This is a genomic window from Thermosipho africanus Ob7 (genome assembly GCF_003351105.1).
Lineage (GTDB): Bacteria > Thermotogota > Thermotogae > Thermotogales > Fervidobacteriaceae > Thermosipho > Thermosipho africanus.
Genome location: NZ_NKRG01000009.1, coordinates 1 through 57,671 on the forward strand (window position 1 = coordinate 1; position 57,671 = coordinate 57,671).

Annotated in this window: 55 protein-coding genes and 2 tRNA genes (1 of these 57 running past the window's edge); 38 read left to right on the forward strand and 19 right to left on the reverse strand. The window is 30.0% G+C overall.

Annotation, left to right across the window (positions count from 1 at the left end; translation table 11 throughout):
• Window positions 1-133: 133 nt before the first annotated feature.
• Complete coding sequence (locus tag OB7_RS08605) at window positions 134-877, forward strand: ATP-binding cassette domain-containing protein (RefSeq protein ID WP_012579722.1); 744 nt, start codon at window positions 134-136, stop codon at window positions 875-877.
• The gene (locus OB7_RS08610; RefSeq protein WP_012579723.1) at window positions 867-1,814 is read left to right on the forward strand and encodes a SufB/SufD family protein; all 948 of its coding nucleotides are present in this window, start codon (window positions 867-869) and stop codon (window positions 1,812-1,814) included. The genes OB7_RS08605 and OB7_RS08610 overlap by 11 nt, the downstream gene beginning before the upstream one ends.
• 52 nt (window positions 1,815-1,866) lie before the next feature.
• Here OB7_RS08610 and OB7_RS08615 read toward each other — a convergent pair whose 3' ends face one another.
• Both OB7_RS08615 and OB7_RS08620 read right to left on the reverse strand, forming a co-directional pair.
• Window positions 1,867-2,223, reverse strand: a complete 357-nt coding sequence (locus tag OB7_RS08615; RefSeq protein ID WP_114703069.1) for a NifB/NifX family molybdenum-iron cluster-binding protein — start codon at window positions 2,221-2,223, stop codon at window positions 1,867-1,869.
• A 72-nt stretch (window positions 2,224-2,295) separates the two neighbouring features.
• A complete protein-coding gene (locus tag OB7_RS08620; RefSeq protein ID WP_012579725.1) occupies window positions 2,296-2,928 on the reverse strand; it encodes a CPBP family intramembrane glutamic endopeptidase in 633 nt (210 codons plus the stop codon).
• A 50-nt stretch (window positions 2,929-2,978) separates the two neighbouring features.
• On the opposite strand from OB7_RS08620, the gene iadA reads away from it, so the two are divergent.
• The 8 genes from iadA to OB7_RS08660 all read left to right on the forward strand — a co-directional run bounded on the left by iadA (window position 2,979) and on the right by OB7_RS08660 (window position 15,155).
• Window positions 2,979-4,076 carry a beta-aspartyl-peptidase gene (iadA, locus tag OB7_RS08625; RefSeq protein ID WP_114703070.1) on the forward strand — a complete coding sequence of 366 codons (1,098 nt, stop codon included), beginning with the start codon at window positions 2,979-2,981 and terminating at the stop codon, window positions 4,074-4,076.
• Window positions 4,076-6,283 carry an ATP-dependent Clp protease ATP-binding subunit gene (locus OB7_RS08630; RefSeq protein WP_114703071.1) on the forward strand — a complete coding sequence of 736 codons (2,208 nt, stop codon included), beginning with the start codon at window positions 4,076-4,078 and terminating at the stop codon, window positions 6,281-6,283. Before iadA ends, OB7_RS08630 begins: the two co-directional genes overlap by 1 nt.
• 91 nt (window positions 6,284-6,374) lie before the next feature.
• Entirely contained in the window at window positions 6,375-7,547 is a 1,173-nt protein-coding gene (locus OB7_RS08635; protein WP_114703072.1) for a sugar ABC transporter substrate-binding protein, read from the forward strand.
• A 63-nt stretch (window positions 7,548-7,610) separates the two neighbouring features.
• The gene (locus tag OB7_RS08640; RefSeq protein ID WP_004104557.1) at window positions 7,611-9,317 is read left to right on the forward strand and encodes an ABC transporter permease subunit; all 1,707 of its coding nucleotides are present in this window, start codon (window positions 7,611-7,613) and stop codon (window positions 9,315-9,317) included.
• Complete coding sequence (locus OB7_RS08645; RefSeq protein ID WP_114703073.1) at window positions 9,317-11,728, forward strand: ABC transporter permease subunit; 2,412 nt, start codon at window positions 9,317-9,319, stop codon at window positions 11,726-11,728. The genes OB7_RS08640 and OB7_RS08645 overlap by 1 nt, the downstream gene beginning before the upstream one ends.
• Before the next feature lie 87 nt (window positions 11,729-11,815).
• Entirely contained in the window at window positions 11,816-12,943 is a 1,128-nt protein-coding gene (locus OB7_RS08650; RefSeq protein ID WP_170128458.1) for an alkaline phosphatase family protein, read from the forward strand.
• Between the two features lie 708 nt (window positions 12,944-13,651).
• Entirely contained in the window at window positions 13,652-13,936 is a 285-nt protein-coding gene (locus OB7_RS08655; RefSeq protein WP_147275530.1) for a hypothetical protein, read from the forward strand.
• Window positions 13,937-13,955: 19 nt separating this feature from the next.
• Window positions 13,956-15,155, forward strand: a complete 1,200-nt coding sequence (locus tag OB7_RS08660) for a hypothetical protein (protein ID WP_004104565.1) — start codon at window positions 13,956-13,958, stop codon at window positions 15,153-15,155.
• Window positions 15,156-15,676: 521 nt separating this feature from the next.
• Here the strand turns inward: OB7_RS08660 and OB7_RS08670 are convergent.
• The 8 genes from OB7_RS08670 to OB7_RS08705 all read right to left on the reverse strand — a co-directional run bounded on the left by OB7_RS08670 (window position 15,677) and on the right by OB7_RS08705 (window position 20,701).
• Window positions 15,677-15,752, reverse strand: a tRNA-Asn gene (locus OB7_RS08670).
• Between the two features lie 136 nt (window positions 15,753-15,888).
• Window positions 15,889-16,338, reverse strand: a complete 450-nt coding sequence (locus tag OB7_RS08675) for a hypothetical protein (protein ID WP_114703075.1) — start codon at window positions 16,336-16,338, stop codon at window positions 15,889-15,891.
• Window positions 16,339-16,351: 13 nt separating this feature from the next.
• Window positions 16,352-17,455, reverse strand: a complete 1,104-nt coding sequence (locus tag OB7_RS08680; protein WP_114703076.1) for an NADH:ubiquinone reductase (Na(+)-transporting) subunit F — start codon at window positions 17,453-17,455, stop codon at window positions 16,352-16,354.
• A 10-nt stretch (window positions 17,456-17,465) separates the two neighbouring features.
• Entirely contained in the window at window positions 17,466-18,059 is a 594-nt protein-coding gene (locus tag OB7_RS08685) for an electron transport complex protein RnfA (protein ID WP_004104576.1), read from the reverse strand.
• Entirely contained in the window at window positions 18,056-18,655 is a 600-nt protein-coding gene (locus OB7_RS08690; RefSeq protein ID WP_114703077.1) for an NADH:ubiquinone reductase (Na(+)-transporting) subunit D, read from the reverse strand. The genes OB7_RS08685 and OB7_RS08690 overlap by 4 nt, the downstream gene beginning before the upstream one ends.
• Window position 18,656: 1 nt before the next feature.
• Window positions 18,657-19,259 carry an FMN-binding protein gene (locus OB7_RS08695; protein WP_114703078.1) on the reverse strand — a complete coding sequence of 201 codons (603 nt, stop codon included), beginning with the start codon at window positions 19,257-19,259 and terminating at the stop codon, window positions 18,657-18,659.
• Entirely contained in the window at window positions 19,256-20,146 is an 891-nt protein-coding gene (locus OB7_RS08700) for an RnfABCDGE type electron transport complex subunit D (protein WP_114703079.1), read from the reverse strand. The genes OB7_RS08695 and OB7_RS08700 overlap by 4 nt, the downstream gene beginning before the upstream one ends.
• Window positions 20,147-20,224: 78 nt before the next feature.
• Window positions 20,225-20,701 carry a ferritin family protein gene (locus OB7_RS08705; RefSeq protein WP_012579736.1) on the reverse strand — a complete coding sequence of 159 codons (477 nt, stop codon included), beginning with the start codon at window positions 20,699-20,701 and terminating at the stop codon, window positions 20,225-20,227.
• A 103-nt stretch (window positions 20,702-20,804) separates the two neighbouring features.
• On the opposite strand from OB7_RS08705, the gene OB7_RS08710 reads away from it, so the two are divergent.
• The 10 genes from OB7_RS08710 to OB7_RS08755 are packed head-to-tail and all read left to right on the forward strand — an operon-like array spanning window position 20,805 to window position 30,525.
• The gene (locus tag OB7_RS08710; protein ID WP_114703080.1) at window positions 20,805-21,614 is read left to right on the forward strand and encodes an EFR1 family ferrodoxin; all 810 of its coding nucleotides are present in this window, start codon (window positions 20,805-20,807) and stop codon (window positions 21,612-21,614) included.
• Window positions 21,598-22,476: a bifunctional methionine sulfoxide reductase B/A protein gene (locus tag OB7_RS08715; RefSeq protein WP_114703081.1), complete on the forward strand. Its 879-nt coding sequence runs from the start codon at window positions 21,598-21,600 to the stop codon at window positions 22,474-22,476. Before OB7_RS08710 ends, OB7_RS08715 begins: the two co-directional genes overlap by 17 nt.
• A gap of 15 nt (window positions 22,477-22,491) precedes the next feature.
• A complete protein-coding gene (locus OB7_RS08720; protein WP_114703082.1) occupies window positions 22,492-23,550 on the forward strand; it encodes a glycosyltransferase family 2 protein in 1,059 nt (352 codons plus the stop codon).
• The gene (locus OB7_RS08725; protein WP_004104590.1) at window positions 23,543-24,133 is read left to right on the forward strand and encodes a glycerol-3-phosphate acyltransferase; all 591 of its coding nucleotides are present in this window, start codon (window positions 23,543-23,545) and stop codon (window positions 24,131-24,133) included. Before OB7_RS08720 ends, OB7_RS08725 begins: the two co-directional genes overlap by 8 nt.
• On the forward strand, window positions 24,120-24,563 hold the full coding sequence (locus OB7_RS08730; RefSeq protein WP_012579740.1) for a nuclear transport factor 2 family protein: 444 nt from the start codon (window positions 24,120-24,122) through the stop codon (window positions 24,561-24,563). The genes OB7_RS08725 and OB7_RS08730 overlap by 14 nt, the downstream gene beginning before the upstream one ends.
• A complete protein-coding gene (locus tag OB7_RS08735; RefSeq protein WP_004104593.1) occupies window positions 24,564-25,559 on the forward strand; it encodes an SDR family NAD(P)-dependent oxidoreductase in 996 nt (331 codons plus the stop codon). It begins immediately after the preceding gene.
• Window positions 25,511-27,067, forward strand: coding sequence for a phytoene desaturase family protein (locus tag OB7_RS08740; RefSeq protein ID WP_114703083.1), 1,557 nt, complete (start codon window positions 25,511-25,513; stop codon window positions 27,065-27,067). The genes OB7_RS08735 and OB7_RS08740 overlap by 49 nt, the downstream gene beginning before the upstream one ends.
• Before the next feature lie 4 nt (window positions 27,068-27,071).
• The gene (locus tag OB7_RS08745; RefSeq protein ID WP_012579743.1) at window positions 27,072-28,598 is read left to right on the forward strand and encodes a phytoene desaturase family protein; all 1,527 of its coding nucleotides are present in this window, start codon (window positions 27,072-27,074) and stop codon (window positions 28,596-28,598) included.
• Window positions 28,599-29,579 carry an aromatic ring-hydroxylating oxygenase subunit alpha gene (locus tag OB7_RS08750; RefSeq protein ID WP_004104595.1) on the forward strand — a complete coding sequence of 327 codons (981 nt, stop codon included), beginning with the start codon at window positions 28,599-28,601 and terminating at the stop codon, window positions 29,577-29,579.
• Window positions 29,569-30,525 carry a tocopherol cyclase family protein gene (locus OB7_RS08755; RefSeq protein ID WP_012579744.1) on the forward strand — a complete coding sequence of 319 codons (957 nt, stop codon included), beginning with the start codon at window positions 29,569-29,571 and terminating at the stop codon, window positions 30,523-30,525. The genes OB7_RS08750 and OB7_RS08755 overlap by 11 nt, the downstream gene beginning before the upstream one ends.
• Before the next feature lie 96 nt (window positions 30,526-30,621).
• Here OB7_RS08755 and OB7_RS08760 read toward each other — a convergent pair whose 3' ends face one another.
• The gene (locus OB7_RS08760) at window positions 30,622-32,046 is read right to left on the reverse strand and encodes a sensor domain-containing diguanylate cyclase (protein WP_114703084.1); all 1,425 of its coding nucleotides are present in this window, start codon (window positions 32,044-32,046) and stop codon (window positions 30,622-30,624) included.
• Window positions 32,047-32,269: 223 nt separating this feature from the next.
• On the opposite strand from OB7_RS08760, the gene OB7_RS08765 reads away from it, so the two are divergent.
• The 3 genes from OB7_RS08765 (at window position 32,270) to OB7_RS08775 (ending at window position 35,517) form a co-directional block, all read left to right on the forward strand.
• Window positions 32,270-34,636 (forward strand): ATP-dependent Clp protease ATP-binding subunit, encoded by a 2,367-nt coding sequence (locus OB7_RS08765; protein ID WP_012579746.1) that lies wholly within the window; start codon window positions 32,270-32,272, stop codon window positions 34,634-34,636.
• A 76-nt stretch (window positions 34,637-34,712) separates the two neighbouring features.
• Window positions 34,713-35,165: a thioredoxin-dependent thiol peroxidase gene (gene bcp, locus OB7_RS08770; protein WP_012579747.1), complete on the forward strand. Its 453-nt coding sequence runs from the start codon at window positions 34,713-34,715 to the stop codon at window positions 35,163-35,165.
• Between the two features lie 82 nt (window positions 35,166-35,247).
• On the forward strand, window positions 35,248-35,517 hold the full coding sequence (locus tag OB7_RS08775; protein ID WP_012579748.1) for a CPF_0552 family protein: 270 nt from the start codon (window positions 35,248-35,250) through the stop codon (window positions 35,515-35,517).
• A 26-nt stretch (window positions 35,518-35,543) separates the two neighbouring features.
• Here the strand turns inward: OB7_RS08775 and OB7_RS08780 are convergent, their stop codons facing one another.
• Window positions 35,544-36,110, reverse strand: coding sequence for a DUF445 domain-containing protein (locus OB7_RS08780; protein ID WP_041427187.1), 567 nt, complete (start codon window positions 36,108-36,110; stop codon window positions 35,544-35,546).
• A gap of 115 nt (window positions 36,111-36,225) precedes the next feature.
• Window positions 36,226-36,657 carry a DUF445 family protein gene (locus OB7_RS08785; RefSeq protein WP_114703086.1) on the reverse strand — a complete coding sequence of 144 codons (432 nt, stop codon included), beginning with the start codon at window positions 36,655-36,657 and terminating at the stop codon, window positions 36,226-36,228.
• A 67-nt stretch (window positions 36,658-36,724) separates the two neighbouring features.
• Between OB7_RS08785 and OB7_RS08790 the strand changes: the two genes are divergently transcribed.
• From OB7_RS08790 to OB7_RS08815, 6 genes are all read left to right on the forward strand, one after another.
• Window positions 36,725-37,468 carry a pseudouridine synthase gene (locus tag OB7_RS08790; protein WP_012579749.1) on the forward strand — a complete coding sequence of 248 codons (744 nt, stop codon included), beginning with the start codon at window positions 36,725-36,727 and terminating at the stop codon, window positions 37,466-37,468.
• On the forward strand, window positions 37,469-38,443 hold the full coding sequence (gene galE, locus OB7_RS08795) for a UDP-glucose 4-epimerase GalE (RefSeq protein ID WP_004104635.1): 975 nt from the start codon (window positions 37,469-37,471) through the stop codon (window positions 38,441-38,443).
• Window positions 38,444-38,453: 10 nt separating this feature from the next.
• Window positions 38,454-41,579, forward strand: coding sequence for a UvrD-helicase domain-containing protein (locus OB7_RS08800; protein WP_012579750.1), 3,126 nt, complete (start codon window positions 38,454-38,456; stop codon window positions 41,577-41,579).
• Entirely contained in the window at window positions 41,576-44,596 is a 3,021-nt protein-coding gene (locus OB7_RS08805; protein ID WP_012579751.1) for a PD-(D/E)XK nuclease family protein, read from the forward strand. Before OB7_RS08800 ends, OB7_RS08805 begins: the two co-directional genes overlap by 4 nt.
• A 110-nt stretch (window positions 44,597-44,706) precedes the next feature.
• Complete coding sequence (locus OB7_RS08810) at window positions 44,707-45,258, forward strand: hypothetical protein (protein ID WP_012579752.1); 552 nt, start codon at window positions 44,707-44,709, stop codon at window positions 45,256-45,258.
• Between the two features lie 23 nt (window positions 45,259-45,281).
• On the forward strand, window positions 45,282-46,136 hold the full coding sequence (locus OB7_RS08815) for a DegV family protein (protein ID WP_004104639.1): 855 nt from the start codon (window positions 45,282-45,284) through the stop codon (window positions 46,134-46,136).
• A gap of 33 nt (window positions 46,137-46,169) precedes the next feature.
• On the opposite strand, the gene OB7_RS08820 is transcribed toward OB7_RS08815, so the two are convergent.
• The 3 genes from OB7_RS08820 to OB7_RS08830 form a co-directional block, all read right to left on the reverse strand.
• Entirely contained in the window at window positions 46,170-46,448 is a 279-nt protein-coding gene (locus OB7_RS08820) for an HU family DNA-binding protein (protein WP_004104645.1), read from the reverse strand.
• 135 nt (window positions 46,449-46,583) lie between these two features.
• Complete coding sequence (locus OB7_RS08825) at window positions 46,584-47,063, reverse strand: shikimate kinase (protein WP_004104648.1); 480 nt, start codon at window positions 47,061-47,063, stop codon at window positions 46,584-46,586.
• Window positions 47,064-47,074: 11 nt separating this feature from the next.
• Window positions 47,075-47,473: a secondary thiamine-phosphate synthase enzyme YjbQ gene (locus tag OB7_RS08830; protein WP_004104650.1), complete on the reverse strand. Its 399-nt coding sequence runs from the start codon at window positions 47,471-47,473 to the stop codon at window positions 47,075-47,077.
• A 135-nt stretch (window positions 47,474-47,608) separates the two neighbouring features.
• On the opposite strand from OB7_RS08830, the gene OB7_RS08835 reads away from it, so the two are divergent.
• From OB7_RS08835 to OB7_RS08875, 9 genes are all read left to right on the forward strand, one after another.
• Window positions 47,609-47,989, forward strand: coding sequence for a Fur family transcriptional regulator (locus OB7_RS08835; protein ID WP_114703087.1), 381 nt, complete (start codon window positions 47,609-47,611; stop codon window positions 47,987-47,989).
• Window positions 47,982-48,773 carry a metal ABC transporter substrate-binding protein gene (locus OB7_RS08840; protein ID WP_114703088.1) on the forward strand — a complete coding sequence of 264 codons (792 nt, stop codon included), beginning with the start codon at window positions 47,982-47,984 and terminating at the stop codon, window positions 48,771-48,773. The genes OB7_RS08835 and OB7_RS08840 overlap by 8 nt, the downstream gene beginning before the upstream one ends.
• Window positions 48,760-49,488 (forward strand): metal ABC transporter ATP-binding protein, encoded by a 729-nt coding sequence (locus OB7_RS08845; RefSeq protein ID WP_114703089.1) that lies wholly within the window; start codon window positions 48,760-48,762, stop codon window positions 49,486-49,488. Before OB7_RS08840 ends, OB7_RS08845 begins: the two co-directional genes overlap by 14 nt.
• A complete protein-coding gene (locus OB7_RS08850) occupies window positions 49,475-50,272 on the forward strand; it encodes a metal ABC transporter permease (RefSeq protein ID WP_114703090.1) in 798 nt (265 codons plus the stop codon). The genes OB7_RS08845 and OB7_RS08850 overlap by 14 nt, the downstream gene beginning before the upstream one ends.
• Before the next feature lie 53 nt (window positions 50,273-50,325).
• Window positions 50,326-50,401, forward strand: a tRNA-Met gene (locus OB7_RS08855).
• A 502-nt stretch (window positions 50,402-50,903) separates the two neighbouring features.
• On the forward strand, window positions 50,904-52,043 hold the full coding sequence (locus tag OB7_RS08860; protein WP_114703091.1) for an acyl-CoA dehydrogenase: 1,140 nt from the start codon (window positions 50,904-50,906) through the stop codon (window positions 52,041-52,043).
• A gap of 12 nt (window positions 52,044-52,055) precedes the next feature.
• The gene (locus tag OB7_RS08865; RefSeq protein WP_012579758.1) at window positions 52,056-52,838 is read left to right on the forward strand and encodes an electron transfer flavoprotein subunit beta/FixA family protein; all 783 of its coding nucleotides are present in this window, start codon (window positions 52,056-52,058) and stop codon (window positions 52,836-52,838) included.
• 14 nt (window positions 52,839-52,852) lie between these two features.
• Complete coding sequence (locus OB7_RS08870) at window positions 52,853-53,824, forward strand: electron transfer flavoprotein subunit alpha/FixB family protein (RefSeq protein ID WP_114703092.1); 972 nt, start codon at window positions 52,853-52,855, stop codon at window positions 53,822-53,824.
• A gap of 96 nt (window positions 53,825-53,920) precedes the next feature.
• Window positions 53,921-55,294 (forward strand): MATE family efflux transporter, encoded by a 1,374-nt coding sequence (locus tag OB7_RS08875; protein WP_114703093.1) that lies wholly within the window; start codon window positions 53,921-53,923, stop codon window positions 55,292-55,294.
• Here the strand turns inward: OB7_RS08875 and OB7_RS08880 are convergent.
• The 3 genes in view from OB7_RS08880 to OB7_RS08890 are tightly spaced (at most 9 nt apart) and all read right to left on the reverse strand, a layout consistent with a single transcriptional unit that may run on beyond the window.
• The gene (locus OB7_RS08880; protein ID WP_004104685.1) at window positions 55,282-56,061 is read right to left on the reverse strand and encodes a TRM11 family SAM-dependent methyltransferase; all 780 of its coding nucleotides are present in this window, start codon (window positions 56,059-56,061) and stop codon (window positions 55,282-55,284) included. The genes OB7_RS08875 and OB7_RS08880 overlap by 13 nt on opposite strands.
• 2 nt (window positions 56,062-56,063) lie before the next feature.
• On the reverse strand, window positions 56,064-56,882 hold the full coding sequence (locus OB7_RS08885) for a type II restriction endonuclease (protein ID WP_004104687.1): 819 nt from the start codon (window positions 56,880-56,882) through the stop codon (window positions 56,064-56,066).
• Between the two features lie 9 nt (window positions 56,883-56,891).
• Window positions 56,892-57,671 carry the 3' portion of a DNA adenine methylase gene (locus OB7_RS08890; protein ID WP_004104688.1) on the reverse strand. The gene runs 135 nt beyond the window's last position, so the window shows 780 of its 915 coding nt (coding positions 136-915); the start codon falls outside the window, past its right edge — the gene reads right to left on this strand; it ends in the stop codon at window positions 56,892-56,894.

Here is a 57,671-nt window from a genome sequence, read left to right on the forward strand (position 1 = left end):
AATTAATTAACCTCTCCTTATCCGGAGAGGTTTTTTGTTTGTTTGTTTAATTTTTGTAATTTTTTGTTACTTTTCTTATTTTATAAGTGTGATAAAATTGATTAGAGATTCTAAATTGGGAGTGTTGAATGTCATGCTTGAATTGAGAAATGTTTCACATGAAGTTTCTGGTAAGAAGATTTTAAATAATATTTCTATGAAATTTATTTCAGGACGCAAATATGCAATCTTAGGAACAAATGGTGCTGGTAAAAGCACGATAGGATATGTTATGATGGGACTTGATGGTTATAAACCTACTTCAGGTCAAATTTTTTTGAATGGTAATGATATTACCAATTTTAATGTTTTTGAACGTGCTAAAGCTGGAATAACTTTGATGTGGCAAGAGCCCGCAAGATATGATGGACTTACCATTTACACTTATTTAACTCTTGGTGGAAAGTTGGATGTTACAAAAGATGAGGTTGAAGAAGCTTTGGAAAAGGTAGGGCTTTCTCCAAAGATTTATTTGAATCGTTTTGTTGATAAAAGTCTTAGTGGTGGAGAAAGAAAAAGAGTTGAACTTGCTTCAATTATTTTGTTAAAACCAAAATTTGTTATTTTGGATGAACCCGATTCTGGTATCGACCTTATGAGTCTTGATATGATAAATCAAGTTATAGATTTTATTGCAGATTATGGTGGAACACCAATTGTAATTACTCACAGAGAAGAAATGGCTTACAATACTGAAGAAGCTTATTTGTTATGTGCTGGAAAGATTTTAGCTAACGGTGAAACAAAGCAAGTTATCCAGATTTTTAAAAATATTTGCGATACTTGTGATCATCCAAATTCGCCTGTTAGTAAGGAGTTGAAAATCGATGGACGTTAAAAGAGAATATGAAGCTATTGTTAAAGCTGTTGAAAAACTTGGAACTGATGCTTCAAAATTTTTGGATAAAAAAATAGCTTCAATAATAATTAGTGGTGATAAAGTTTTAGGATTAAATAATGTTGAAGGTATAAAACTTGTTCCTACTCAAATAGAAAATGGTGTACAGGTTGATATGGAAATTTTAGAAAATGCACATATTCCACGTCCTATACATGTTTGTACGGGTTATGTTGAAAAAAAAGGATTTCAAAAGGTTATTTTTAACATTAAAGTAAGAAAGGGAGCTAGAGTAAAATTTCTTGCCCATTGTGTTTTTCCCCAGGCAGAAGAATTTGAACACAACGCTATTTCAAATGTTATAGTTGAAGAAGGCGCTTATATGGAATATGAAGATGAACATTATCATAGTGATAAAGGAACTATAAAACTTATAACCAAAACAAATGCGGTTGTAAAAGAAGGTGGAGTTTATAAAAATGTTTTCTCTCTTACCAAAACAAGGGTAGGAAAATTAGATATAGTCATGGATTTAACACTTGAAAAACAAGCCGTTGGAGAGTTATTTTCAAAGATTAAAGCAAGCAAAACTGATGAGGTAAATATAAATGAAATTTTAAGGTTAGAAGGAGAACATTCGAGAGGAATTGCTAAAACTGTTGTAGTAGCGTTAGATAGTTCTAAAGCAAAAGTATTAAATGAAGCATATGGAAGTGCACCATATTCAAAAGGACATATTTCGTGTGAAGAAATCACAAAAGGTTCAAATGTAGATGTTTCAACAATCCCAGTTTTAAAAATTGATAACGATTTATCTGAGTTAACTCATGAAGCCTCAATTGGAAGGGTAAATCAAAAACAACTTGAAATGTTGATGGCCAAAGGTCTAACTGAAGATGAAGCAACGGAATTAATAATAAAAGGTCTTTTACATTAGAATTTGTATTAAAAAACATGACCTACGATAGTTGCAGGTCATGTTTTTATTTTTAATGATTATGAAATTTTTCTTTGACTTGATATTCTTTGTCTTCTATCTTGTTTTCAAGGAATGCATTAATTATATCTTTTACACTACCACTTGCTCCTCTTATAACTTTAATTCCTAATTGTTCAAAAAATGAAATAGCTCTTTGACCAATTCCTCTAACAATTATGACGTTAACCCCTTTTGAGTATAGGAAATTAGGAACATCTCCTGGACCGTGTTCTTCAAGCGAATTGTTTTCAATTCTTAATTTCTCTTTTTCTGTGTCATAGAATGCAAAAAATGGTGAATGACCAAAGTGTTCCGAAATTTGTGAATTTTCTCTGTTATTTTCAATAACTGGTATTGCAATAATCATTATTTCTCCATCCTTTAATTATTCTTCAATGTTAATTTTATAACAATATTTATTATATGTCAATATCTTTATTTAGTAATTTTTCTTTATATTTGAAAAGCTAATTCCATCAATTATATTATGAATTATTATAGGATAGATGAGACTTTTAGAATAAACAAGAGAAAAACCTAAAATGATAGATATAATAAATCTTGTAGGTAATAAATTGAAGAATAATTTCCAAGATTCATTTTTGGTTAAAACATTTAATAAATGAAATAAGGCAAATAATAGACTTGATAGTAATATTGCTGTTATAGATGAGTATTTTAATTTTAAATAACTTTGAATTAATCCTCTAAATAAAAATTCTTCAGTAGGACCTACTAAAATCCAGAAATAAATTATCTGCCATTTGCTTTTAAAGTAAAGATATCTAAAATTGTAAATTTTTGCATTTTTTGATGTTATATATGCAATAATGAATAAAGGAATTCCTATAAATGTAAGAATTAACAATCCTTTTTTTGTATCTCCAAAACTAATTCCCATATCAACCAGTTTTAAATTTAATACTCTTGCTGAAAGTATGGAGTATAATATAGTTAGGATAGCAAATAATGAATGCAATTTAAATGGATCTGATATTCTTACTACTTTTACAAATATTTTTGAAAGCAAAATGTAAAAGAGTAATATAAATATCGAAATAGTTATATGCAAAATTATCACCTCAAAACTATTATATATCAAATTAAGTAAGGAGGCGTTTTATGTTAACACTTTTAAAGAATTTAAAGGTCTTTACACCATATTATATTGGGAAAAAAGATATTTTAATAGCAAATGGAAAGATAGAATTAATTGAGGAGAATTTAGTAGTACCATTTAGTAAAGTTTTGGATTTAAATGGAAAGATTGCAGTTCCAGGTTTTATAGATGCTCATGTTCATATTATAGGCGGTGGTGGGGAGGGTGGTTTTCAAACAAGAACACCTGAAATTACTATAGAAGAACTTGTTGATTCTGGTATAACAACGGTTATTGGATGTCTTGGTACAGATGATGTTACAAGAAGCATGGAAGATTTATATGCAAAATCAAAACAACTTGAGGAACTTGGAATAACTAGTTTTATTTATACTGGTTCATATAGTGTGCCAGTAAAGACAATTACTGGAGATATTAAGAAAGATTTAGTACTAATAGATAAGGTAATAGGAGTGGGAGAGATAGCAATATCGGATCATAGATCTTCTCAACCTACACTTGAAGAGATTAAAAGAATAGTTGCTCAAGCTAGAGTTGGAGGCTTAATATCTAATAAGGCAGGTGTTGTAAATTTCCATGTTGGAAATGGAAAAAACGGTATAGATTATTTGTTTGAAATAGCAGAAAATACAGAAATACCTATTTATCATATGTATCCAACTCATGTAGGAAGGAGCAAAGAGCTGTTTCATAGGGCAATAGAATTTGCAAAGAAAGGTGGATTTATAGATCTGACAGCTTCTGAAAGTGTAGTGGATTATTTAGAGATTGCAATTAATGAAGGAGTAATTGATAATTTAACTATGACTTCTGATGGGCATGGAAGTTTACCAAAGTTTGATGAAAATGGCAGGTTAATAAAGCTTGATGTTGCAAGCACAACCGTATTGTTTGAAAGTGTAAAAAAAGCTGTTGAAAGAGATTTAAATTTTGAAGAGGTTTTAAAAACTATAACGATTAACCCTGCAAAAGTTTTAAAATTAAAGTCTAAAGGTAGAATAGAAAAGGAAACTGATGGAGATATCGTTGTTTTGGATAGAAATTTAAACATTGAAAAAGTAATAGCAAGAGGTAAGTTATTGAAGGAGGTGCAGAGTTAATGTTTGATATGAATGAATATACGGAAAATGGGCAAAGAATCCTTATGGCTGTTTCTGATATTTTGACAAGGTACAAACAAAATCAGATGTCATCTGAGCATATTTTACTTTCTATTTTGGAAGACGATGAAAATGCAGCAAAGGATATTTTAAAACACTTAAAAGTTGATATTACAGAGCTAAAAAGAGAATTAGAGTCATTTATTTCAAGGTATGGTGTTAAAACAAATGCACCAACAGGTCAGATATATATAACCCCAGAGGCACGTCATGTTCTTGAAGAAGCAAAAAAAGAAGCAAAGAGAATGGGAGATGAAAAGATTGGATCGGATCATTTATTACTTGCTATGACATTGATTCCAGAAAGTATGACTTTTAGAATTTTATCAAGGTATGGAGTAACACAGGATAAAGTTTATCAAGCAATAAAAGAATTGAGAACATCTGGAGTAACATCAGAGGATGAAAATGTAGATGTTTTAACAAAGTTTACAGAAGACTTAACTGAACTTGCAAGAAAAAATAAATTACTTCCAGTTATTGGTAGGGATAATGAAATTTTCAGAGTAATGGAAATATTGGGAAGAAAATTAAAGAACAATCCAGTTATAATAGGTGATCCTGGGGTTGGTAAAACTGCAATTGTTGAAGGACTTGCGCAAAAAATTGTAGAAGAAAAGGTCCCAGACTTTTTGAAAAATAAAAAGATTTTAAAGCTTGATCTTGCAAGAGTAATAGCTGGGACAAAGTTTAGAGGGGAATTTGAAGAAAGGCTAAAAAAAATAATTGATGTTGTAAAAAAATCACCTGATGTAATTTTGTTTATTGACGAAATCCATACGGTTGTAGGTGCCGGTGCAAGTGAAGGTTCAGTTGATGCAGCAAATATTTTAAAACCTGAGCTTGCAAGAGGAGAACTCAGATGTATAGGTGCAACAACTGTTGAAGAATATAGAAGATATATAGAAAAGGATAAAGCACTTGAAAGAAGATTTCAACCTATATACGTAACTGAACCAAGTATAGAGGAGACTATAGAGATTTTAAGGGGATTAAAAAAATCATTTGAAGAATTTCACAATGTTAGGATAACTGATAAAGCTATAGAATATGCTGCCAAACTTGCCGCAAGATATATTACGGAGAGATTCCTGCCTGATAAAGCAGTAGATTTGCTTGATGAATCAGCATCGAGAATAAAAATTTTGGGTAAAAAAGAGGTAACTGAAGAAGATATTGCAAAAACTGTAGAAATGTGGACAAAAATACCAGTTGGAAAGATGCTTGAAGGTGAAAAAGAGAAGTTAAAGAATCTAGAGAAAATAATACACGAAAAATTTGTAGATCAAGAGGAAGCAGTAAAAGTTGTTTCAAGTGCAATAAGAATGTCGAGAACTGGGATAAGAAACTTAAAAAGACCTGCAGGCGTATTTTTGTTTTTGGGTCCAACTGGAGTAGGTAAAACTGAACTTGCGAAGAGACTTTCAGAAATATTATTTGGTTCAAGTCAGAGTTTAATTAGAATCGACATGAGTGAATATATGGAAAAGCATTCAGTTGCAAGACTTATAGGTGCACCTCCAGGATATGTTGGACATGAACAAGGTGGGCAATTAACAGAAGCGGTGAGAAGAAGACCGTACAGTGTGATATTATTTGATGAAATTGAGAAGGCAAATCCAGAAGTTTTTAATGTTCTTTTACAGGTGTTTGATGATGGAAGACTTACTGATGGAAAAGGTAATACAGTAGATTTTAGAAATACAATAATAATTATGACAAGTAACCTTGCAAGTGAGGAGATTGTTAGAGCAATAGAGCAAAATAGAGAGGATGAAATTTCTACAACTGTAGAAAAAATAGTTAAAAACAAACTTAAACCAGAGTTTTTAAACAGACTTGATGCTATAGTAATTTTTAAACCTTTGAAAAAAGAAGATGTCAAAAAAATTGTGGATATATATTTGGAGGAATTAAATGAAAGGTTAAAAGAAAAGAGTATAAAGGTAATTCTTGAAGAATCTGTAAAAGACTATTTAGCAGAAGTTGGGTATATTCCTTCAATGGGAGCAAGACCTCTTAGAAGGTTATTTGAAAATACAATTGAATTCACTATTTCAAATCTCATTATTGATGAAAAATTAAATGAAGGAAATACAATTACATTTAAAAATACTGAAAAAGGTATAACTTATGATATAATATAATGTTGGAAACTGTTCCAATTTGAAGAAATTTAGGAAGGGTTTTATAGTAAAATTATTATTGTAATACTTTAAATAAAGGAGGGGAAAGTGTATGAAAAAGCTTTTAGTAGCTTTATTAATGGTAGTCATGGTTTTTAGCGTTTTTGCTGTGAAAATTACTATTTGGACTTCAGAAGCACAAGCTCCAATTTTGACAAAACTTGCTGATGAATTCAAATCAATTTATGGTATTGACGTAGAAGTTGTGCAGGTTAATTTTAACGATATAAAATCTAAATTTTTAACAGCAGCACCAGCAGGTGAAGGTGCAGATATTATTGTTGGTGCACATGACTGGGTTGGAGAACTTGCAGCAAATGGTCTTCTTGAACCAATCCCTGTTCTTCCTGAAAAAGATCAATATTTACCAACACCTCTTCAAGCATTTACCTACAATGGAAAGTTGTATGGTATTCCATATGCATTTGATGGACCAGCTTTGATTTACAACAAGGATTATGTTGAAGAACCACCAAAGACTTTCGATGAGCTTATAGAACTTGCAAAACAAATTCAAGAAGAATATGAAGGTGAAGTAAGAGGTCTTGTGTACGACTTTAAAAACTTCTATTTCAGCAGTTATGCAATTTTCGGATTCGGTGGATACGTATTTGGTGAAAAAGATGGGAAAATAAATGTAAAAGATGTAGGTCTTGCAAATGAAGGAGCAATAAAAGGTATGAAACTTTTAAAGAGACTTGTTGATGAAGGACTTCTTGAATCAGGTGACAACTACAATGTGATGGACAACTTGTTCAAAGACGGACAAGCAGCAATGATTATTAATGGACCATGGGCCGTTCCTGGATGGAAAGAAGCAGGTATAGACTTTGGTGTTGCACCAATTCCTGATCTAGAAAATGGTGTTAAACCAAAACCATTCTTTGGTGCACAAGGTTTCATGGTTAATGCAAAATCACCAAATAAACTTTATGCTATTGAATTTTTGACAAAATTCATTGCAACTAAAGATGTAATGTACAGAATTTACCTTGCAGACCCAAGAGTTCCATCAAGAAAAGATATTCTTCCAATGGTTGATGATGTAACAAGAGCATTTGCAGAATTCCTTGGAAACTATGGTCTTCCAATGCCAAATGTTCCAGAAATGGCTGGCGTATGGGGAGCAATGGGAGATGCACTTTCAAAGGTTCTTGACCAAGGTGTTCCAGTTGAACAAGCATTGAAAGAAGCAGTAGATACTATATTGGCAGGAATTAAATAATTTGAAAACTGAATAAAATTCGGGGGGAGTGTATTCCCCCCGTTTTTATCGGGAGGAGATGTAATGGCAAAGTTCTGGAAGTTAATAGGCTATTTGTTGTTGGCATTGTTTAATGCTTTTTCAATTTGGGGAGCATTATTTTTATTTTCAAGAGGTTTTTATGAGCTTTCTATAACATTTTTTGTTTTGATAGTTTTAATAGATTATTTTGTGTTAAATAGTAGGGCATATCCTTATAGATACATGATACCTGCAGTAATTTTATTGTTTATTCTAGTTTTATATCCAATAGCATTTACCATAAAGACTGCATTTACTAATTATGGAACAGGGCATATTATGACTCGACAGGAAGTTTTGGATAGATTACTTACAGATCCAGTTTATACATACGTACCTGATAACGCAAAAAGCTACGATTATCAGATTTTTGTAAGATACAATGGTATAGATCCAACTGAAGATTTTAAAATGATAGTTGTGAATGAAAATGGAGAAAAATACATTGTTGGAAATATAAAACCTGTTAGAATGCAAGCAGGAAAAATGATTCTTGGAGAAGCTGAATTAATAGATATGGAAAAAGTTCAAACTATTATGGAAAATGGTAAATTAATTGCAATAGTTGAAGATGGTAAAACATATAATTATTTTTATTCGCCAAGTGATAAGGAGACCGCTATTAATGAAGTTTTCTTTAAATCAAAAATAGCATTTCCTATTTTAAGTAAGGTAGAAATAGTTGATAATCAAAGAAATAGATTATCACTTAGGTTCAGCAGTGATGGAAGTTTAAAACTTGTTCAAATAAAGCATCTTTATAGAATGGCACTTTCCGAAGTTGTTGAAAATGGAAAGACTGTTGTAAAAACTACCCTTGTAAATGATAGAACCAATAAGCCATTATTGGAAGAAGAAGGAATGTTTTATGACTTTGATGAAAAAGGTGAAAAGGTTCCAGTTCTTGGATATATTTCATATGTAGGTTCAAAGAATTTTACAAAGATATTTACAGATCCTACTGTTTCTGGACCATTTACAAAGATATTCTTGTGGAATTTTACATATGCGGCACTTAGTGTGTTATTTACTTTTGTAATTGGTCTCTCATTTGCACTTGTTTTGAACAATAACACACTGCGTGGAAGAACTATATATAGAACCTTGTTAATTATTCCTTGGGCAATTCCAGCATTTATTTCTGTTCTTATATGGAAAAATGGATTTTTCAATGAAACATATGGGGTATTTAATAGATTTATTGTTACCAACTTGTTTAACGGAGATCCAGTTAAGTGGATGACAAATCCATTCTGGGCAAAAGTTGCTGTTTTAATAGTTAATACCTGGCTTGGATTTCCATACATGATGACGGTTAGTTTAGGAGCACTCCAGAGTATCCCTGATGAACTTTATGAAGCTGCATCTATAGATGGTGCATCAAAACCAAAAAGATTCTGGAAAATAACATTTCCATTGTTAATGACAACAATTGCACCACTTCTTGTAGGAAGCTTTGCATTTAATTTCAATAACTTTGTAAATATTTATCTTTTAACAGCAGGTGGCCCTGCTATTCCAAATACAACAACACCAGCAGGCGCAACTGATATATTGATTTCGTATACTTATAAGCTTGCGTTTGAAGCAGGACGTGGGCAGGACTTTGGTTTTGCAAGTGCAATATCAATACTGATTTTCTTCATAGTTGCGGGTATAAGTTTTGTTAACTTTAGAATATCAGGCTCCTTCGAAGAGGTGAATAGATAATGGTTGTAAGAAAAAGAAATTGGCTAACACATGCAATTTTAATAATTTTAATAGTTGCAATATTGTTTCCTGTAGTATGGGTTGTATCTACATCACTAAGGCGAGATAATGCAGCTTTTTCATCAAAATTGTTTTCATCGAGGATGAGTCTTCAAAACTATAAAGATTTGCTATTTCCCGAAGACAATGTTTTAAGGCTTTTAAGTGATATAGAGTCAATTACAACTAATTCAAGACCTTATGATGAAAAGCCAGTTGAATTTTTGGTAGAAAAGTTTGATAAAGATATGGAAGCTTTAAAGGTGTATTCAAAAGAGTCGAAAGAATTAATAAGTGTAGTAGACAATGAGTATGAAACAATAAAAAGCTATTTGTCTGAAAATTCAGATAATTTAATTCAAACAGTTGTTGAGCAAGTAAATAAACTAAATGAAAAGATAAATATTGAAAAATCTGATAATAACCAATTAATTGGCGTTGCAATAATATCTTTGTTGGAAGAAGGAAGGATAAATGAGAAAGATGTTCAGGAATTAAGTTTAGGGTTTGACTATAAAGATTATGAAGATGTGTATGTAGAAGAGCTAAAAACAAAACTTGATAATATTGAAAGTCTAAAAAGACAATTGCAAGAAGATCAAGCAAAATTAAATCAAATAAAGAAAGAGCTTGATTTTTATCAAGAGGAATATGCAAGACTTTCTTTAATAATTGATAACTCCATTATTCCACAGTTTGAAAGTTTTAATAAAACCCTGCAGGTTGCATATGATTTACTAAATAATTTATCAAATCAGATAAAGGCAGTTGTTTCAGAAAAAGATGCTGTTGAAAATTTTGAAGAAGTTTATAGCATAGTAGAAAATATGCTTGGAATAAATTTAAGCAAGGAAAGAAAAGCAGTTATAGACAAAATGTATGAGAATATGACAAAGGTAAAGACGTTATGGGATAATTTTACATTGAAAAATTCTGCAAATTATGCTGATTTTATTTCATTAATTAACCAGTTTAATTTAAAAGCGCTTAAACAGGTTAGAGAATCATATAATTTGTTAAAAAACTTTGCTGAAATTGAAAGAGAATATTTAAAACTTTCAAATGAGTATATACTTTTTGCCAACAAAATTGACAGTAAAAATCAAGATTTAGAAGAACTAATTAGAAAATATTTAGAGGAAGAAGGAAAATATCTACCAGCTAAAGCATATATCATGTCTTTATTATTAAAAGATGACATTGAAAGCTTTATAAATAAAGTTGAAAAATATACCTTACCAAAAGATATTAATAAATTGTACCTTGCAGTAAAAATTCTTTCAAGAAACGTAAATGACTTTTTAGGTTATGTAAGTGATGATAGCTTAAAGAAAGATGTAAGATCTAATATTAGAAAACTTGATTGGATAGCGACTTTGAATGACTTTATGAAAAAGTATGAGAAATTTGCAAAAGATGTAAAGGTATTTATCGATGAGTTTGATAAATATGTTAGCTCTATAGAAAGTGCGGGAAAAGCTGCAATCTACTCATCAAAGAATGGGGTTAAGGTTAGAATAGCGGCACTTCTTCAGTTGTTTACAAAAGTTCAATCAGAATATCCTGCAAATATTGCATCAAGTATGAGTATCGCTTCTAAAGCGGCAGCTGATCTTGTTGACCAATTTCCTGTAAATGATCTTGATAAATCATTTAAAAATGTTGATAAGAAACTGTTCAGGTTTGACCAAATTTGGAAACAGAAGCAAAAGTATTATCTTTGGAGATGGATCTTTAATAGTGTTATAGTTGCGGGCATTGTTGCAATAATTACTACGATTGTAAATGCACTTGCAGCATATCCGTTTAGCAGGATGAGATTTAGGGGAAGAAAATATGGAATAATGTCACTTCTTTTAATTCAGATGTTCCCAGCTATTATGTACATGATTGCTTTGTACGGATTTTTAAGCTTTATTGGAAGATATATTCCATCAATAGGGCTCAATACATTAGGTGGACTTATATTTGTGTATCTTGGAAATATTGCATTTAATATGTATCTTATTAAAGGGTTCTATGATACAATTCCAAGTTCTCTTGAAGAGGCTGCAATGATTGATGGTGCAACAAGGTGGCAAACATTCTGGAGAATAGTAATACCACTTGCATCTCCTATTCTTTCAGTTGTAGTTATTCTAACGTTCATGGGCACATTTAACGAATTTGTTCTTGCAAAGATTATTCTCCAAGATGTTGAAAAGTATACATATGCGGTTGGACTTTGGACATTCTCCAGCGGGCCATTTGAAACTGAGTGGGGTCTATTTTCAGCAGCTGCACTTGTTGGAATGCTTCCAATGGTTATATTGTTCCTTTCAATGCAAAAATATCTTGTTGGTGGCTTAACCAAAGGTTCTGTTAAAGGTTAATACTTATATATAAAATAGAATGTTTAAAAAAGTCCTCGGATGTTGTACAATATAATATCCGAGGACTTTTTTCTAGGGAGGGATTATGTGGATAAGCCAGTATATGAAAAAAGCATAGTTTCATTTATTAATGTACTTTTGAAGCATTTTAAAGTTGAAACAAAATATAGATTCGATGAAATGGAGGATATTATTCTTCCACAAATAGTTGGAAAGGAAAAAATAGTAGTAATTATCTTGGATAGTTTAGGATACAAAAAGTTCAAGGAATTAAATGTTGAATTTGAGAAGAGCATAAAGTTAAGTAGTGTTTTTCCAACAACGACTGTGGCTGCAGTTACCAGTTTACTTACTGCGATGTCTCCTCAAGAACATGGACTTTTAGGATATATTCAGTTTATTCGTGAAATTGGAAGTATCATGAATATGATAGATTTTAGTTATCCAGGATTGCCAAATAGTAGTTTTGAAACTATCGTAAAGAAAAAGATAAAAAGGTTGCCGAATGTGTTTCAAAGTTTAAAAAAGGAAGGTTATTTTGGAGGAATACTAACTTCACATGATATTGTAAATTCGGGCTTGTCATTTTTAATTCAAAAGGATGCAAACATATTTTCTTACTATTCAACTATTGATATGTTTGCAAATTTACAAAAGCTGCTTGAAAGTGATTTTAAAGGCCTTCTTTACGTTTATTATGGAGTGTTAGATGGTATTGGTCACAAAAAAGGACCTGATAGCAGATCTTACGAAAGAGAAGCAAAGTTTTTGCTTGAAGAAATAAAAAAATTAAAATATGACAAAAAGACGCAGATTTTTGTTGTGGCAGATCATGGAATGATTACAACTCCTAGGGAAAAGAACGTATTTCTAGGAGAAGAGTTATTAAAATATCTAAAATTTCCGCCAACTGGAGAAATGCGTATGATGTATTTTTATACTAAAGAGAAAAAAGCCAAAGAATTAATTGATTATTTAAACGATATATACAGCAAAAGATTTGAAATATATCCTTCAAAGCAACTTTTGAGCGAAGGATATTTTGGATTTGGGCATAAGAATCTTGAAATGGAACATAGGATTGGAGATTATGTTCTTTTAGCTAAAGATAACTATTCTTTTACATATACATATACTGGAGGAGAGCAAAAGCTTTTGGGAATGCATGGTTCACTTACATATGAAGAATTGTATGTCCCGCTTATTTTTGTATAAATTTTTTCAAAGCAATATAATTAATAAAATCCCATTCTTGAATAGCCAAGGATGGGATTATTTTTTATATAAAGATTTATTCAAAATTTTATTGATTCTCAATTGCAATTGAAAAATTATAAAATATTAATAATATGTTAAATATTTATTTTTAAATAAAGAAAATAGCAAATAATTGGGTTTGTTTTCTTTATATTTTTTTATTAAAATTAAAAATAGCTTTAAAGAATAATATCGTAAATATGGTATATTAGGAGTCTTTATATCGGAAAATGATATTTGTATGAAATTAAAAATAATTTAGTATTTGGAAAAATATAATATTGTTTTTAATAAACAAAATTAATAAAAATAGTATAAAAATTATTAAATATTAACATGTTAGTAAAATAAACAGGAATGTTTTTAGTCTATATTAAAAAGATAATGTTTATATGTTTTACACTTTTTAATAATACTAAAATGGTTGAGATAAAAAAATGTACCACGTGTTTTATTGAATGTAAGCTAAACAAATAAAAAATAGGGAAGATCATAGGATTAATAGTGTAAATTGGTAAAAGAGATAAGAATTTAGTAAGATAAAGAATTTTAATTAATTCTAAATTTTCTGAAAGGAGGGTTAGTATAAGATTTACTATAAGATTGTTAATTACTTTTTTGCTGGTTACTTTTGTTTTCCTTTCGTTTGCAGGAGAGATAGTTTCTTTGATTGAAGATCCAGGATGTAGTGTTAACTACTGTTCATGGTTTTATGTTGGTGATTTAAGATGGCAGGCGTTTGGTGAGGCAGAGCACTACAGTTCAAATGGAACACCACTTAGTGTAACATTGGAAGTTGATTTTACATGTAAAAGCCCCTACTTTGGTGTAACATTATGCCGTGGAAAAGCTGTTGTATCAAAAATTGGTACAGTAAGAGCCACATGTTATTGCACTCCTGCAGGAGAGGCTGCTATTTGTCTAGCTTCGTGCAGTTGTAGGGGTAGGTAAAATTTTTGGAGGTGAAAAAATGCTTGTTAATTTTTTTAACACACGTGTTGGATTTATAATGTTATTAATTGTATTTCTGACCATCTCATGTTTTGCACAACAATCTACAATTAGTGGTCAGTTCACAGAAACAAAAGCTGGCATGTTTTACACTTTTACACGTGTGGTTCAGCTTCATGATACTCCATTAACCTCTGTTTATGTACCATTTGATCTTTACGATGCAAGATTTGGTCAGATAACATTAAAAGGCGAAACTTTTGATGTTATAACCGGATTAAAAGATGGAGAAGAAATAATATTGGTAGATGGGAATAGAAATAAAAATTTTTCAGATGATGAAATCTATGCTCAAACATTGTCAGGAATGAACGTTAATACATATATTGTAAAACTTATATTCAGCGATGGAAGTGGTTATTATATTGCCTTGTGGCGTATAGAAGACAAATTATACTATTGTGGTATTACCAGAAGAGAAGGCATACTTTACGTGGGAGAGAAAAGCTATAAAGCAGCGATTGCTGAGACAGATTCAGATGGATGGTACACAAAAGATGCAATATTACTTATGGTAGATTTAAATGAAAATGGTAAATTTGATGGCCCGGAGTTTTTCAGAAAGTACTTAAAGATAGGAGAAGAATATTTTACGATAGAGAGTGTTACTAAAAACGGAGAAGCTATAGTCCTTGAAAAGTCTTCAACCTCTGTGCTTGTTCCATTTATAGGTGAAACATTTCCAGATATCTCTTTCGAAGAGGTAAGTGGAAAAACTATAAATCTAGGAGAAAAAGTGGGAGAGTGGAAAGTAATTTACTTTAATTTCTTAACCGCTTCAAAAGTGTCGAAGATAAATATGTGGCTTGATGCGTTTTCAGAATTTTTGAAAATGGGAGTAAGATCCTACGTACTACTTGTAGCTCCATCCTCTTGTAATTGCACATCATGTGAAGAGTGTTCATTGGATTTAGAATCTTTGGCAAAAAAGTATAAAGATATTACAATTGTTCCAATATCACGTGAGAAACTTGATGAGATAACAATTAGATTGAGATTGTTATATCCTGAAACTTTGATGGTAATATCTCCAGACAATGTGCTTGTTTATAGGACAAGTGCTGGAGTAGTAACAGAAGGAGTTATATGGAAACATACAATTACTATGCCAACAGTTGAACAAATTTCTAATTTGATAGAAGTGTTGGTAAAGAATTAAAATGAATTTGGAGTATTTTTGTTTTATAGTTTAGCTACCTAGCCAAAGTAAAGAGTAAGTTAATTTAGAATAAAAAAGGCTATACCTGCTAAAATTATTTTGTCTTAACATAGCAACCAGGAGATGCATATCCTGAAGAATATTAATCACTCTTAGCAGATAGAGGATACCAGCAATGGGAGTTTGTTTAAAAAATGAAAGGTAAAAATATTTGGAGAGAGAAATAGATAGGTTAATATATAGCAAAAGATTTGAAATAGAATTGTATATAGAAAGGCTGAAGCAGAGGATAAAGGTAAAGAAAATGTATGAAAAGACACTAAAGACACAAATTACATAAATAGCACTAGGGCAATAGTTAACAATGTTAACACATTTTCTGCTCATTCTAAAATGATTTGATTAATTGACAAATGATTTTTACATTGGCCGGGGCATAAGTAGAAAATTAAAGAACTAGCAAAACAAAAAGGATGGAATAACTACTATTCCGTCCTTTTTGTTCTATAAATTTTATTTATTGGCTCCGGCGGAGGGACTCGAACCCCCAACCTAGTGGTTAACAGCCACCCGCTCTGCCTATTGAGCTACGCCGGAACTTATCAAAACCATTATATATTATACCATATTTCTCTTTTTTTGTCAATAATCCTTTTATTTAAGAGGGGTTAGCTTTTTTCATACAATAGAAAATATATCATATAATATGAAAAAGTCAATATTTGTATTTTGCTTAATCGAATAAAACTTTTTTTATTTTTTCAGGATCTAGTCTAAATTTTGATCCTTTTCCCTGTAAAAAGTGATGCTTTTCAAGAAGGTGTATTGATAAATCACTATACATTATAGTTTCATTATTTTTGAGATTTTTAACGACTGCTACTTTTTTTCTAAAGATACCGTCTTCAAAGGGGCATGCAAGGAATCCTCTTGCTTCATATACAAAAATTTCGAAGTTTTCGTAAGTTATTGGTTCTCCCAGTCCTTTTTCTCCAACTTCAAGTAGTTTTTTCAATTTTTGTGCTACTTTATCAAAGTCGAGTTTTAAAGCAGCCATTTCTTGTTCATCCTGTAAAATTATATCAACCAGATTTCTATCATCTTCGCCCAAAAATCCTTCTGCTGTTATTACTCCAGGTTTCATATTTTCTTGAGCTTTAATCATTTCGGGAGACATTTTCATGATTTTCACCTTCCTATGCGAATTTATCGTAATACACATCTTTTATTCCATGTTCATTAAGTAATTTTTCACAGGCATTTATCATTCCAGGGCTACCACATAGATATCCCTCTTTTTTAGTGTTTTTGTCGACGACATTTTCTAAGTATTTAACCATTACATCAGTTATAAGGCCGACTTCACCGTTCCATTTTTCTGGTTCCATTGGTTCAGAAAGAGCAGGAATAAAATGGAAGTTGCTCCACTTTTTTTCTAAATCTTTAAAAAGTTCAACATAGAAAAGGTCTTTTTCAGTTCTTGCGCCAAAAAAGTACCATACGTTTCTATTTGTAATACCTCGTTCATACATATCAAGAACAATAGACTTAATAGGTGCCATACCAGAACCTCCTGCAACACAGATCATATCAGCATCCGTATCTCTCATGTAAAATTCACCGAATGGACCTATAACTTCAAGGTTGTCTCCTTCTTTTAGATAATTGTGTACGTAAGTTGTTGCTATACCACCTGGAACTAATCTAATTAGCAAATCTATTTCATCTTTTTTACTTGGAGTAGATGCAATTGAATATGCTCTTTGTGTAGGTTGCTTTATTTTATCATATGGCGGTACAACGATTTGAACGTATTGTCCTGCTTTAAAGTTTATCTCTTCTGGAAGTTTTATTCTTACTTCTTTTATATCATGTGTCACATCTTTGATTGAGACAACTTTACCTGTAAGCTTTTTAACATTAAAAAGTTCTTCTGGAAGCTGTATTTTTATGTCTTTTTTAACCTTTATCTGACAAGAAAGTCTTATGTTTTCTTTTATTTCTTCCTCTGACATATAAGGAAGTTCTGTTGGAAGGTATTCTCCAACATCACTTAATACTTTAACTTTACATGCTCCACAACTTCCTCTGCCTCCACAGGCAGATGGAACAAAGATATTTTCAGAAGCAAGTGTAAAAAGTAAAGGTGAACCACCCTTTACTTTTAATTTTTTCTTTCCATTATTTATATCAATTTCTACTTCTCCATAGTTGTTTACTATTGAATCGACTATAACGATTAGAGCAGATAAAACAGATGAAACAATTCCAACGATTAATGGTGCAAGCCAAATATTCATACGATCACCCCTATTGAACATTTATCATTCCAGCAAAACCCATAAAGGCCATTGCCATTATTCCTATTGTAATGAGTGTAATTCCAACGCCTTTAAGAGGTGCAGGAACAGGTGCTTTATCAACTTTAATTCTGATAGCAGCTAGTAAAACTATTGCAAGCCACCATCCAAGACCTGAACCAAGGCCAAAAAAGATTGATTGTAAAAATGTATAGTTTCTAAGCTGCATAAATAGTGCAACACCTAAAATAGCACAGTTGACAGTTATTAATGGCAAAAAGATACCAAGACTAATGTACAAATTTGGTGCAGTTCGATCTATTACCATTTCAAGTATTTGGACAACTGCAGCTATGACAATAATATATATGATGTATCTTAGGTATTCTATTTGAAATGGTACTATGATGTATTTTTCAACTAACCAGTTAATAGCAGTTGTTATTGTCATAACCATCGTAACTGCCATACCAAGACCGTTAGATGACTTTAGACTTTTTGAGATAGATATAAACGAGCACATTCCAAGAAAGTTGGAAAGTAATATATTACTAGTAAAGATTGAAGCAAAAAATAGAACCAGAGGATTTATATTAGGATTCATTTGGCTCCCTCCTTTTTAAACCCTTTTACTATCCATATAAATAGTGCGAGCATGAAGAAAGCACTTGGCGGCATAATCATTATTGTCCAGTTTACAAAGTTCTCTGGCATAACTTTATAGCCAAAAATGGTTCCAAAACCAAGAAGTTCTCTAAAGAATGCAATTGCCACCAGTACTATCATATAACCAAAACCGCTTGTAATACCATCCCAAAATGAGATAAGTGGAGGATTTGATTGAGCAAATGCTTCGGCACGTCCCATGATGATACAGTTTGTTATTATAAGCCCGACATATGGTCCGAGTGCTTTACTTACATCTGGAAGGTATGCCTTTAAGATTATATCCACTATGATAACATAGAAAGATATTATTAATACCTGTGTAATCATTCTCACCTTAGATGGGATAAGATTTTTTAAAAGAGATACAGTAAGGTTTGAAAAACCTGTGACAAGCATTACGCCTATTGTCATGATAAATGTATTTTTTAAATTGTTAGTAACTGCAAGAGTCGAACAAATTCCAAGCACCAGTACAAAAACAGGATTTTCATACCAAGTATTTTTCAAAAATACTTCTTTAAATTTTCCCATACTACTCACTCCTTAGAGCGTTTCTAATTTTTTCAAGTGAATCGTTGATGATGTTTATAAAAAATCTCGAGGTAAGTGTAGCTCCGGTTATAGCATCTACAGAAGAATTTTCTTTGTTAAAATCACTGGAAGCTCCAGAGACTTTGATTTTGATTTTATCTTTCACAAGTTCTCCTTTAAATTGTTGTTTAAACCAATCTTCTTCAATTCTTCCTCCAAGACCAGGTGTTTCATTTTGTGAAATTATGTCTATTCCAACAATTCTATCTATACTTTCGTTAACTGAAATGACGCCGGTTATTGTTCCCCAAAGGCCGCTCCCAGAAAAAATATATGAATATATTTTTTCTCCATTTAGAGTGGTTGTATAAAATTTTAATCCTCCTATTTCTATTTGATCAATCTTAGAATTGAAAATTTTAATTGCATCCTTTTCGTCTTTGTATTCAATTCCCATTGAGTTTAATATTGCACGTATTTTTGAAAAGTTTTGATTTTCAAGTATTTTGTCATAAGTCATTGAGTTTATGATTGAAAGGATCAAGACGAACAAAAACGAAATAACAAAAGTAAATATTATAGTGTATATCTTATTTTCTTTCATTTTTTCACCTTCTTTGTTACGTGATCCAAAAATGGTGCAAAGGTATTGCCTAAAAGTACTGCAAAGCTTGTTCCTTCTGCAAAGAGTGAAAATGTTCTGATAATCACAATTGAAACTCCAATAATTATTCCATATATAACTTGTGCCTTTGAATTTTTTGGGGCAGTGATTGGATCTGTTGCAATGAATACTGATACAAACAATAAGCTTCCAGATAGAAGTGCAAAAATAGTAGGTGGTGCAGAAGGAATAAATATGTCAAAAACAGCGGTTAAAATAAATGCACTTAAAATTGTAGAAACTATTATTTTCCAACTAGCAGTTTTTGTAAAAATTAAATAAATTGCGCCAATAATTATTAAAAATATTGCACTTTCACCAATAGATCCTGCTCTAAACCCTAAAAATAGATCTTTTAAACTTAATGTTTGTGATTCTTTTAAAAGTGCAAGTGGAGTTGCGGATGTTGTTACATCAAGACCAAACGAGCCAAATTTTGGGATCATCCAACCATTTGTCATATATGATGGAAAGGCAATATAGACAAATAATCTTGCTGTGATTGCAGGATTAAAGATGTTTCTTCCAAATCCACCGTATGCCTCTTTTGCAAATACTATACCAAATATGATACCTATTGTTGCAATCCACCATGGTGTAAGTGGTGGCAGAGAAAGGGTATATAGCATACAGGTTACTAAGACTGCTTCTGAAACTTTTTTTCCTTTCTTTTTTTCAAAGATATATTCAGAAAGAATTCCAAAGGTAAAAACAAATAAACTTAGCCAAATAAGTCTAACGCCATAGAAAAAAAGCGAGTAAATATATATTGGAATTAAAGCATATAAAACTTTTCGCATCATTGGCTGTTTTTGAAATAAAGCCATTTTCTATCACTCCTTGTACGTTTTTTCAAGAAGAAAAGTCCAGGTTTTAACCTGGACTTTTAAAAGAATTTATAAGTCTTATATTTTGCTGCCCTCACTGTAAATATCAAATTCATCGTCTTCTCTTAATCTAAGAGTGAGTTTTTTCATGTGCTTTTTTTCTTCTTCAATAACTTTTTCAATTGCGCTATTGTCAGGAACAAGCATTTTAATATCGTTGTAGAATATTATAGAGTCTTTTTCAACCTCAATTGCAAGTTTAATCGCTTCTTTTACACTTGTTGGAATTTTTTCAATTGTAAGTTTTGGGAAAATTACATCTTCAGCAAATGCCTTTAAATAGCCAACTTCTTCTTCATTGAGGTTTAAGTTTTTTTCATCTTTAAAGCCTGATAGGATTTCTTCAAATATCCTTGCATGTTCTCTTTCTTCATTTGCAAGTTCAAGGAATAAATCCTTTAGAGCCCCACTTGATACATTTGAAAGTTTTTCATAATAGGAATAGCCTGCACCTTCAATTTTTAATGCAACACCTAAAAGTTCATTGATTGTCATAATATCCCCTCCTTGAGTCTACTCTACAGTATATATTATACAACTTTTTTTCAAAAATAAAAATGCTGTTAAATATGTTATAATTATTTTAGGGGTAGATTAAATGGTTAAAATAGCTTATTTTTCGGGAACAGGAAATACTGAATTTGTTGCAAAAAAGTTGGCAGAAAAATTAAAAAGTAACAATAAAACTGTGGAATTAGAAGAAATTGTATTAAAGAATTTAAAGGTTATTTCTTTAAAAAATATAAATTTATTAATTTTACTCTCTCCTGTTCACTCTTTTGATCTTCCTTGGCCTGTATATAGTTGGGTTAAAAAAATTAATGATTGTTTAGGGCTTAATACCGCTATAGTCTTAGTTTCTGCAGGTGGCTTTATTCCTGAAAATAGTGCTGCTCATTTAAAATTGAAACATCTTCTATTAAAAAAAGGTTGTAATATTTTATATGAAGATATGGTAACGATGCCGTTAAATTGTTTCTCAGGAATGAAAGAGCAAGAGATAAAAGAAATTTTGCGAAATTTACCTAATAAAATTGATGATATTGTTGACAATTTACTAAAAGGAAAAAGAAAAGTTTTAAAACCTACATTTAAGGGACTAATTTTATCTAAATTTTCAATATTTGAAAAATTTTTTTCAAAGATTTTTGCAAAAGGCTATAAAGTTAATGATAATTGCAATCTATGTGGTTTTTGTATTAAAAATTGCCCGACAAATAATATTTCAATAAAAAACGGTAAGGTACATTTTGGTTTTAATTGTGCGCTTTGTTTGAAGTGCATATATGATTGCCCTCAAGGAGCAATCATTCAAAGAATGTTTCCATTTATGATTATTAAAGATGGATACAAACTTGAAAATTATTTAAATAAGTTTGGAGGAGATTTAAATGGCAAAGAAGATTAATAAAAATCTTAGCGAATTTGAAAAATTTGTTTTGTTTGAAAAAGGTACGGAAAGACCTTTTAGTGGAAAATTTGAAGATCACTTTGAAAAGGGAATATACGTTTGTAAAAATTGTGGAATTCCCCTTTACAATTCATCTTCAAAATTTAATTCAGGGTGTGGGTGGCCTGCATTTGACGATGAAATACCTGGTGCGATAAAAAAGCAAGTGGATAGAGATGGAATTAGAGAAGAGATAGTGTGTTCATATTGTGGAGCACATTTAGGCCACGTTTTTTATGGAGAAGGTTTTACTGAGAAAAATGTAAGACATTGTGTTAATTCAGTATCACTTGATTTTGTACCGGAAGGGGAAAAGCCGTTAATAGATAGAATATTTTTTGCAGGTGGATGTTTTTGGGGAGTAGAATATTTATTTAGGAAACTTGAGGGAGTTGTTGATACAAGGGTAGGTTACATGGGTGGAAGAAGAAAAAATCCTACATACGAACAAGTTTGTACAGGTGTAACAGGTCATCTTGAAACGGTAGAAGTAATTTTTGACCCAAAAAAGTTAGATGAAGAGACTTTGATAAAGTATTTTTTTGAAATACATGATTTTACACAAGAAAATGGTCAAGGTCCAGATATTGGGGAGCAGTATAAAAGTGCTATTTTTTATACAAATGATCTTCAAAAAAAGATTTCTGAAAAATTGATAAAAGCATTAACGAAAAAGTATGATGTTGTAACACAACTTAAAAAGGCAAGTGATTTTTGGGTAGCAGAAGATTATCATCAGCAATATTACGAAAAGACAGGAAAAACTCCTTATTGTCACGTAAGATTTAAGTTATTAAAAACATGGGATGGAATAATTTGAACTTGGAGGTAAAATATGCTTTTTTACATAGCCTTTTTGATTATCTCTTTATATTTTCTTTTAAATAAGAATAATGCTTTGCTTAAAAGTAATAAAAAGATTGGTTCTAATTACAAAATCTCTGTAATCATTCCTGCTAGAAATGAAGAAAAAAATATTGAAAAGATTTTAAATAGCGTTAGAAATCAGACATTAAAGGTACATGAAATTATAGTTGTAGATGATGCATCAGAAGATAATACAGCAAAGGTTGCAGAAAAATTCCAAGAGGTTAAATTGATACAACTTGAAGATTCTCCAAAGCAAGGTTGGAATGGAAAATCATGGGCTATATGGAATGGATATATTAATTCATCAGGTGAATTGCTTTTATTTGTTGACGCTGATGTTGAACTTGAAAGAGAAGCTATTGAAACTTTAGTTGAAAAGTTTATCAAATACAAAGGACTTATTTCTGTATGGCCTTATCAAAGATTTGAGAAATTCCATGAACACTTTACTTTAGTTTTCAATCTTGTGATTATTTATTTGAGTAATCTTATTGGTACTTTTTCAAGAAAACCAAAAGGAGCATTTGGACCAGTAATTTTAACAAGTAGAAAAGATTATGAATTTGTTGGAGGACATAAGGCAATAAGAGATAGTGTTTTAGATGATATAAAGCTTGGAAAACTTTATTCAAAGAGTAATATAAATGTGAAAAATTTTCTTGGAGGAAGATACATAAAATTTAGAATGTATCCACAAAATCTTAGGCAACTTTATGAAGGATTTAGTAAAAATATGGCGTCTGGTTCAATTAGTGGAGGTTTTTTTAATTTAATAATAGCGATTTTATGGACCTTTGGAATTTTTAGTGCGCTTTTTACATTTGATAGATATTTTGTCTACAGGTATTTCTCTGTTGTTGTTTTTTTGTATTTGCTTTCAAAGAACTTAGGTGATTATAAATGGTATGATTACATCTTTTTTCCTATACATCTTTTGTTTTTTGCTGTTACTTTTTTTAACTCTCTATATAGAAAGCTTTTTTTACATAGTGTTGTTTGGAAAGGAAGAAAGATAAATGTTTGAATTTTTTATTGTCATTTTACAATTTTTATCAGGTTCAATGATGTATTCTTATCTTTTGGGGAAAATTTGTGGTGTTGACATTAGAGTTTTAGGTGACGGAAATCCAGGCGTTTCAAATTTATGGAAAATGAAAGGATGGAAATTTGGACTCATTGGACTTTTTTTAGATTTTTCAAAAGGTTTTTTCCCTGTTATTTTATTTAAAGATCATTTAAATTACTGGGTTTATATTATTGCTTTATCTTTTTCTGTTTTAGGGCATGCATTTAGTCCATTTTTAAACTTTAAAGGTGGTAAAGCAATAACTACTAGTTTTGGTGTTTGGACTGCTGCAACTATTTGGAAAGCACCAATTATAATGGGGAGCGTATTAGTTATTTTAAAGACCATTTTTAAAAATAAAAAGTCTTCTGATTTTGACTTTTTGATTTTTTTGTTTGGATTTTTATCTTTAATTCCTTATATTATGTATGAAAAGAGTTTGTATTTATATTATTTGTATTTTTTTAATTTTTTTGTTGTTATTTTAAAGCATAGAAAGGAGATAAAAAATATTTGGAGGGATTTACTTGGAAGAATATAGAATAAGAGATTTAGAACATCTAAAGCAATTATGGGAAAAAACTTACAATACTGATGGGAAACCTGATTGGTCACATCTTTTACCTTATTATGATGACAATATTCATTTTAGAGATTCAATTCAGGAAATATATGGATTGAAAGATTTTAGTGAGATGGTAAAGAGGTTAACAAAGCGTTCCAAAAAACTTGAAATGAAAATAGTAAATGCTGTTCAAAATGGCAATATTATGTTTCTAGAATGGGAAATGACTATACTTTTTAAAAAAACAAAAACATCGGTAGTCTACGGTGCAAGTAGGGTAAAGTTAAACGATACAGGAAAGATAATTGATCAAAGAGATTATTATGATCTTTGGGGAGATATATTTGATAATATACCATTTCTTGGAAAATTATATCGAAAATTTATGAGGAAGGTGTTTGGATAGATGAATAAAATAAGGCAGTATTGGAAAGAGTACAAGTGGTCCAATGTTTTTCAAATGATTAGGAATATGAAACAAGAGGTTAAAAAATGCGAAAAAAGAGCCGATGGTAAATTTGTAGTAATTACAGGTGCAACTTCTGGAATAGGTTATCATGCTGCTATGAAATTTGCTTCAATGGGGGCAAATTTGTTAACAATTAATAGAAACAAAGAAAAATCAGAAAGATTAAAAGAAGAAATTTTAAATAAATATCCTGTAGAATTTGATTATTATATATCAGATTTGAGCATTTTGGAGGATATTTACAGAGTTGGAGAATTTTTAAACAAATTGGATAAGGATATTGATATTTTGATACACAATGCTGGTGTTTACAATACAAAGAAAAGGATAACAAAAGATGGTTTTGAAGAAACTTTTGTGGTCCATTTTATTGCACCGTTTATAATAAATAACATGCTTTTGGAAAAATTTAATAGGCAAGGAAAAGGAAGAATAATTTTTGTAAGTTCAGAGGGTTATAGATTTGCTGTTTGGGGTCCGAACCTTGATGATTTGATGTTTAAAAGGACAAAATATTCTGGTTTGAAGGCATATGGTTCTGCAAAAATATGTCAGATTTTAACCATGCATATTTATGCAAAGTTGTTGAAAGGCCCTACCATAATAGCGATGCATCCAGGTATGGTGAGGAGTAACACTGGGCGTGACAACGGAAAGTTATATAAAATTTTTAAGAAAACTTTAGATAAGCTTTCCGATTCGCCTGAAATTTCAGCTGAGGCTTTATATTATCTTGGAGTTTCTGAAGAGCTTGAGAATGTTACTGATAAATTTTATCATCTTACAGTTGAGGAGGAATTAACTCCTCCCGCAAGGGATATGGAAGTTGCTGTAGAATTATGGAAAAAAACTTTGGAATTAGTAAAATTTTGCGAGGTGGTAACATGCAAGAACGAGAAGTTATTGTTGTTGGAGGAGGAATTTCAGGTTTAACTTCTGCAGTGTATCTTGCAAAAGCTGGAAAAGACGTCTTACTTATAGAGAAAAATGAGAAATGTGGAGGTTTATTTAACTCTTTTGAAAGAGAAGGTTTTAGATTTGATGGTGGAGCAAAAGCAGTTGTTAATTCTGGGCTTATAAAACCTATGATAGAGGAGCTAGGTATTGATTTAAAATTTTTAAAAAATCCTATAACTTTGAGAGTTGAAGACAGACAAGTGATTGTTAATGATGAAGAGAGCATTAACGAATATTCAAATATATTAAAAGAACTTTATCCTCAAAGTTCGATTTACGTGGACAATATAATAAATGAAATAAAAAAGATTATATCTTACATGAAAATTTTATATGGTGTTGATAATCCACTTTTTAAGAAAGAAAATGTATTTTTGAAAATTCCTGGATTTTTGATATATATCTTTAAATTTTTAAATACAATTTTTAAGATAAATGCCCTTCAAATGCCGTATGAAGATTTATTAAATAAATTATCAAAAGATCAATCATTAAATGATATAATTGGACAACACTTTTTTAAAAACACACCTGCATTTTTTGCATTAAGTTATTTTGCGCTTTTTAACGATTATTTATATCCTGAAGGAGGAATGGGGAATTTAAGTTGTAAAATAGCTCAGAAAATTTTAGAGCTTAATGGAGAAATTAAATACAATACAAAGATTGTAAAGATTATACCTGATATGAATCTAATTGTTGATGAAGAAGGTAATGTGTACAAATACAAGTATTTGGTATGGGCAGGAGATTTGAAGTATTTTTATAAAAACATAGAGGGCAACGATAATAAAATCAGAAAGTTAAAAGAAAAAATTCTAAATTCAAAAGGAGCAGAGTCAGTATATAATGTATATCTGGCCGTTGACAAATCTCCTTTAGAATTTTCAAAAATTGCCTCGGGCCATATTTTTTATACTCCTGAAAGAAAAGGGCTTGGAATTTTAAGAAATACGTCTGAAATATTAAATAATTGGGATAATCTTAGCAAAGAAGAGAAAATTAATTGGATTGAAAAATATTGTAGATATAATACCTTTGAAATTTCAATACCATCTCTCAGAGACAAAACAGCATCGCCTGAAAGTAAAACGGGTATAAATGTAAGCTTCCTTTTTGATTATGAGATTACTAAGAAAATATCTGAGGAAGGTTGGTATGAAGAGTTTAAAGAAAAAGTTGAGGATATCGTTTTAGAAATTTTAGAAAAACTTTATGGAGATTTGAGAAATAATCTCATATTTAAATTTTCAGCAACTCCTTTAACTTTTGAAAAATATGCACTTACTTCTGAAGGATCAATTGTAGGTTGGTCTTTTGAAAATGAAATTCCCGTGGAAAATAAGATTATAAATCTTTCAAGATCGGTAAAAACACCTTTTAAAAATATTTTTACAGTAGGAAAGTGGGTAATTAGTCCTGCCGGTGGTCCTACTGCTATAATGACTGGAAGAATTGTTGCAAAAATAATAAGTAAAAGGTGATAAAATGAAAAAAGTTGTAATTGTGGGTGGAGGTATCTCGGGTTTAACTGCGGGGTGTTTTTCACAAGGAGATATTACAATTATAGAAAAAAATGAAAAATGTGGTGGCCTCGTTAATTCTTTTGTAAAAGATGGATTTAGATTTGAGGGAGGAGTTAGAGCACTTTTAAACTCAGGTATAATTTTTCCAATGCTAGAAAAATTAAACTTGGCATTAGATGTTTTGCCTAACTATGTTTCTGTAGGTGTTGAAGATAAAATTATTGATGTTAAGTCTAAAGAAAATATAAAAGACTATGAAATAATGTTAAAATCACTTTATCCAGAAAATACAAATGAGATTTCTAATTTTATAAAAGTTGTTAAAAAAATGGTGGATTATATTGAAATACTTTATAGTGTAAAAAATCCTCTTTTTGCAGACAAAAGTGAATACTTCAAATATCTCCCTTGGATTTTAAAAGCGTTAAAAGTTTTTATGGCAATGAAAAATATGAACATTCCTGTAGAAAAATATCTGAAAAAATTTTTCGAAAATAATTCTTTGATAGATATCATAAGCCAGCATTTTTTCAAAAATATTCCAGCTTTTTATGCATTGAGTTATTTTTACATATATACGGATTATTTTTATTTAAAAGGTGGTCTTGGGACTTTTCCAAAAAAACTAGAAGAATATTTTTTGAAGGAAAAGGGAGAGATACTTTACAATACAAAGGTTGTTTCGGTTGATGTAGAAAAAAAGGTTGTTTTAGATCAAAACGGGAAAAAATATCCATACGATATATTAATTTGGGCGGCTGATTTAAAAGAGTTATATAAGATGGTTAATTTGACAAGCAGAAAGTTTTTGAAAGAAAAAGAAAAAATTTTAAATGGAAAACCGGCAGAATCTGTTTATACGCTTTATTTAGCAGTTGATGTTCCACCTGAAGAATTTAAAAGAATTTCTCATGGTCATTTTTTCTATGCACCTTGCAAAAAAGGTTTAGGAGATATTCATAGAAAAGAGATAAAAAATTTAATATCATATGGTACAAAAAAGGATATATTAAATTGGATAAAAAGATTTGTAAAGTATAATACATTTGAAATATCAATTCCAGTTTTGAAGGATGAAACTGCTGCCCCAAAAGGTAAGACTGGAGTTATTGTAAGTGTGCTTCTTGATTATGAAATAGTAAAAAAAGTTTATGATGAAGGTTGGTATGAAGAATTCAAAGAGAAAATGGATGAAGCTTTTATAGATGTCCTTTCAGATTCAATATATCCGTTTTTAAAAAACAATATACTCTTTAAATTTTCATCTAGTCCAATTTCAATACAAAATTATGCTAATACAAGTGATGGTTCTATTATAGGTTGGGGGTTTGAAGAAAAAGCGCCTATAAAGAATAATTTTCAAAAAGCTGCCTTAACATCTATTCCACATGTTTACAAAGCGGGAAAATGGGCCTATACTCCATCTGGAGTTCCAATGGCTATTTTAACTGGAAAGATAGCCAGCAAGTATACTTGGGGGGTATATTAGATGATTAAAAATCAATGGTATATAGTTATGTCTTCAAAAGAATTAAAAAAAGGAAAATTAGTTGGAGTTACAAGATTTGGCGAAAAATTGGTGTTTTGGAGAAGTAAAGATGGTAGAGTAAACTGTATTTCAGATATTTGTTGTCACAGGGGAGCTTCTTTATCCCATGGGAGATTATTAGAGAATGATAGAATAATGTGTCCTTTCCATGGATTTGAATATGATACAGATGGTAAAGTAAAAGTGATTCCAGCCTTTGGAAGAAATGTTGAAGTTCCTGAAAGGTACAAAGTGAAAAAATATTACACCTATGAAATAGCTGATTTTATTTGGGTTTGGTATGGTGATGGAGAACCAACTCATATTCCAAAATATTTTGATGATATATCTGAAGAATTTTCATATAGTGAATTTACACAAGTTTGGAATGTTAATTATACCCGTGCGATTGAAAATCAACTAGATGTTGTTCATGTTCCTATAGTTCATTACAATACTATTGGAAAAGGCAATAGAACAGTTGTTGATGGCCCAATAGTGAAATGGCAAAATGAAACAATGTTTTACTTTTACGTTCACAACCGGGTAGATGATGGAACACCTGCAAAGAAACCTGATGAGATTGATATAAATGATATTAGTAAAGTTTATTTAGAATTTAAATTTCCAAACTTTTGGCAAAATCATATTCTTGATAAATTGAGAGTTACTGCTGCTTTTGTTCCAATTGATGAAGAGCACACAAAAATTTACTTGAGATTTTATGTTGCTTTTACAAAAATAAGGTTTATTAACAAAATTATAAGCTCCATTGGTAATATTTTCAATAGAATAGTATTGAATCAAGATAGAAGAGTTGTAGAAACTCAAATTCCTAAAAAGACGGAGTTAAAAATGAATGAAAAGCTTATTTTAGGAGATTTGCCTATAATTGAGTATAGAAAGAAAAGGGAAGAATTAAAACTGGGAAATGGGGATTGATAATATTTTAATTTATCATCCAGAAAGTTACCATGGAGAAGGTAAAAAAAATTTTTTTGAAGGTTGGTATTTTAAAAACACAAGCTCAAATGGCTCATATGTCTTTGCTATTATACCTGGAATATCAATTGGAAGTGATTCCCATTCTTTTATCCAGGTAATTGACAATAGAGGTTATTCAAAATATTTCAGATTTGAATTTAGTGATTTTAAATTTTCGAATAAACCGTTTTGGGTTAAGATAAAGGACAATTATTTTTCACTTGAGAAAATAAAGATCAATCTTGAAAACTTTGAAGGGCAATTAATATTTAAAGGTTTAAAACCATGGCCTGTAAGTATATTTAGCCCAGGAGTGATGGGGCCTTTTGGATTTTTAAATTTTCTTGAGTGCTATCACGGAATTCTTAGTTTTAATCATAAGGTGAGAGGGTATTTAAAAGTAAATGGAAAAGAGATAGATTTTAATAATGGAAAAGGTTATATTGAAAAAGATTGGGGAATTTCTTTTCCAAAATCATGGATTTGGAGTGCATCAAATGATTTTGAGAAAGATGAATCAATAAGTATATCAATAGCAACCGTACCTTTTTTTAGAAATTATTTTGTGGGATTTATTATTGGATTGTATGTTAGAGGTAAATTGTATAAGTTTACTACTTACAATGGTTCAAAAATTAAAAATTTAGAAATATTTGAAGATAGAATTTTCTTAACTGTACAAAAGAGAAAATATAAGATGAATGTTGAAATTATTAAATCAGAAGGAAATATTTTAATAGCTCCAAGACAAGGAGAAATGGTTGAAAGAATAAGTGAAAGTTTGAACGCAAAAGTTAAAGTAAAACTTTACAAAGGCAATGAGCTTTTATTTGCCGGAATTGGAAAAAACGCAGGTTTGGAGGTAGTTGGGAATATAATTGATGATATGAAAATTAGGTTATAAGGTTATAAAAAATTTCCAAGATGTTTTTTTATATTTAAATTAAACTTGATAGCATATACAATTGGTAAAGTTGTTTTTATTTGTAAACTTTATATCCTAGAGATTTAGTTTTTTCTTCTTAGATTTCATTTCATACATTTTTTTATCAACAATTTTAATATTTTCTTCTAAACTTTTTTCATGATCAAAATACATTAGGCCGTAAGAAAAATCAACTTTAAACTCAGAATTTAAAATCATTTTTCTTATTCTTTGAATTACACTTTCAGCGTTTTCAATATTTAAATCATATAGTAATATTAAAAATTCATCTCCGCCGTATCTTATTATAATGTCATCCTTTCTTAAAACCATTTTTGCAGTTTTTACAAAGTTTTTGAGTACTTTGTCTCCGTATACGTATCCATATTTATCGTTTAAGTATTTAAAATTATCTAAATCAAGAAAAATTACAATTTTATATTTTGACTTTTCTTTAGAAAATTTAATGTTTTTATTAAGAGCATCAAATAAATAATTTCTATTATATGCTTTTGTTAGTGGATCAATTATTGCTTTTTTGAATTTTTCTTTGCTTGATTTATAGAGGATTTGATATTCATTTTTGAGTTTAATACTAATTGAAATTAAGAATGCAAGTATTTCAAATAGATGAAAGTCTTTTAAGCAGAACTTATTATTCCCTTCCTTTTCAAATAAGACAGCCCCAAAGACATTTTCTCCTATCCTTAAAGGTATCCCATATATTGAGTAAGGTTTGTTAATCACTTTCATTAATTTATATTCTTCGGGTAATTTTAATTCCTCTGAGTTATTTACGTACAACTTTTCTCCAGTATCTGATATGTATGAAATTAATGTTTTATCCTTAATTGTGAAGTTTTTAAATTTTTTATCTCCTATTTTTCCATAAATTATATTAATTGAGCCATCAATCTTTCTAATTCCAACGACTAATGAGTCAATTATATTTTGACTGGAAAGAAAATTAAAGAAATAATCTACAAGTTCATATGTTGAAGTATCCGAGGTTGTTAAATTAAAAAATTCTTCAGGAATTTTATAAATAGAACTTATTAATTCATCTGTATATTCCTTAATATTTAATATTACGTTTGTTATCAATAACACAGAATAAACAGTTGTCTTATTCTTTTCTCTTCTAAATTTGATTTTATAAAATTCATTTGAAAGGAAAATGGTAGTTTCATATTCAAAGAGTTTTTCTTCAAAGTTTACTCTAAACTTTTCAAAAAATTCTTTTAAAAAAGGATATTTATTAATGTAGAAATTTATCTTTTCAAAAGAAAAATTTCTAAAATCATTTACATCTATTCCATGCTTTTTTAATAGTTCCATTAATGGCTTGTCACAGTATAAAATTCTGGAATTTTTCCAGATTATAACGTTAGAATCTTTCCTTGCAGTATTATAAATAAGTTTTGTTAATTTTATAATTCTAACAATATAAAATAGTAATGAAATTAAAACGAAGGTTAAAATAAACAAAAAGATCAACATTATTCTTTCCCCTTTTAATATATAATATTGATCCTTCCCAATAATTTTTATTTACCTTTTAAGTTATAGTTATTTACTCAATTAATATTATATCACAAAAACCATATTTTTCTTGTTGTTACTTTTGTTAACAAAAAATTTACATTAAAATTTTGAACTCCTCCATATGTTATCAGTCTAAATATATGACTGATAAAAGAAAAATTTTTCGGAGGTGAGATATATGAGATATTTAGATGAAAGGATGCAAGAATTAGTCCAGCAAGCAGCAGAACGCTTATCTCAAAGAAGGCAGAACCTGTTAAAACCCGAGCATGTACTATATGAAATTCTTCAAGATGAAAACATTCAAAAAATATTTGAAGCTTTAAATGTACCTACTGAAGAAATCGAAGATAGGTTAGAAGAATTAATTGAAAGCCAATATGGGGTTTACTACGGTTCATCTTCTGGTGTTTATATGTCAAATGAGCTATCTAGGATTTTTGAACTTTCAAGAAAAGAAGGTAAGTTATTAGGTTCAAGCAAAGTATCACCAGTTCACTTTTTGTTAGCTGTTCTTAAGGATGCTTCAACTCAATGTGCAGCTATATTATCAAAGTACAATGTAACTTATGATTCGGTTTTAAAAGCGGTTAAAGAGCTAGCAGACTCTGGAGAAATTGATGGTGAAGGAAATGTATTAGCAAAGTATACCACTGATTTAACAAAGCTTGCAAAAGAAGGTAAACTTTCACCAGTTATTGGAAGGGAAAAAGAAATTGAAAGGGTAATTGAAATTCTTTCAAGAAAAACAAAGAACAACCCAGTCCTTATTGGAGATCCAGGTGTTGGAAAAACTGCAATTGTTGAAGGCCTTGCTCAAAGAATTGTTGAAGGTAAAGTTCCTGAGAAGCTGAAGAATAAAAAAATATTAATGCTTGATTTAGGGAAAATGCTTGCAGGAAGCAAGTACAGAGGAGAATTTGAAGAGCGTTTAAAGAAAGTAATGGAAGAGATTAAGAAAATGAAAGATAATGTTATTCTTTTCATTGATGAGTTACATACCATTGTTGGAGCAGGTGCAGCAGAAGGTGCAATGGATGCATCAAATATGCTTAAACCAGCACTTGCAAGAGGAGAACTTCATGCCATAGGTGCAACTACACTTGAAGAATATAGAAAACACATTGAAAAAGACAAGGCTCTTGCAAGAAGGTTCCAACCAGTACTTGTTGAAGAACCAAGTGTAGAGGAAACTATAGAGATATTAAAAGGATTGCGCGAAACATATGAAAAACATCATGATATTAAGATAACAGACGATGCTATTGAAGCTGCTGCAAAGCTTTCAGCAAAGTATATCCAGGACAGATTTATGCCAGACAAGGCAATAGATTTAATAGATGAGGCAGCTGCAAAAGTAAGTTTGAAAAATAGTGATCCAAAATTGACTGAGTTGAAAGAAAAAATAAAATCTTTGAGTGAAAAAATAGATGAACTTACGATTAATTCACAGTATAAAGAAGCTGCAGAGATGAAGCAGCAAATGTACAAAATGCAGCAGCAATACGAAGAACTCGAGAAAAAGTATGGTTCAAGAGAAGTAACACCTGAAACTGTCGCAAAGGTTGTAGAATCTTGGACTGGAATTCCAGCTACAAAGATGATGGAGTCTGAAAAAGAAAAATTATTAAAATTTGAAGAACTAGTCCATCAGAGAATGGTAGACCAAGAAGAGGCTGTAAAAGTAGTTGCTGATGCAATAAGAAAAGCAAGAGCTGGTATAAAAGATCCAAATAGACCAATAGGAACATTCTTATTCCTAGGACCAAGTGGTGTTGGCAAAACTGAACTTGCAAAAACAATTGCTGAATTACTCTTTGGCTCTGAAAACGCACTCATAAGGATTGATATGAGTGAATACATGGAGAAACACTCAGTTGCAAGACTTATAGGTGCACCTCCAGGATATGTTGGTTATGATCAAGGTGGTCAATTAACCGAAGCTGTTAGAAGAAAACCATATAGTGTGATACTCCTTGATGAAGTAGAAAAGGCACATCCTGAGGTATTCAATGTACTCTTACAAGTCTTTGATGATGGTAGACTTACTGATGGTAAAGGTAACACAGTTGATTTTAGAAATACAATAATAATCATGACAAGTAACCTTGCAAGTGATAAGATATTGAGAAAAGTAGAAGCTGGAGTTGATTTTGAAAAGATAGAAGAATCTGTACGTGAAGATTTAAAACACTACTTTAGACCAGAGTTCATAAATAGAATAGACCATGTAGTGATATTCAAGCCATTGACAAAAGAGCATATGAAAGAAATTGTAGAAAAATTAGTTGCAAGGCTTGAAAATAGATTAAAAGAAAAGAATTTAAAGATAAAACTTACAGAGAAAGCAAAAGAATATCTAGCAGAAAAAGGTTACGATCCAGCATTTGGTGCAAGACCACTTAGAAGGTTAATAGAGAGAGAAATTGAAACACCACTTTCGGTAAAAATAATTGCTGGAGAAATTGCAGAAGGAGATATTGTTCTAGTTGATGAAGAAAATGGAAAATTGATTGTAGAAAAAGAAAAAGAATTGACAAAATAGAATGTGGCTCCAAGTAGGAGCCACTTTTTTTTATTTTAAAATTGAAAGTGGTATAATAATTTCAGGAGGCGAAAGTATGGAAAAAGCAAAGAATTTTTGTCTTCCTGACAAAAATGGTAAAATGCATTGTTTGGAAGATTTTAAAGGCAAATGGGTTGTATTGTATTTTTATCCAAAGGATAATACTTCAGGTTGCACAAGAGAGGCAAAAGATTTTTCGCAGCTAAAAGAAGAATTTGAAAAGTTAGGAGCAGTTATTATTGGTATAAGTAAAGACAGTCCAAAATCACATCAAAAATTTGTTGAAAAACATTCTCTTTCTATTCTTCTTTTAAGTGATGAAGCTCACAAAGTTATTGAAGATTATCAGGCTTGGGGTAAGAAAAAGATGTATGGAAAAGAATATTTTGGAGTCATTCGTAGTACCTTTTTAATTAATCCAGACGGAAATATAGTAAAGGTTTGGAGAAATGTGAAAGTAAAGGATCACGCAAATGAAGTTTTAAAAACTTTAAAAGAACTTTTATAATGGTATAATATTATTGATAAATAAAATAACGTGTATTTTGATTAATTTTGTGAATTTTTGCACTAAAAAAGGGGGTGTTTTTATGACAGATATTACTGTAAGAACTGTTATGGCAATTTTAATTGATAACAGGGAAAAGGCAGCAACAAAAGTTCAAGAACTTTTGACAGAATATGGATGCTATATTAAAACAAGATTGGGATTACATGAAGGTGTTCCACAATATTGTTCAAACTCAGGACTTATCATATTAGAACTTGTTGATGATGAATCAAAACATGAAGAACTCAAAGAAAAGTTAAATCAAATTCCAGGCGTAAAATGTGATTTAATGAGATTAAGGTTTAACTAAAATTTAAGCCTCGGGTTTTCCGAGGCTTAAAATATTATTTGAAAGACGCTTATAAGCATTCCAAGTGGTATTCCAAAAATTTCTACGTATCTTAATTCTCTTCTTGCAAGTTTTAGTGTGACTTCTTCCATTTCTTCCAAAGAATAGCTTTCTATCTTTTCCTTTATTATTTCTTTGAAAGATATTTTTTCAAAGAATTTTTCAACTAAACAAATTATTCTATTTTCATATTTTGTAAAAATATCTACTAACAATTTTTCTATGTCTAGACCAAGATAGTTTAATAGTTCTTTTATGTCTATTTTTCTTTCTAATATATTTGAAACTTTTTTAACTGTGAAATCAAAGATATTGCTTTTTAGGTTGTGGATAAGATTTTTAAATTGCTCAAATGTTAAAAGATCTTCTATCTTTTTATTGTTAATCTTTTGTTTTATAATTTGCTTTAAACTGTTATAGATTTCACCTTTTTGTTGTATGTCGTTTTTAACATCATTAAAGAATTTATCAATCAATGGTTCAACAAAAGAACCTATAGGAATAAGTGGAATTTTAATTTTTGAAATTAGAAATTCTTTAACTTTTTCCTTCAAAGAATCATCTATAAAATTATCAATGTTGTTAATTAAAATCTCTGATGTGTCAATATTGAGTTCAGATAAACTTTTTTCCTTTATTAAATTCCAGAGCTTTTCCTCGTCAATTTTTTCAAAAATGGCTTTTGTTATCTTTTTTTTCTAATTCTCTGTCGTTTGTTATATTCTTTAGTGGTGGTATTACTAGTTCTTTTGAGTTTGGAAATTCAATTATAGAATTTAAAAAGTTTTCTTTGTTTTTTTCTATAAACTCACGCAATGACTTTGGATTTATAAACTCTTCTTCTATTATCTTTGAGGTGCTATTTGCTATTTCATCCCTTTTTTTTGGGATAACTCCTTGAAGTCCAAGAATTTTTCTTTTCGGATTAAAAAGCATCCATATTGCAAGGATATTTGTAATATACCCAACAAGCCCTCCTATTGACAAAAGTCCAATTATTTTAAAGGCAAAGATATTAGAATTTGTATATATATTGTAACTTACTATGTAAGTTAAAAGTAGAATCCAAAATAAAATATCTTTTGCAAGCTTTTTAATCATATAATTCCTCCTTTCAAATAAATTTTAGTGTATATTTAATTTTTTTCAAGTCTTTAATGATAAAATAATGTTGAAGGGAGATGAAATTATTAAATTACAAAAGTATTTGCAAATGTGTGGATTTGCAAGGCGAAAGGCGGATCAATACATAATTGCGGGTAGAGTGACAGTTAATGGAAAAGTTGTTGACAAACCTTGGTTTGATGTAAAAGATGATGATATTGTAATGCTTGATAATAAAAAATTAAAGATAAATCAGAAATTTGAATATTACGTTCTTCATAAGCCAAAAGGCTATGCAACAACTTTATATGATCCAAAGCAGAAAAAGACAATTAAAGAATTGATAAAACATATAAAAACACCAGTCAAGCCCGCTGGAAGGCTTGATAAAGACGCGACGGGAGTTTTGATTTTAACAAACGATGGTAAATTAATAGATATTCTCACAAATGCAAAGTATGGAGTAAAAAAAGAATATATAGTTAAAGTTTCTGGCAGTGTAAGTTTTAATGATTTGTTGAAGTTAAAGAAAGGAATATACGATGAAAGGGATTTTTTAAAACTTGAATATTTCGATATTTTAGAAAAAGGTTTTGATTATTCAATTATAAAAGTAGTGCTTATTAAAGGTAAAAAACATGAGATAAAGAGACTTTTTAAATCAATAGGTCATAAAGTGCTTGAGCTAAAAAGGATAGCACATGGACCTATATCTATTTCAATTGTTCCAAATGAAGGAGATTTAACTAAATTAAAGGGAAAAGATCTAGAAAGACTTTTAAAGCTAAAAAAGGGGGAGGAAAAATAAATGACAGTACTAGTTGCAGGTGGAGCAGGCTACATAGGTTCACACGTTTGTAAGATGTTAAGAGAAAGGGGATATGATGTTGTAGTAATTGATAATCTTTCTCATGGGTATAAAAGTTTTACAAGGTATGGAGAATTTGTTCTTGGAGATATTTCAGATGAAAATTTATTGGACCTTGTATTTAAGACGTATAAAATAGATGCGGTAATGCATTTTTGTGCATATATAGAAGTGGGAGAGTCTGTTGTTGATCCTAATAAATATTACCAAAACAACGTTTCAAATACTCTTACTTTATTAAATTCAATGTTAAAGCATGATGTTAAGTACTTTATTTTTTCTTCTACTGCTGCTGTATATGGAATGCCACAAAGAATACCAATTAAAGAGGATGATCCAAAAATGCCAATTAATCCATATGGTAAAAGTAAATATATGGTTGAACAGATCTTGGATGATTTTGATAGAGCATACGGTTTAAAAAGTATAAGGTTTAGATATTTTAACGCAGCGGGTGCAGATGAATCATTAGAAATTGGAGAAGCCCATGAACCAGAGACTCACCTAATTCCTTTAATTTTAGATGCTGCACTTTCTGTAAGAGATAGTATAAAGATTTTTGGAACGGACTATGAAACAAAAGATGGAACTTGTATAAGGGATTTTGTTCATGTAAATGACTTGGCCGATGCACACATTAAAGGCCTTGAGTATTTGATTAGTGAAAAGAAAACCGATTATTTTAATCTTGGAAGTGGTTCTGGATTCTCAGTTCGTGAAGTTATTGAAAAAGTAAAAGAAGTTACAAACGTAGATTTTAAAGTTGAAGAAGTTGATAGAAGACCAGGAGATCCAGCATACCTTATTGCAGACAACACAAAAGCAAGAAAAATACTTGGATGGGAGCCAAAATACGATCTTGAAAAGATTATTCAAACTGCATGGAATTGGCATAAAGTTTTAAGGAAAAAGTGAGGCGATATTTATGTCTGTATTAGAAGAAATTAGAAAGGATATAAATAAAAATTATTTTATATCCGCATCAGCAGGAACTGGAAAGACATTTACAATAACAAATTATTATGTGGAGATACTGAAAAAATATGAAAAAGAAAATTATCCAGAGATAGTTGATGAAATTGTAGTTGTTACTTTTACAAGAAAAGCGGCAGCAGAAATGAAAGAAAGGATTGTGAAACTTGTCAACGAAGAATTTTCACAGTCTAAAAATAAAGAGTATTGGTCAAAAGTGAAAAATAATTTGTCAAGAGCCATAATCTCTACAATAGATAGTTTTTGCCAGAGAATTTTAAGAGAGGAAAATATTAATGCAAAGATTGATCCAAGCTTTTCTATAATAAGCAATGCAAAGATGGAAAAATACATTGAAAGAGCTGTTTTTTTAACGTTGAGATATGTATTTCAGTTGTTTGATTTTGATGAAGTTAGTATAACTTGCAATATACCTAGTGAAAGAAAAAAGCAGATTAAAAATTATCTTGAAATTTTAAAAAGATACAAAGATGAGATAAGAAAATTGTTTGTAAATGAATATAAAGATCTTAACAAATTTATGGAAACTTTGAAAGATGTTCTTAAACATTGGAGAGCTGAGATGAAAAGGGCCTCTGTGCCTGAAAAGTTGTTTAGTATTGATGAAATAAGGTCAAAGAGTCTTGAAGTATTTAAGTACATGCTTCTTATTTCAAAAGAGATATATGAAGGATATACAATAGATAATTTTGAATTTGATTTTAAGGCGGTCCTAGAAAAGACATTGGATTTTCTTGAACAAGATGAGATGAGAAAAAAATATCAAAAGAAATTTAAGTACATCATTGTTGATGAATTTCAGGATACAAATTATCTACAAAAAGAGCTTTTTGATAAACTTCATGGGGAGGATAATTATTTATTCTATGTTGGTGATAGAAAACAATCAATTTATAGGTTCAGAAATGCAGATGTCTCTGTGTTTTTAGAAACTCAAAATGAATTTGAAAAGCGTGGAGAAAAAGTCCTTGCACTCAAGGAAAATTACAGATCTAATTATATCTTAGTAAAATACTTTAACTTTATATCCGAAAAAAAGATATTTAGCAAGACTATAATAAAAAATTCTAAAAATGAGGAAGTAGATGAATTTGAAGTGTTTAAGACGATCTCTCCAGATTTATACAACAAACTTTGGTATAACAAAGAATTTGATGAATCAATTCCTATGAGAGTATATGATGGAGAGATTCCAGCTTTAAAGGATAAAAATTCAAGAATAAAATACGTGTTGGTTGATAATGGTGGTAAAAATAAAAAAGAAAGAGAAAAAAGTGAAGCATTGGTTGCAGCGTATATAATAAAAAATCTTGTTGGTAAAACTATGACTGTAAAAGAAAAAGATAATTATGTAAAGAGAAAGATAAAGTATTCAGATTTTGTTATTCTTAGATCAACTCTTAGTAATCAAGAAGAGGTATACAAGAATGTTTTTAAAAAATTTAATATTCCACTTCACGTTGTTTCAAGCAAAGGTTTTTTCGAAAGGCTTGAAATAAAGGCGCTTTTAAATGCTTTGTATGCTGTACAAAACCCAAATAATGATTTTTACTTTACACAATTTTTCTTTTCACCACTGGTTCTTGGAAAGTTTGGAGATTATGTAAAGATTGTTTCAAAAAATACTCAATTAAAAAAAGAGGGAATTTCAGATGAATCTCTTTTTCAAACAGCTAAAAAGATTAAATTTGATGATGAAAAAGTAAATAAAGCAATTGAAGTGCTAGCGAAATACTCACAACTTAAATACTTTATTAGGCCTGCTGAAGTTTTAAAAGGGCTTGTAAGAGAGCTAAACTACTTTGAAAAACTAGTCTATTTTGAAGATTTTCAAAACGCAATATTAAATGTAAAAAAGCTTATTTTAGATGCATCAGCTATTGATCAGATGGCAGAATCGTTTTCACAACTTGTAAAGTTAATTGAAAAACTTTCTTTGGAGAATGAATCTGAAGCAGCAACGGAAGATGAAAATTCAGATAGTGTAAAACTTATGACAATACATGCATCAAAGGGACTTGAATTTAAGATAGTGATTTTGGGGGATATTTATTCAGAAGAGAAAAAATCTAATAGAAATGTAATGTTTTCAAAGGAAAGAGAAACGACATATTACATTTTAAGAAAATTTTTTGATGATTTAAAACAAGAAACAAAGCATGATGAAAGAATCTTTGAGGCAATAAAGGAATTTTACAAAGATGGAGTATACGACAAAACAGAAGATAGAAGAAAGCTGTATGTTGCTATTACAAGAGCCTCTGAAATGTTTATACCGATTATATTTAAGGACTCTAAAGATAATACATTGGCAAATTATCTGAAACTTTCAGATCAGGAAAAAGAAGAATTAAAGGGGTTAATTGGTGATTTTGAGGAAGTAGAAATTGACGTTGAAAAAGATATAAATTTTGATGAAGAAAGTACAAAGCAAGTATTTGAAAAGAAGGATATACCGCAAGTGCACCTTAAAGACTTAAATGGACTGGCGTATAAGTCTTATATTTCACCGACTACTTTGTATGGATATCTTGGAAATGAGAAAGAGGCAAAAGAAGAAGATATTTTACTTTTATTTGATGAAAAAACTTCTGAAGGTTCAGATATACACAGAAAACTTTCTTCGGTAAATACTATTTCTCAATTAAGATACCTTGAAGAGGAAAAGATTTTAAAAGTGAAAATTTCAGATAAGTTGGAATCACTTTTTAAAGGAGCAAATGTTATTTCTGAATGGAGAGTTGTAAAGCCATTTTTTGTAAATGATAGAAGATACATGCTTTTTGGAATTCCTGATAAGGTTTTATTTAAAGGCAATAAGATATATGTTCTTGATTTTAAAAACGTTGACTTTAAAAATTCAAAAAATATTGAAAAATACAAATTTCAAATAAAGTTTTATATGTATCTTTTAAGAGATTTTGGCGCACCAGAAAAAGGATATATTATTTCTACAAAAACGGGAGAATTTATAGAAGTTAGCCTTGAAGAAAATTTTGAAGAAAAAATAAAAGCTGCAATTGAAAATTTTGAATCTTGCAAGAAGGTGAAAGCATGAAAAAGGCCATAGTTGTTAATATAGATAAGGGTCATTTTGATTATATGGCTAATGAAATGCTAAATTATTATGATCCATTTTCATTTTTATTCATTGGCCCCACCGGATATTATGTTAGACAGATATCAGATAAATTTTCTCAGAAATTTGGTAAAGCTATTAACAGAGATGCTTTTAGAGTTATAAATCAGTACGTTGTAGAAACCCTTCTTAGAAATAATATGGATGCGGTATTCTTTGATAGGGATTTCTTTAAAGCTTTTATAGCACAAAAGATAGAAGAGTATGAAAATTCAGCCATTGATGATGATAGTTACAGAGAGTTTATAAAAATTGTTTCAAAGTCAAAGGGAATTTTAGAATACATTCTTGATTTATTTGAAAAGGCATGGGAAATGCGAAACTCAACTTTTGAAAAATTACCGCCCTATTATATGGAGATTAATGAGCTTTTAAATGTTGAAAGTAACGTTTCAAGACTTGTTAATGAGTTGTTAAAGGATATAAGTTTAACTCTTCAAAAGAGTGAAATAGTATATGACTCAATTACTTCGTATAAATGGTACGTTGAAAATGCAAAGTTTGTTGAATCAAAACGAAAAACACTTGTTGTAAGTGGTTTTTTTGATATAACACCTATCTTGAGACAGGTTTTAAAGGAAATGTTTAATCATTTTGAAGATGTTTATTTTTATGTATGGAGAAAAATAGATGATAGAGCTTTTAGTCAACTTGATATGATATATGAATTTTTAATCGAAAATGGATTTGAGATTGAAGATTGGAAAACAGAAAAATTAAATTTAAAGGAGAAAACAGAAGTAGTTGGATACAAGAATGTTATAAGTGAAATTGTTAATGTTAGTGGAAAAGTGAAAAAACTGATTCTTTCCGGGGTAAATCCTTCCGATATTGCTATAGTTGCTCCTAATATTCAAATAGCAAAACAAATTGCAGAAAAATTAGATGAAATGAAAGTTCCATTTAATCTTTCGATGAATGTAAAACTTTCAGAGAGTAAAGTAGTTAAGATGATTCTACAACCATTTAAGACAAAATATTTCGGGTATGATTTAGAAAATATCTTTGCAACTTTAGAAACACCATTTGTAGATACATTAGGGCTTACAATGGATGAAATTGAATCATTGTTTAAGGAATTTTCTATTGAAGAGGGAGATTTTTCAAAAAGTATAATAGAAAAAATAAATGAAAGAATTAAAGAATTGGAAAATGTTGAAGATGAAGATGTAATGCAGCAAGTAGAAGAAAAGAAAGAAGAGTATTTAAAGTTTTCAAAGGTATTAGAGAATTTATTTGGTTTGTTTGAAGAGATAGATAAAAATATAAATGGTGATTTTCTTGTCTTTCTTAAAAAATTTATTAAAGAAAAATTTTTGGATAAATTTGAGGTTTTTAATAATGAGGAATATATAAGCATAATCCAAGAGGAAATTAGTGCTCTGTACAAATTTTCTGAAGTTATAGATAACCTCTTGCAGTACAACATGGGTAAAACCTCGTGGAGGAATATGTTTAAAATTTTAACAAGTATTGTAAATGCTGAAAACTACAGGCTTTCTCCAAGAAAGGAAAATGCAGTTGATATAGTGGATGTTCAAATTGCCCGATTTGTAGAAAAAGAATACAAATTCTTTGTAAGTGCGGTAGATGGTGTTTATCCTAGCTTTAATGTTAATCCGCTTATCTTGCAAACACTTTCAGAACCAAACAAATTGAAATCTTTTAATGAAGAAGTAGAAAGGCGAAATTTTGTACTTTCACTTATATTTTCTTCTCATAACTATATTTCGTATCCTAAGGCTACACTCTCAGGTGATCCTGTTGTCCCATCTATATACGCAGCAGAATTTGGAGAAATTAAAGAAGAAAGTGATGAAAGATATATTTTGATTGATCCAGAGATGATCTTTTCTGAAGAGGATAAAAGGATATATGAGGCATATTTTGGAGAAAATAAATTGATATTAAATGAAAAATTTAAAAGTGATGCGGAGATAAAAAGGTTAAGTCATAGCAGAATTTCAGATTATGTAAGCTGTCCATTATATTATTATTTTAAACATGTTGCAGGAATAAGGTATTATAGCCAAGATAAATCAAATCTTTATAAAGGAATATTGTATCATAGGGTGCTGAAAAATTACTTTGAAAAAGAGATTTCATTTAATAAAGAAAAGATAAAAAATTATGTAGAAGAAGCATATGATGAAATATATAAAGAGGAATTTGATAGGTATAAAATTCCAAGAGAAATAAATATAGAAGAGTTTACTCAAAAATTAGAAGAATTTATCGAAGGACTTTTCAGTGAAAGTTATCTAAAGATTGGAAGAAAAATTTTAGAGATTAAGGCAATAAAGTCTTTGGAAGAGGTGTATAAGACTCATAGTTTATTTAATAGAACTGTGGAGTTTGAAGCAAGGATTGATAGGATAGATGAACTTAAAGAAAATTATACAAATTTTGTTGGTAAAAAAAGTTCTGAAGTTAGTGATAATATGGAAAAAATTGACAAAAAAGCTTATGCAATAGTTGATTATAAAACAAAAGTTATCGATTATAAATTAATTGAACAATTATTATTGTATGATTATGTAATAAGAGAAAATAAAGGTTCTTATATTAGCCTAGGTGAAGCAGATTTTGATACTTATCTAGTATTTTTAGGTATAGATGATAAAAAATCTTACTTTTTAAAGAGAGAAGACAATAGTTTGTATATTAAAAGAAAAGGTAAGGCAGCTGGCTTTGATAAAGTAGATTATAGCTTTTTTAAAGAGTGGGTAGAAAGTATATTGGATAAGATTCTTTCTGGCGAATTTAAACCAATTTTTGTAGAAAGAGAATTAGAACCATTTTTGAATTATTTGGTAAAGAATAATTTTGAAGTTAATACAAGTAAAGAAAAAACATGTACAGGGTATTATAAGTGCGAATATTCTGAGGCTTGTGGGGGATTTGAAGTATATAAAGATATAAAATTAGCCAAGTAGTTTTTTTCTTTATTGTTAACAAAAAAGCACAAAAAAATTAAATTATTGTTGTTTATGTGTTTTGTTGTTATAATTTAATGTAACAGTTACATATAATAGGGGGGGTATAAATGGAAGAACTTTTATGTGCGGAAAATGTTGCAAGAATTATTACAAGGCTTAAACCTATTGATTTTAAGTATGAGGAGCAATATAAGAACTTTTTTGACGTAATAAACATTTATCTTACAACAAAAGATGAGGAACTTGCAAGATACATTCTTGATGAAGAATTTGAAGACTTATTTGAAATTTTTAAAAAAATTATTTGTAAAACGAAATTTTTTAATTTTATAAATCCGACAAAAAGGGTATTTTATAAAACATTTGATATTGGTGAGAGAAAAGTGAAGATATACTTGAATACTCATTTTCATGTAAAACACAGAAATAAAGTCTTTTATTATTACATACTACCTGATATGAGAGAATGGAATGAAAAGACTTTAAAACATTTTCATAGGCTGGGTAATGATATATTAAATAGTAATCTTCCGCCTGATCAATCAGAATTTAGGATAGTAAATGTTATTAAGGGAAAGATTATTAAAGGTTGTAATGTGAGCTATAAGTATCATAGGGCGATTTCATCAGTTGTATATGAATCTTTTTCTAATGTCTGAGAGATAGAAAGTAGGTGAATTTTATGGAAAAAATAGGAATTGTAGTTGATTCTGGATGTGATGTGGGAAATGTTGATTATCCCTTAAAGGTGGTTCCATTAAGAATATTTGTAAATGGAAAAGAATATAACGATGGAGAAATTGATGAAGAATTTTTGTTTGAAAACTTAGATGGAGAAGTAAAAACTTCACTTCCAAATCCAGAAGCTATTAGGCAGGTTATGCTTGATTTTATAAATGAAGGTTATAAAAAGATAATAACTTTTAACATTTCAAGTAATTTAAGTGGTACATTTAATCTTTTTAGATTGATTAGCCAAGAGCTAATGGAAAAATTTGATGATGTAAAAATAGTAAATATAGACACACTTAATATTTCAGTAGGTTCTGGCCTTATTGTGAGAAAATGTATTGAATACATACATTCTGGTAGCTTATTTGAAGATGTTGTAGAAAAATCAAAAGAAGATATTGAAAAATCAAAAGTTTTTTATGTTATTCCAACACTTAAATATCTTGCAAGAGGTGGACGAATAGGTAAAGTTAAGGCAATGCTCGGAGAATTTTTAAAAATGAAACCAGTTATATCTGTAAATAAAGAAGGAGAATATTATACGGTTACAAAGGCTCATGGTTTTAAAAAATCTATTAATGCAATGTACGAAGAGTTTTTAAAATTTGTTTCAAACAAAAAATTTATTTCGATTGTTGCTACAACTGGTAATAGCGAAAGTGTAAGGCGAATAAAAGAAAGTTTACTTGAAAAAATTAGGGATATCGAAAATTGTGTTAGAGCTTTTGAATCAGAAGTTTCAACAGTGCTTTCAGCTCATACGGGACCTGATTTGGTTGGAGTTGCGGCTTTAATATTAGATTAAAAAAAGGTGCCCTTCTTGGGGCACCTTTTTTCATTATTTGTTTACTTTTTCTTTTAATTCTTTTCCAGGTTTGAATTTTGGAACTTTTCTTGCAGGAATTTTAATTTTTTCTCTTGTTCTTGGGTTTACACCTGTTCTTTCTTCTGCTTTTCTTACTTCAAATGTTCCAAATCCGATAAGTTGAACTTTTTCCCCTTTTGCTAATGCATCGGAAATTGATTCAAATACTGCATCAACAACTGCTTTGATGTCTTTTTTCTTTAATTCAGGAATCTTTTCAGCGATCATGTTAACAAGTTCCTTTTTACTCATACCTTTTCCCTCCTCTTAGTTAATGGTGATAAGTACGATAATAATATATCATTTTTGGTGTATCAATTGCAAATAGTTTATTTATAAGGCTTTGTGAAACATTATAATGAAAAAACGAGAAATAAGACAAAATAATCATTTTTTTAAGTTTTTTCTGTAAAAATCGTCAATAATCTTTGAAATATCGAATTTTGTCTTATTCTCGGAAGAAATTACCAAATCTGCCTTTTGTGAAAATATAGAATGCATCTCTTCAAAGATTATATCTAGTTCTTTATCACTGTATTTTTTATTGATCTTTTTTAGTCTTTTAACGAATTTTTCTTTTGGAATTTTTATGTATATTATCTTTCCGTTAAAAAGCTCAAGGTTTGAGATAGTTCCAAGAGTAACTACAATTTTTTCTTCAAATTTTTTAAAACGCTTTAGAAATTTTCCTTCAAGTGATTTTATTGTTTGAAGACCATTATTTCTAATTATATCGTTGAAAGATTTTCCTGTTTCTATTTTTAATATTTCATCAAAATCAACTACATCGTATCCAAAATCTTCTTTTAAAATTCTTCCCACAGCAGATTTGCCGCTTCCAGGGAGTCCAACTATATACAAAGGCAATTAAATCCCCCCTAATCAGATAATATTTTAATAAAAACTTTTCTCCTCCTTGGACCATCAAACTCGCAGAAGTATACACCTTGCCATGTTCCAAGAACTAATTTTCCATTTTCTATTATTAAAGTAATACTTGGAGATACAAGTGTAGATTTTATATGTGAATCAGAGTTTCCTTCAATATGGGTATAATCCCAATTAGCAGGTATAACCTTGTTTAAAGTTTTAACTATGTCACTTTTCACTGAAGGATCAGCATTTTCATTTATAGTAACAGCTGCAGTTGTATGTGGAACAAACACCACACAAATGCCTGATTTAATACCAGATTTACTTATCGTTTCTTCTATTTTATGAGTTATGTCTATGAACTCATTTCTTGTTTTTGTAGGAACTTCTAAGCTGTAAAGCATCTTTATTCCCCCTTTTCAAAGCCTATTATATCATAAAAACTGTTTTACTTGCAATTTTACTTGATTTTTATAACTTTTTTTATTATAATATAAATGCAAATGATTTGCATTTGCAATTACTTGGAGGGGAATGAAGTGCTGACAAAATGGAGGAAATTGGTTTTAGATGTTATAAATTCAAGTGAGAAGCCACTTAATGCGGAAGATATTTATAGATTGAATAATTTCAAACCCAATTTGTCAACTGTATATAGAGCTTTAAATTATCTTGAGAAAAAAAGCTATATTTCTTCAGTATCTTTTGATGGTGGAACTAAGTATTATTTTTCAAAAGATAAGCATTTCCACTTTTTATATTGCACAAATTGTGGAAAAATAGAAGTTTTTGAAGAGTGTATGGCAAGTGAACTTGAAAAGAAAATTAAGAGTAAATTTGGTTATCTTATAACAGATCACGTATTTTATTTTAAAGGATTGTGTAAAAAATGTAGGAAGGAGGTAAAAGGGAATGAATAATAAAATATTACTTACAGTCTTTTTAATTTTTGTTTCATCCCTTTCATTTTCTTTGATAGTTACAACTATCAATCCATACTATTTGATTGTTAAACAAATTGTAGGTGAAAAAGATGAGGTATATTTGTTGCTTAGCCCTAATGTAAATCCCCATACTTATTCACTAAGAGTAAGTGATGTAAAAATACTTTCAAAAGCAAATATTATTTTTGCAAATGGTGGGATAGAACCAGATTTAAGCAAATTTTATGTTGTATATTTAAGAGATTATATTCCTTCTTTGTTTGTTGAATACAACAACCCACATTTTTGGCTTGATCCTTACTTTGTCAAGTTTTATATAATTCCAACAATCGTTGAGAAATTAAGTAAAGTTTATCCTCAGTACAGGAGTGATTTTGAAGCAAATGCAAAAATTCTTTTGGGTGAAATTGATGAATTTTTGAGAGATTATAAAGCGTTAAATTTAAGTGGGACTGTGCTTGTTCATCATCCAAGTTTTTACTACTTTTTTAAAGAATTAAATTTAAAGGTGAAGTGGGTTGAGCAAGGGCACAATGTTTCAGTTGGTATGAAGAAGTTAATAGAAACTATAAAATCTGAAAATATTATTGCAATATTTTCTGAGGTTCAACAATCAAAGGATGAAATAAAAATTATATCAAAACAACTGAACAAAAAGTATTACACTTTAGATCCTCTTGGAGTAAATGCTAAAAAGTTCATAGATATTTACTATCAAAATTTTGAAGAGATAAGGAAGGCGTTAAATGATGACAAATGATATAGCTGTAATGGTTAAAGATTTAAACTATCTAATAGGGGAAAAATATATTCTAAAAAATATCAACTTTTCAATTAAAAAAGGTGAGTTTGTAGGAATTGTAGGTCCTAATGGGGCGGGTAAATCTACTTTGATAAAGATTCTAATTGGTGAAATAGATAATTACGTTGGAGAAGTTATGATAGAAGGGAAAATAGGATACCTTCCACAAGTTCAAACGTTTAATAGGGAGGTACCTATTAACGCTTATCAATTTGTAAAAATGGGAAGCTACAGAAATAAGAAAAATGTAAAACTTATTGAAAAGCTAATTGAAGAAGTAGGACTTTCAGGAAAAGAAAAGCAACTTATAGGGACAATGTCAGGTGGAGAGATTCAAAGACTTTCACTTGCAAGAGCGTTGGTTTCTGAACCAGATATTTTGATTTTAGATGAACCAGAAGCTGGTGTTGATCAAATGGGTAAAGCAAGATTTTATGAGCTTTTAGAAGAGTTTCAAAAACGACTTAATTTAACGATTATAATGGTTTCTCACGATATAGGTATGGTTTTTGAAAAGTGTACAACGGTGATGTGTTTGAATAAAACTCTTCATTGCCATGGGCCAACAGAAAAAATAAAGCCCGATGAATTAAAATTGTTATTTCCTGATTTTGATTTGTGGATAAGATCTAAAAACCATTATGAAAGGGAGCATGAACATGGAGATATTTGAATTTGACTTTTTAAGGATAGCATTTTTGGCTACAATTTTAGCTTCAATATCTTCAGCACTCATATCACCAATAGTTGTTTACAAGAGGATGGAGTTTATTGGTGATGGTACTGCCCATGCTGCTTTTGCGGGCCTTGCGTTTGGGCTTTTGTTTGGAATTAATTATAGGCTTATGGCAGTTTTAACTGCTATAGTATTTTCGATTATAATAAGCTATTTTACCAATAAAAGTAAGATTCATGAAAATAGTGCTATAGGTATGTTGCTTCCCGTATTTATGTCTGTGGGTGTTATTTTGCTTTCAAAAAGTTCTACATACGTTCAGGACATAACAAGTTATTTGTTTGGAGACATATTGCTGGTTAATATATCTGATTTTTATTTTCTAATGTTTATAATAACATTGATAATCGTTTTTTTAGCTATTTTTAGAGAAGAAATACTTTACTTTCTTGCAGATGAAAAGATGGCTTCTTTTTATGGAGTAAAAACTTCTTTGCTTCGAGCATTGCTTTTGGGAGTAATTTCTGTAATGGTAGTAGGTATAGTAAAGATTTCCGGAGTTATTTTACTTGGGGCACTTTTAATAATTCCAGGACTTGTTTCAAAAAGTTTTGCAAAATCGTATAAAAGTGTGTTTTTTATTTCGGTTGTTTATAATGTCCTTGTATCTATTATAGGATTTTACATTGCATATATTCTTGATATTTCACCAGGCCCTTCAATCGTTTTAACATCTTTTACAGCTTTTGTTTTTTTGCTCTTTTTCAAAAAAAGTAAATAGTCATAAATCTTATTATTGACATCAAAAATAAATTATGATATTATATTAGACGCGGCGGCGTAGCTCAGTGGCTAGAGCAACTGATTCATAATCAGTGAGTCATGGGTTCGAGTCCCATCGCCGCCACCAAAATAGAAAAGTTAAGAGAATGGAGCCGATAAGGCTCCGTTTTTTTTTTTACAATATTGAATTTTTTTCCTTAGTGAGTATAATGAATAAATTATTAGAGAATTTTTCTTTTTGAAATATGAATTTGCCTAAGTAACTTTTAATGTTAATGATGATTGACTATATAGTTATGTGTGAAAAATTTTTCTATTAAGATATTAAATGTCTCCACAAACATTTAAAAATGTTACCTACCTCTATGAAGCTTTATACGCTACTATAGAAAATTTCTTTATTCCAGAAATTATAGAAAGTATAAAATAGTAAAATTCCCAGGTTTTCCTGGGAATTTTTTATTAGTTAGATTTGATGTGATTTTTTTAGCTTTATACTATTTAAAGCTTTCAAATGAATATATTGCCTTTTAATCTTAATCGTGAAAAATTTCATGATTTTTGATTTGATGTTAAAATATTAATAGATAATGTTAAAAAAATCACAAATCAAAAAGGGGGAACTTGCGTTGGAATTTCAACTTACGAAACTTCAAAAATGGATAAAAAAAGCAGCAAGAGAGATAACTGAAAAAGAGTTTAAGAATCTTGCAGCAAAGGTTGATGAGGAAGGTTATTTTCCTATTGAAAATGTTGAAAAGTTAAGGAAATACGGTTTTTTAGGAATGAATATTCCAAGAGAATACGGTGGAGCAGGAGCTGATGATCTATCTTATGTTATAGCAGTTGAAGAGATTTCAAGATATTGTGCTACTACAGGGGTTATTCTCTCAGCACATAATTCTTTAGCTTGTTGGCCAATATACTACTATGGAACGGATTATCAGAAAGAAAAATTTTTGAGACCTCTTGCAACTGGTGAAAAACTTGGTGCATTTGCATTGACTGAACCAAATGCTGGAAGTGATGCTTCAAATCAATCTACATATGCAGTTAAAGATGGAAATAATTGGATTATAAATGGAACAAAGATATTTATAACAAATGGTGGGGTTGCAGATATTTATATAATTTTTGCTTCCACTAATAAGGAATTGGGAGCAAAAGGTATAAGTGCGTTTATAGTCGAAAGAGATACACCCGGATTTAGCATAGGAAAGATTGAAGAAAAGATGGGAATCAGAGGTTCAGCAACGGCAGAGCTAATTTTAAATAACGTTGTAGTTCCTGGAGAAAATTTGCTTGGCAAAGAAGGGCAAGGGTTTAAAATTGCTTTAAAAACTCTAGATGGCGGACGTATCGGTATTGCAGCCCAAGCCCTTGGGATTGCACAAGGTGCTTTTGATGAAACAGTAAAGTACATTAAGCAAAGGGAACAATTTGGAAGGCCAATTGCAAAATTTCAATCGGTCCAGTTTATGATTGCAGAAATGAAAACAAAGATTGAGGCAGCAAGATGTCTTGTTTATAATGCTGCTTTAAAGAAGATGAAATGTTCTGATTATTCTTTGGAAGCTGCAATGGCAAAGTATTATGCTTCAGATGTTGCAATGGAGGTTACAAGAATGGCTGTTCAATTGCATGGAGGTTACGGCTATACAAAGGAATATCCAGTAGAAAGAATGATGAGAGATGCAAAAATAACGGAAATATATGAAGGGACCACAGAAGTTCAAAAGATTGTAATATCATCAAACATACTAAAGTAAGGGGGAAACAATATGAATATTGTGGTTTGTATAAAGCAAGTTCCGGATACTACAGAGTTAAAGATAGATCCAATAACTGGAACACTTATTAGAAAAGGTGTGCCTTCCATTATGAACTATGATGATAAAGCTGCCCTTGAAGAAGCCTTGAAGTTAAAAGATCAAATAGGGGCTAAAGTTACTGCTATTTCTATGGGACCTGAACAAGCAAAAGAAGTACTTGAAGAAGCTTTAGCTATGGGAGCAGATGATGCGATTTTGATTAGTGATAAGGTTTTTAGCGGCTCTGATACATGGGCTACTTCTAATGTTTTAAGTGAAGCAATTAAGAAAATTGGATTCGACGTAATATTTACTGGAAGACAAGCTATAGATGGAGATACTGCTCAAGTTGGACCTCAGATTGCACAAAAACTTGGTATACCTCAGGTAACTTATGTAAGAAAGCTTTCATATAAAGAAGGGAAATTTTTAATTGAAAGAGAGATGGATGATTATATTGAGATTATGGAAGCAAGGCCGCCTGTTTTATTTTCCGTTGTTAAAGAAGCTAACAATCCAAGGTATCTGGATGTAAGAAGGTTAGTTGATATTTGTCAAAAAGATCCAATACAAATCTGGAATAACAATGATTTAAAAATTGATGAAAGCATAATTGGATTGAAAGGTTCACCTACAAAAGTAAAGAAAACATTTACCCCGACGTTTGAAAAAGAAACTAAGGTAATTGAAGGAAGTACAGATGAAAAAGTTCAAACTCTCATTAAAGAACTCAAGGAAAAGCATTTAATATAAGGAGGAAAATAAAGATGAAAGAAATATGGGTTTATATAGAAACGTTTAATAAAAAGGTGAAAAAAGTTAGTCTTGAGCTTTTGACAAAAGCAAATGAACTTTCACAAAAATTGAGTGCAAAGGTTGTAGCAGTTTACATTGATAAAGACGATTTGGATGATACTATTTCAAAGTATGGAGCAGATAAAATAGTTCATTTGTACAATAAAGATTTGCAATTTTACGACAGCCAGGTATATACAAATGCATTGTATAATTTGATAAAAGATAACAGACCTCATATATTGTTAATTGGTGCAACGTCAGTTGGTAGAGATTTAGCTCCAAGACTTGCAGCAAAGTTAAATACCGGTCTTACCGCAGATTGTACACAGCTTGATTTAGATGAGGATGGCTTATTGCTTCAAACACGACCTGCCTTCGGCGGAAATATAATGGCAACTATTATTTGTCCTGAACATATTCCTCAGATGGCAACTGTAAGACCGGGTATTTTTGAGGCAAAAAAATTAGAAAAGATTCCAGAAATAGAAAAAATTGAATTTGAACTTGAAAAGAATTGTACAACAAAAACTTTAGAAATTATGAAAAAAAACTCTCTTTTAAAAGATATCACCGAAAGTGATGTTATAGTTGCAGGGGGGAGAGGACTTTCAAAGAAGGAAGGATTTGATCTTTTAAGAGACCTTGCAAAAGAATTAAATGGTACAATTGCGGCTTCACGTGCAGCGGTTGAGGCAGGTTGGGCACCTCAAGAAATCCAAGTTGGCCAAACTGGGAAAACGGTAAAACCGAAAATATATATAGCTTGTGGTATTTCAGGAGCAATACAGCATATTGCAGGAATGAAAGATTCAAAATGTATAATAGCTATTAATAAAGATAAAAATGCTCCTATATTTAAAATAGCAGATTATGCAATAGTTGGAGATATATACGAAGTTGTTCCAAAGTTGATTGAAAAATTAAGGTTTTTAAAACAATAATTTTGAAAAAGTTAGAAAAATATGTATAATATAAATGAAGTTGTTTGCCTCTTCAATGTGAAGAGGCACTTTTTTTATCTTTGGAGGTGAACTTTTGTGGAAACAAAGGGTGTTAAATTACTTCAAGGTGATCCAAAAAGAGCAATAGTAAAACTTTCTATCCCTATGATATTTGCAATGTTAGTTCAAACTATGTATAACTTGGTCGATGGTATATGGGTTGCAGGACTTGGTCCAGCAGCGCTTGCAGCTATTGGTGCATTCTTCCCAATATTTATGATAATAATTTCTCTTGCATCTGGGCTTGGAGTTGGTGCAAGTTCAGTTATAGCAAGAAAAATTGGAGAAAGAAATAAACATGAAGCTGATAAAGCTGCTGTAAATTCGCTGGCAATAGCTGTTATCTTTGGAATTACCTTTATGATTGTATCTTTAGCCCTTATTAAACCTGTTTTAGAAGTATTAGGAATAAGCAAAAAAGTCTTGGATGAAACTCTAAAATATTCTTATATAATTATATTTTCCATTCCGCTATTAATGTTTAATAACGTTTCAAATGGAATTTTGCGTGGAGAAGGTGACGCAAAAAAAGCAATGTATGCAATCTCGATCGGGTCGATACTTAATATCTTTTTGGATCCACTTTTTATTTATACATTTAAACTTGGAATAAAAGGTGCAGCTTATGCAACAGTCTTTTCAATACTTGTTTCTGCTATTTTAATTGTTTTTTGGTTGTTTATAAAAAAAGATACATATGTTTCAATACATATTAAAGGAATGAAACTTGAAGCAAAGATAATAAATGATATATTAAGGGTTGGTATTCCTTCTTCGATAGCGCAGATTGCAATGTCTGCTGCAATGTTCGTATTGAACGTTTTTGCGGTTAAAGCGGGAAAAGATTTAGGAATAGCTGTCTTTACTAGCGCCTGGAGGATTATAAACTTTGGGACAGTACCGTTGATTGGGATAGCAACTGCTGTTACTTCTGTGACTGGTGCAGCGTTTGGACAAAGGGATGCTAAAAAATTGAAAACAGCTTATTTGTATGCTATTAGATTTGGAGAAATAATTTCGTTGATTGTTATGAGCTCTATTTTAATTTTTGCAAATTACATTGCAAAGGCTTTTACGTATTCAGAAAATGGTGCACAAATTTACAGTGAACTTGTAAATGCACTTAGAATTTTATCGTTGTTTTTGCCAGGAGTACCATTTGGAATGTTTACTTCCTCCATGTTTCAAGGAACAGGTTATGGAATAAGGAGTATGATTGTTTCAATAAATAGAACGATAATCATGCAAGTTTTATTCTCCTATTTGTATGTTTTTGTATTTAATATCGGTTTAAATGGAGTCTGGTGGGGGATTGTAACAGGGAATGCGATTTCCGCAGCTATTACATTTACATGGGGAATTTTTACGGTAAAATCTATAGATAGAAAATTTTTTTATCAAAATAGATAGTTTGTGCTAAATTTTATAGGAGATAAATTTTCATTTTTAGAAGGTTTTCGAAATATGAATAAATGTTCGTGCATAATAAGATGAAAATTGTATTTTTTAACTTGTTTTTCCCAGTATGGAGTTGATTTGCAATTGTGTTGAACTTTTATTATATCTTCTTTTAATACAAAGCCATTATTTAAAAATGCTTTTAAGACATAATAAGATAATGGTACATAGTGCCCACGTTTTCTTGTATCGCCTATTAAAATTGCACAATATTTATTTTCTTTTAGGACTCTAAACAATTCTTTTGCAATTTTATCTATTTCTTTAATAAACTTTTCAACATTTGAAATATTTGAAAGATCCCCTTCAATCGTTCCTTCTGAATACTTAATAATATTTAGATATGGGGGATGAGTAATAATTAAATCAATTGTATTGTCTTCTATTTCGCTTAGATTTCTTGCATCTCCTACTTTTACAATAGGTTCGTATTTATAATCTCCTTGAAATTCTAAATTTTGCTTTGTTATTTCGACAGATTTAGGATTGATATCGTATCCTAAAGATTTTCTATTTAATATTTTTGCTTCAATTAAGGTAGTGCCACTTCCAACCATTGGGTCTAAAATAACTTCTCCTTCTTTTGAATATTTGAGAATTAAGTTTCTTGGGATCTGAGGAGCAAAATTTCCTCTATATTTTGAATTATGAGTTTCCCATTTTCCCCTTTCTGGAAATGACCATACTGTAGTTATTTCTAATTTATTATTTATTTCCATTTTCACAACTCCATTTTTAGAAGCTGTATAAATTTGCTTAGTGTATTTAAATTATATATCTTTTCAATATATTCAAAAGCTTCTTGGATTTTATTTTTTGCGCGCAGCCATCCTTTTCCATCTGTTATCCATACAAATTCGTAATTTTTATATGATTTCAATTTTCTAGAAATTTCTATATATGACCTTGTAATTTCGTTAAGTTTTGAGCCTCCCACATTGTAAAAGTTTATCTCAATCAAGTAAGTCTTTTTGTTTGTTTTGATGAGAAAGTCAAATTTTTTTATGTCGCGACCTAAGTTTTTTATTTCTTTTAATGAATTGCTAGGTACTTCTTTTTTGTATTTTATTTTGTTTTGAATTAATAAATTTTCTACCATTTTTGACATTATTTTTCCATATCTGTTTTTTCTTGAATTGGAATCAAGTCCAACTTCAATTCCAAAAACATAATCTACAAGATTTTTAATGTTTTTATTTTTAAAAATTTCTTCTAGTCCGGTTTCTTTTATATACTCATAGATTTGTTCTGGGCTTTGAAAATAATCGCTTAGTTTATTTATTTTTCCGTTTTTGTCAATAACTTTAATATTAGAATTTCGAATAGCAACTAAGATATTTAATATTTCGAAAGACTTTGGATTTTCTTCAAATATTTCTTTTATAGCTTCTTTAAGATTCTTTTTTCCAATTAAATAATTAAGTTGATTTAATTTTAATTCTAATTTTGATACATTTTTAATAACTTTTTGAAAATCTGTTATTGAATCTAAAGCTATATTTGTGTCAGATAGAGTGTTTATAAATTCATCAAAATTCATTTTATCACCTTAATTTTCATAGTTTCTAATCAAAATTTCTCTTATATACCCTCTTTTCTCACTATTAGAATTAATAGATCTTTTTGCAAAAATTCTTTCTATTATATAGTTTTTGTATAAATTATCAAAAAAACTGTCGTTTGGATCGAAATTTTTTGGATCAGAATTACTAAGTATTGCTTTGGCCCCTTTTGACGTTACATAGTCAAAAAATTTTTTAAGTCTTATTTGTTCGTTGTCATCAAAATCGTTTGCTGAATATGATGTGAAGCTTGAAGTTTTACTAATAGGCCTATATGGAGGATCAAAGTATATTAAAGTTTCTTCATCAAGGGGAAAATTTTTGCTTATTTCAAAGTCCCCAGAATATATATTTACATTTTTCAGTTTATTTGCAACGGCTATTAAATTTTCTTGATCAAGAATTTTTGGATTTTTGTATTTCCCAAAGGGAACGTTAAATTCGCCTTTTTTATTTGTTCTGTATAGCCCATTAAAGCAAGTTTTGTTTAAAAATATTAGTAGTGCAGCTTTTTTGATTTTATCTTCTTTTTCTTGATTGTATTCTTCTCTTTTTAAGTAGTAGTATTCTTTTCTTTTATTTTCTGAAAGACTTTTGTACTCATCGGCGAATGACTTTAATTGTTCGATGAGCTCAAATACATTGTTTTTGATAACAAGATATAAATTTATCAAATTTTCGTTTATATCAATAATATATGCTTCTTTAATTTTATAATTATTTAAAAGATGGAATAATAAGGCGCCGCTTCCTACAAATGGTTCAAT

Excerpts from the sequence above, each read along its gene's own strand:
- OB7_RS08605 (WP_012579722.1), top strand. The coding sequence starts at position 134 with ATGCTTGAATTGAGAAATGTTTCACATGAAGTTTCTGGTAAGAAGATT.
- OB7_RS08610 (WP_012579723.1), top strand. The coding sequence starts at position 867 with ATGGACGTTAAAAGAGAATATGAAGCTATTGTTAAAGCTGTTGAAAAA.
- OB7_RS08615 (WP_114703069.1), bottom strand. The coding sequence starts at position 2,223 with ATGATTATTGCAATACCAGTTATTGAAAATAACAGAGAAAATTCACAA.
- iadA (WP_114703070.1), top strand. The coding sequence starts at position 2,979 with ATGTTAACACTTTTAAAGAATTTAAAGGTCTTTACACCATATTATATT.
- OB7_RS08630 (WP_114703071.1), top strand. The coding sequence starts at position 4,076 with ATGTTTGATATGAATGAATATACGGAAAATGGGCAAAGAATCCTTATG.
- OB7_RS08635 (WP_114703072.1), top strand. The coding sequence starts at position 6,375 with ATGAAAAAGCTTTTAGTAGCTTTATTAATGGTAGTCATGGTTTTTAGC.
- OB7_RS08640 (WP_004104557.1), top strand. The coding sequence starts at position 7,611 with ATGGCAAAGTTCTGGAAGTTAATAGGCTATTTGTTGTTGGCATTGTTT.
- OB7_RS08645 (WP_114703073.1), top strand. The coding sequence starts at position 9,317 with ATGGTTGTAAGAAAAAGAAATTGGCTAACACATGCAATTTTAATAATT.
- OB7_RS08660 (WP_004104565.1), top strand. The coding sequence starts at position 13,956 with ATGCTTGTTAATTTTTTTAACACACGTGTTGGATTTATAATGTTATTA.
- OB7_RS08675 (WP_114703075.1), bottom strand. The coding sequence starts at position 16,338 with ATGAAAATGTCTCCCGAAATGATTAAAGCTCAAGAAAATATGAAACCT.
- OB7_RS08680 (WP_114703076.1), bottom strand. The coding sequence starts at position 17,455 with ATGAATATTTGGCTTGCACCATTAATCGTTGGAATTGTTTCATCTGTT.
- OB7_RS08685 (WP_004104576.1), bottom strand. The coding sequence starts at position 18,059 with ATGAATCCTAATATAAATCCTCTGGTTCTATTTTTTGCTTCAATCTTT.
- OB7_RS08690 (WP_114703077.1), bottom strand. The coding sequence starts at position 18,655 with ATGGGAAAATTTAAAGAAGTATTTTTGAAAAATACTTGGTATGAAAAT.
- OB7_RS08695 (WP_114703078.1), bottom strand. The coding sequence starts at position 19,259 with ATGAAAGAAAATAAGATATACACTATAATATTTACTTTTGTTATTTCG.
- OB7_RS08700 (WP_114703079.1), bottom strand. The coding sequence starts at position 20,146 with ATGGCTTTATTTCAAAAACAGCCAATGATGCGAAAAGTTTTATATGCT.
- OB7_RS08705 (WP_012579736.1), bottom strand. The coding sequence starts at position 20,701 with ATGACAATCAATGAACTTTTAGGTGTTGCATTAAAAATTGAAGGTGCA.
- OB7_RS08710 (WP_114703080.1), top strand. The coding sequence starts at position 20,805 with ATGGTTAAAATAGCTTATTTTTCGGGAACAGGAAATACTGAATTTGTT.
- OB7_RS08715 (WP_114703081.1), top strand. The coding sequence starts at position 21,598 with ATGGCAAAGAAGATTAATAAAAATCTTAGCGAATTTGAAAAATTTGTT.
- OB7_RS08720 (WP_114703082.1), top strand. The coding sequence starts at position 22,492 with ATGCTTTTTTACATAGCCTTTTTGATTATCTCTTTATATTTTCTTTTA.
- OB7_RS08725 (WP_004104590.1), top strand. The coding sequence starts at position 23,543 with ATGTTTGAATTTTTTATTGTCATTTTACAATTTTTATCAGGTTCAATG.
- OB7_RS08735 (WP_004104593.1), top strand. The coding sequence starts at position 24,564 with ATGAATAAAATAAGGCAGTATTGGAAAGAGTACAAGTGGTCCAATGTT.
- OB7_RS08740 (WP_114703083.1), top strand. The coding sequence starts at position 25,511 with ATGCAAGAACGAGAAGTTATTGTTGTTGGAGGAGGAATTTCAGGTTTA.
- OB7_RS08745 (WP_012579743.1), top strand. The coding sequence starts at position 27,072 with ATGAAAAAAGTTGTAATTGTGGGTGGAGGTATCTCGGGTTTAACTGCG.
- OB7_RS08750 (WP_004104595.1), top strand. The coding sequence starts at position 28,599 with ATGATTAAAAATCAATGGTATATAGTTATGTCTTCAAAAGAATTAAAA.
- OB7_RS08755 (WP_012579744.1), top strand. The coding sequence starts at position 29,569 with ATGGGGATTGATAATATTTTAATTTATCATCCAGAAAGTTACCATGGA.
- OB7_RS08760 (WP_114703084.1), bottom strand. The coding sequence starts at position 32,046 with ATGTTGATCTTTTTGTTTATTTTAACCTTCGTTTTAATTTCATTACTA.
- OB7_RS08765 (WP_012579746.1), top strand. The coding sequence starts at position 32,270 with ATGAGATATTTAGATGAAAGGATGCAAGAATTAGTCCAGCAAGCAGCA.
- bcp (WP_012579747.1), top strand. The coding sequence starts at position 34,713 with ATGGAAAAAGCAAAGAATTTTTGTCTTCCTGACAAAAATGGTAAAATG.
- OB7_RS08775 (WP_012579748.1), top strand. The coding sequence starts at position 35,248 with ATGACAGATATTACTGTAAGAACTGTTATGGCAATTTTAATTGATAAC.
- OB7_RS08785 (WP_114703086.1), bottom strand. The coding sequence starts at position 36,657 with ATGATTAAAAAGCTTGCAAAAGATATTTTATTTTGGATTCTACTTTTA.
- OB7_RS08790 (WP_012579749.1), top strand. The coding sequence starts at position 36,725 with ATGTTGAAGGGAGATGAAATTATTAAATTACAAAAGTATTTGCAAATG.
- galE (WP_004104635.1), top strand. The coding sequence starts at position 37,469 with ATGACAGTACTAGTTGCAGGTGGAGCAGGCTACATAGGTTCACACGTT.
- OB7_RS08800 (WP_012579750.1), top strand. The coding sequence starts at position 38,454 with ATGTCTGTATTAGAAGAAATTAGAAAGGATATAAATAAAAATTATTTT.
- OB7_RS08805 (WP_012579751.1), top strand. The coding sequence starts at position 41,576 with ATGAAAAAGGCCATAGTTGTTAATATAGATAAGGGTCATTTTGATTAT.
- OB7_RS08810 (WP_012579752.1), top strand. The coding sequence starts at position 44,707 with ATGGAAGAACTTTTATGTGCGGAAAATGTTGCAAGAATTATTACAAGG.
- OB7_RS08815 (WP_004104639.1), top strand. The coding sequence starts at position 45,282 with ATGGAAAAAATAGGAATTGTAGTTGATTCTGGATGTGATGTGGGAAAT.
- OB7_RS08820 (WP_004104645.1), bottom strand. The coding sequence starts at position 46,448 with ATGAGTAAAAAGGAACTTGTTAACATGATCGCTGAAAAGATTCCTGAA.
- OB7_RS08830 (WP_004104650.1), bottom strand. The coding sequence starts at position 47,473 with ATGCTTTACAGCTTAGAAGTTCCTACAAAAACAAGAAATGAGTTCATA.
- OB7_RS08840 (WP_114703088.1), top strand. The coding sequence starts at position 47,982 with ATGAATAATAAAATATTACTTACAGTCTTTTTAATTTTTGTTTCATCC.
- OB7_RS08845 (WP_114703089.1), top strand. The coding sequence starts at position 48,760 with ATGATGACAAATGATATAGCTGTAATGGTTAAAGATTTAAACTATCTA.
- OB7_RS08850 (WP_114703090.1), top strand. The coding sequence starts at position 49,475 with ATGGAGATATTTGAATTTGACTTTTTAAGGATAGCATTTTTGGCTACA.
- OB7_RS08865 (WP_012579758.1), top strand. The coding sequence starts at position 52,056 with ATGAATATTGTGGTTTGTATAAAGCAAGTTCCGGATACTACAGAGTTA.
- OB7_RS08870 (WP_114703092.1), top strand. The coding sequence starts at position 52,853 with ATGAAAGAAATATGGGTTTATATAGAAACGTTTAATAAAAAGGTGAAA.
- OB7_RS08880 (WP_004104685.1), bottom strand. The coding sequence starts at position 56,061 with ATGGAAATAAATAATAAATTAGAAATAACTACAGTATGGTCATTTCCA.
- OB7_RS08885 (WP_004104687.1), bottom strand. The coding sequence starts at position 56,882 with ATGAATTTTGATGAATTTATAAACACTCTATCTGACACAAATATAGCT.